Origin of the sequence: Aliiglaciecola sp. 3_MG-2023 (genome assembly GCF_030548205.1) — a bacterium.
Lineage (GTDB): Bacteria > Pseudomonadota > Gammaproteobacteria > Enterobacterales > Alteromonadaceae > Aliiglaciecola.
In genome coordinates, this window is the sequence record NZ_JAUORV010000008.1 from 115343 (window position 1) to 173013 (window position 57671).

Here is a 57671-nt window from a genome sequence, read left to right on the forward strand (position 1 = left end):
CCTGATTTTGAAGGCTCATTAGATGTTTGGGCTGTATTTGGCGAATTGGCATTACCAGTTAGTGAAAACCTCGATATTCAAATCGCATTGCGCTACGAAGATTACGGCGGTTCTGTAGGGGATACGTTAGATCCAAAACTCGCTTTTTCTTATCGAGCAAGTGAGATGTTGTCGATACGCGGATCTATCTCAACATCGTTTAGAGCGCCAACGGTATTCTTACGTAATGGTGGTGCGACCTCGTTACAACAGTTGATCGATCCGGTACAAGAAGCACAGGCATTTGCTGCTGTGCGCACCACGGGGAATGAAGATCTTACTCCCGAAGAATCAACAGCCTATAATTTGGGTGTATCTTTTGAACCTATTGATGACTTATCTATTGAGATAGATTATTGGAGTTTCGAGTTTGATAATCTAATTATTCAAGAGAACGCACAAGCAGTTCTCAATGCTGATCCCTCTAATCCTGACAGAGTTGTTCGTGCTGGAGACCCTCTCACTGGTCCAGTTTTACAGGTTAACAATACTTATGTTAATGCGAGTTCTTTGGAAACTGCTGGATTAGACTTTGTAAGCAGTTATAAAATAGAAACAGAAAATGCGGGTACCTTTACGCCTTCAATAAATGCAACTTATATTACTAAGTATGACCTGAATGACCCTCAAGCGGGTGAAATTGATGGTGCAGGCAGACGTAACTTTAATAATATCGGGGTATCTTCCCCCGAGTTGCGCATGAACTTAGGACTAAATTGGAATACTGGCGTTCACGCGGCTAATGTATTTGTTCGTTACATTAGTGGCTATGACGATGACCAAAACTGCAGCGATGGCACCTTAGCTACTGGCGGCGTATGTGCTACTAATAGTTTTTATGAAGTTGATAGTCATGTCACCGTTGATGCTCAATACAACCTCGATTTGGGAACAATGTTGGAGTCTGATATGAGTTACGTTCTATCAATAGGTGGTATTAACTTAATGGACGAAGAGCCCCCTCAATTGTTTACCAATAGTGGCTTCGACTCTAAAGTACATGATCCACGTGGTCGGCAAATCTATGCTAGATTAGCAATCGAGTTCTAGATTTTACTATGTCCAATAGAAATCCCCGACTTAGTTCGGGGATTTTTGTAAATAACCCCTTCCATAAAATCTTGATACTTTTTTTGTGGATCTCTTTCAATTTTTGTGGTTTTTTTCAACACTGGTACTTCACACTTAATAAGGACACGTAAGCATGGCTGAAAAATTTACACAGCAACAAATCCTAGACGCACTTTTAGATCTTAATGATGGTAAAAGCGAAGAACAAAAGTGGCAGGTAAATGGCAATAAACTAATCAAGACATTTAAGTTTAAAAGTTTTGTTCGTGCTTTTGGTTGGATGTCACAAGTTGCGATTTGGGCTGAGAAATTAAATCATCATCCTGAATGGTTCAATGTTTACAACAAGGTAGACGTTGAATTAACCACCCATGATGTTGGCGGACTCAGTGAATTAGATTTTAAACTTGCAGAAAAAATGGATTTATTTCATTAATAGGCACTTATCAAAGCCCCGCAATCGTACGTAAAATAAGCGTTGAGTGGTATTTTTGACCTATTGGTCAGTTATATTAAACTTTTATTGCAATAATTTGCATATCCCTCTTGCGCGGCCTCAATGGCTATGTATAATACGCTCCACTTGAGAGGGAAGAGAGTTAATTCACTCCTCCAATCAACACCAGTTTCAAGCGCGGGATGGAGCAGTCTGGTAGCTCGTCGGGCTCATAACCCGAAGGTCGTAGGTTCAAATCCTGCTCCCGCAACCACATGGTTCGACTTGCCTGTTTGGGCAAGTCGATTCTTATCAGGCAGCAAGCCACTCAAGTTTATAAACAAATCCGCATTTACTTTCCCTCGATGACCGTAAACAACTATTTTTTCTACTAAATTGCGCATATATTCGAATGCTTCTGTGCCAAAAGACCCTGCTGACAACGAGTCAATCATGTTGCTAAATTTAGTTGTTATTAAATTTTGATCAATACTTGTGTTTTTCTGCCTTATTTGTCGCATTTTTAAGTTGGGTCATGTAACTATTATATTCTTTCACAAATAAATTCATTGACTCGTCGGTATTCAATTCATTCTTTACTATATCGATAACCGTTGTTTCCAGAATGTCTTTTTTGACTGTTATTGCGCTTGAACATGTGCCTTTATTTTTCGCACGGCTACAGCCATAGCGCTCTTTATTTATCAATGTAAAAGAACTTCCACATTGTTCACAGATTATTAGTTGACTAAGCAGATGTCTTGGGCGCATCACTGGTTTTGCATTGCTGGATTTAACGCTAAGTTGCTTTTGCTTTAGCTTTGCAGCTTCCCAAACTTCCTTATCCACGATTTGTAAAGTAGGAACTTCAGTTATTACCCATTCTGATTCTGGATTGGGACGTTGCAGGCGTTTACCTGTAGTGGGATGTTTGACATAAGTCGCTCGGTTCCAAATAAGCCTTCCAATGTATAACTCATTATTCAGTATTCCAGTGCCACGTCTACGATTTCCTTGAATCGTTGAGCACCCCCATTCTGAACCGGAGGGGCAGGGTATACCTTCGCGGTTTAATTCTGCAGCTATCGTTTTAGGCGATTTATTTTCAGTTATATAGCTGTTGAATATTCGATTAACTATTTCTGCTTGTTGATGATTAATTTCACGTTCGCCTCTAACAGGCTCCCCATTACTATCAAATTGCTTAACGACATTGTATCCGTAAGTTTTGCCTCCCCCTGATTTGCCTTTTTCAACTTTGCCCTTTAAACCTCTTTTAGTTTTTCTTGCAAGTTCTTCCAAAAACATAGCGTTCATAGTCCCTTTAAGACCGATATGCATTGAAGTGATTTCACCCTCAGAAAGGGTAATTATCTTTATGCCACTAAAACTTAATTGTTTAAATATATTAGCAATGTCTGCTTGATCTCTGCTTAGTCTGTCTAATGCTTCACATATTACGATATCGAAGTCTTTTGAGCAGTTTAGAAGCGCATTAATCCCAGCGCGATTCAGCGAAGAACCAGATTCAGCTGCGTCTGTGAAATGTCTCACAATATTAAACTTGTGACTTTTAGCAAAGTCCGTACAGATAGCTATTTGATCATCGATAGACGATAGTTTTTGTAAATCGCTTGAGTAACGTGCGTAAACTACTGCTCTCATTTCATATTCTCTTGTTGATTGAAGTCCTCACTCGCTAATTGTCTAGCTAAAGATTTTACTAGTTTCACCACCGTCATATTTGTCTCACCGTAAAAATTTATCGTCGTTTCAAGACCAATTTTCATACTGCTTCACCCTTTCTTTAAACTTGTAGTCGTTCGTTGAAAGCTAATTTAAATGAATTTTTGAAATGACCTATTCGTGTTTTAGTATTATTATTCCAGACATTAATGATTGAGTTTAAGTAAGCAACACTAATTTTGAGCAGCGTTAAAAAAACTTATATTTCTGAGAGAAGTTGTCCCAAATGTAATGGGGTAGAACGCTATAATAAGTGGAATAATTGTGTTGTCTGTCAGAAAGAAAATCAGAGGAAAAATTATGCAGAAAAACGTCAGGAAAATAATAGGGTAAAAAATAATGAAGCGTTAGAGCGTGCTAAATTACATGGTACTACTAGATATATTAATCTTGATGCATGCAAAACGTGTGGAGCTTATGAGAGGTTTACAAAAAATCGAGCTTGTACTCAGTGTGTAATTAATAAAATCAACACTGCACGACAATTAAGAAAAGAAATTAAAACTCTAAAGGTTAGATGTAACATTGAAACATATTTACAGAAGAATAAAGCACTCGATTTATATGCCAAAATGCGACTTTCCACTTTTTCTAAAAAAGAGTGGATGAAACACGAGATTGATAAAACCCCCGATCTGAAAACATTGATTTTTAAAGTTTGTAATGGTCACTATGATGCCGAATATAGAGACTTTTTTAACGAATCATATAAACTCAAAGAATATGATCTGTTGTTAAAACAACTAGAACAAACCCGCGCAAGATAGTAAGCGTCCGCCGATCCCATCTAGCGTTTAGCAAATTCCCATGGTAGCAATTGCTCGATATCGTAATGTGGCTGGCTGACCTGTTCTAGTAAGTACATCAGGTAGTCGAATGGCGTGATGCCGTTGGCTTTAGCTGTTTCGATTACGCTGTAAAGCGTGGCACTGGCTTTTGCACCCTTGGCCGTGTTGCTAAATAACCAATTTTTTCTTCCAATAACAAAGGGTTTTATTGCTCGTTCTGCACGGTTATTGTCGATGTTGAGATTGCCATCATCAATATACCGAATGAGCTTAGGCCATTGATTGAGGCTATAAGTGATGGCTTTGCCTAATGCCGTTTTGGGCGGAACGTTATCGATGGACTTATCCAACCAGACTTTGAATTGGTTTAGCAGTGGCAAGGACTGCTGTTGTCTGATCCGCTGTTTTTCATCTGCTGATTTATCCTTAATCTGGGTGTCAATCCGGTATAGCTTCTGAATATGATTCAGCGCCCAGTTGGCTTTACCCACTTTGCCTTTTGGTTGAGCAATTTCAGCTTCTTTGAATTTACGTCTGGCGTGTGCCCAACATCCGACAAGGGTAGCCTGAGTTTGCTCATAGCCAACATAGCCATCCACGTGCAGATAACCCGAATACCCTTCCAGATAATTCACCGCGCAACGTCCAGCACGACTATTTTGATAATCGTATAGGACGATATTAGGTATGGTGCTGTCTTGGGACGAGTCTGTACCCGTGCAATACAGCCACATATAGCAGGTCGATTTATCTTCTTTGATAACCTTTAACGTGGTTTCATCCGCCTGAATCACCGATTGTTGCAGCATCAGTTCATGCCATCGTTCAACCAGAGGTTCGAGTAATCTGGCACACTTGATTATCCATTCCGCCATCGTTTGTCGACTCAGTTCGATCCCATATTGTTTGAACATCGCTTCTTGTCGGTAAAGCGGTAAACCATATTGGTATTTGCTGGTCACAATCTGACTTAGCAAGCTCGGTGTCGCATAGCCTTTGGGGATAACTGAATTCGGTACAGGCGCTTGTTTGATGGTGTTGCTGATACCGTCTTTTTCACACGCTCTGCATGCGTACTTAGGGCGAACATGCTCAATCACTTTAACCTGAGCAGGAATGAATTCTAGCTTCTCAGCGGTATCTTCGCCTATCTTGTGCAGTTCACCCTTGCAGCAGTCACACACCTTATCTTCATCCGCGATATCGTGGATAACCACTTCCCGAGGCAAGTCTTTAGGCAGTGGTTTGCGCTTAGGTTTGTTGCGCGTGTACTCAATGGTTTCTTGTTCAGGGACGACAGATTCATCAATCTCTTCGGCTTCATTAAACAACTCACCTTGACCAGGATGGCCTTCACTGCCGGCTCCAAATTGCGTTTGCTGGGCAAGCCGGAATTGCTCTTCTAGAAAAGCAATCTTGGCGTCTTTTTCAGCCAGTAGTGATTCTAATTCAGCAACGCGTTGCAGTAATTGGGTATCAGTCATATCGCTATTTTACTAAATAACACCCTGATATAATTGACTTATTTTAGACCATTTGGTGATCGTTAATCGCTGCTTATGATCTGTGGTTATAAGCTGACAGATTGATACTGCAACGGCCTGTGACCGATGATGTCATAACCACCAAGTAACCAATTAAGTTGTTGCTCAGACAGGACTAATCGGCTTAACTGGTCATTCGTGGGCCATTTAAAACGTTGTTTCTCCAAACGCTTATACCAAAGTGCGAAGCCCGTTTTATACCAATACAGTATCTTCAACTTATCCCGTTTCTTGTTGCTGAAGATAAACAGGGCATCCATGAATGGCGACAACTCAAGTTGCTGCTCAACCACAATAATTAAGCCATTAATCGATTTACGGAAATCTACTGCATCAAGGTATAGATAGATATCAGAAGGATCAACAAACATCTTCATAAGGCTAAGGCTTTCATAACATCGGCCAGCCATTTAGCTTCAACAGCTTGCCCCACATTTAAGGTTACGCCATGATAAACAACCGTCAGCGTTGGTGATGTAGATACTGGTTTTGGTTTGGGTCTAACGACTTTAACTAACTTGCCTGTTGAACGTGCTGGCCTTTTTTCAATATCGCTTTTACGTGCTGAAAAGGTTTTAAGATGAATATTGTGCTTTGCACAATATTCACGAGCAGTAACGCCACTTGATTCGTGGTCTACAAATATCGCTTTCCATTGTTCTTTCGTTCGACGCTCTCTGCGCATAATGTCTCCGACTGAAAATCAAAAAGACATTGTGCAAGATTAAACATCTAATGGAGAGGCGGCCTTTGCTAGACGCTTACAAAAGTCCAGAATAGGTTATGAGCCGCTACAGCAAATCATAAATGTTTTAAACCGCATTCTACAAAAGAGGCAATTGGCCTACAGGTCAGTATTTATTGCACTTAAGGCAAGATTCAAACTTGTTGTTACTATGCATGCATAGTAATTACGTTACTATATTTGCCATTTCACTCTAGAGCATTGTTTTTAAATAACTTTCGTGATACAGATGGGCGGTGTTACTATGCGCTCATAGTAAATACATAAAAATTGTAGAAATTATCATTGAGAAAATAGTAAGCTATTGAAATTGAATAAGTATGAAGGCTTTGTGAAATGAACTTATCTCGCAGTTACAATGCGGTCTTCATAATAAGTTGTTATGTGACAAGAATTTTCGACCTTAACTGGTCGAATACCATCCAGTCGGGTTACTGCCACCGAGCGACTGGGCTTAAATCTAAACTGGCAGTAAAGTCTGGACAGCTTCTTCCCGGCTCAAAATGAGACTAAGAGGCAACGTTAGAGGAAATGCCTATGGCAAAATCATCTTTAGCGGGTTCAGCAAGCTTGCATCTACGGTTGGGTGCATTCGGTGGTTTGTACGCTGTTTTATCGGTTACATTTACCCCATTTGTTGCGTTCGCGCTTACACTGATGGCATCGTTTGTACTAGCTAAGCTGTGAGTTTAGGTGTGTATTCAGTACGGCTGGCACACCGCCTTCTAATAAAAGCATTTATTCTCGTAGGAGGCTGCGTGTCACATAACAAAGTGCTTAAGACGTTCACTGGGACAATTACGTTGCGCGGCTTCGCCATTTTCGCGCAACATAATTGCCCCTTAGCTCAAAGTTATGTTTCTTAAATGATCGAAAAAAAATTAAAAATGCTCTCTGAGTCGGGCATCGATTTATCGGGTCTAAAGCTTTTAGAATTTGAATTTGTTGTAGCTTCTAAAATCTGTTTAGATAAATTGTTTAAACAACTTAACGTGCAAGATGGCAGCGCAACTTTGATAAAAGGGAAATCACAAAGCGGTGGATATACTCTCAAGCTTAGAATGGAAATTTATTGCAATCCTAAACACATTAGTGAGTGGGTATGTTTTTTTGTGAATATCGGAAGTGAATTTAATGCTATTTTGGAAAACTGGCGGATTGTCGTCAAAACATAAAAATTAATATGCGGTTCTTTGGGTACGCATCATTTAACTGTTAGAGTCCATATGCATTTATTCTTTTTTGAAGATAATGATCAACATCACCCAGTAGATGAGTCAGGCTTTAATAAGTTTGGTATTGTATTAAAAGAAAATATAGTTTGCTTCCTTAGCAAGAAAACAGTGGCTTATAGACCAATTAGCGAGCTTACCAGATTTCCGCACGAGTTTCGGCGTATAGAAACGGATATAAGCGAGCAAAGTATTGAAACCTTTTTTTTAGAAAATCACCAATCTCCAGATTTATTTCATCGCGGTTTCAGTGCAATACATAAAGGAGAATCTGATTATTTTAATAACCCTATAAAACTCCCAGTACTGGAAAGTAAAAGCTTACTTGAAAAGAATGACAAGTGGCCAATTCTTTGCAACTCAATTCAAGCTGGAGATTGGTTATGTACTTTTCAATCAAAGAGTTTTATGAGCAAAATCATATCCGCTGTCGACACAGGACCTTGGAGTCATGTTGCAATATGCTCAGGTAACGACACAATAATAGAGGCTACCACAGAAGGTTGTGTTGAACGCCCCTTAACTGTTTACGAAGGCAAATATATTCATGTTGGACTTTATAGAGGCAATTTAACTGAGCAAGAAAAGAACGAGAGCGTTCTTAGAGCGCGAAGCACAATAGGCAGCAAGTATAATTACAAAGGAGCTTTCATAGCTGGTATGCAAAAATTTCTAGATAAGCCACGATATGCTCCGACACCAGCAGACCTTATCATTTTTTCAAACGTTACATTGGTAACTTATGTGTAGAGACTCTAACAAACAAATAATGGCAGACGCGCAAACAGCGCGCGCCGCATATTCGAAGCGTTAGTTCCCTTTATGATGTTTTTAATACCATATAATGAATTCACTGTAAAAACAGATAGAACAGCCCTAGATGTTTTGTCAGATATTAATAATCGAACGTCTAAATTTGGTGCGACCTTTTTAGGTTTTGAACCAGTAAGAGAGTTTAGAGGTGTAGTTACGGAAAATAGTTTTAAGATAGAAAAACGATTGGATTATCACAATAGTTTCAATCCACAAATTGAAGGTCATATAAAAGAATCTGAAGGAATCACAACTCTATCTGTTGTCTTGAGACTAAAAGAATTAGTTGAAGCATTTCTATTTTGTTGGATAGCAGTCTTAACAATTGTTTGCATCGGACTGTACTTAGCAAATTCATTCCAATTCGAATTGATAGGATTCCTTTTGTTTGCGCCTTTAATTGCTGTGTTAGGTTTTTCTAGAGAAGCTTCTAAAGTTAAAGCTAGACTGATTGAGTTGGTAGAAAGTAGCTAACACATATGAATCTTCTTCCGTCAAATAAACAACAGGACCTTTTTTAGCTGCCGCTTGGCAGCTAAGTTGTATTCATCAATCAGCCAAACAATCTACTTCGCTCTGTCATCGCGGCCGTTAAAATTGTTTATGGCAAACACATATAGAGGCTCTCTTATTGTGATCTAATCACTGCCTAACTCTGTCATTCCTTTTGTTGGTCAGGGGCACTAGACATTCATCGGTTAACTTTACGAAGGCGCTATTCAAGTCAGATACAACACAACCCCTGATAAATGAACGGGTGCCGCCTGAGCTATTCGCGAGTGCAAATACGAGGTGAATGGCATCAATATGGATTTCTGGTTACCACGTTCTTTGTACTCTGGTTCATCAATATTCATATTGTTGAAACGCTTCACTGTATTTCTAGAAATCCCTAATTCTCTTGCTATCTTCCTTTGTGATCATGGGCGCCCCTCAAAGGACACCTAGTTTGGTACAAATGGATCAGAATTCAATTGATCAAGTGGCTCAGTTCTACATTGTGGTTAACACGAAAAGAAAAATACCCCAATAGCGCTCAAGGAAAATTGAATAATTTGACTATTCGGGGCAAAGTAGTGAGTATTAAAAATTACTGCATATTGTGGAAAGACACGATTGAAATAAAACGGGGCGGAACTAATAAAAATATAGTTTACCTGTTAAAAAACGCTCTAAAAGAGCGTTTAAAGTAACCGAGTTATCAGTTTTTGCATTCCAAATACATTATTTTGAACACAATTTCGAATATCATACCGACCAACGCCAAAGCTAACATCTGATATTCTGACAATGGAAAGCCATCCCTTAGCTGGACTCCAAAAATCACATTTAAAACAAATAGTGCAACCATCGTCATTTTTAACACGCTAAAAAGAGCACTTGAAAATAGTAGCAATGGTTTAACGTAAGTTTCTCGTGTTGTTTTCATGCAGTTTTCTCCTATTTTGACCTCTGCATAAATAACTAGGTTTACCTATAGAAAATTTTGAGTACTTGAATGGACTTCTTTTTCTTATTTAATAAACTTACAACGCAACTACCGGCTTTCTGTATGGGTAATAAATTAACATGAATAAAATTTATCCCTCCCTCACAAATCTCCCACTCGTGTGACTAAATACACATAACGGGACGCAACCAACTGCGCTCGGTTAGTCGACACACTTATAATGGCTTATTCGATGTCCTACCATTGAGAAAATGTTTAGTGAGTGAATGAAAGTAGGAATAATTCACTGGCGGTGGAACCAACAAAAATGTTTGTGAAGCCACATGTCGGCCCCGTGAGGCGCCATCCTCATGGAATAAGTCGGGCACGCAGTTAAAGCGTGCCCGATTTGCTTTTAATAGAAAATCTTTGTGAGCTCATCACAATACTTAGTTCGAAAGATAATGGAGCGTCTAAGCAGATCTGCATCGGCTTGTGTCAAAATCGGCTGTCTGGTTTTCTTATCTTTTATCTGAGGTAACTCAACGAATAACTGCTCATGCAGTCGCTTGATGTCCGCAAAGATGTCTTCGGACTGGGTAACTAAAAATACCTTGTCGTAGATACCGGCGCGGAGTGCGGCTACATATTTACGTAAAATGGTGCTTCTCTGGGCCTTATTTTTAAACGAGTTTTCGACCTCTAAGGCGATAGTGGAGGTACCTGTGTCGGTGACTTCTAATAGCAGTCCATCCACGATGCGCGAGTCGGTATTTTTAAACAGTCGTTTACATTCTTTTTCTGTCACCATACCTCTGTAAGCATAGTAGCCCTGGTCGTGGCGTGCTGCTTCGCGCATCATCGTGAGCAAAACATGGGAGTTCATGAGGTCGTGCATCACGGTGTTTAAGTTCACACCCCGCTCGGGAGGGGTAATGCGACGAAAATACACCGGTATACCCGTTAACTCTTCCGCATATTTAGCGCCACTGGCGTCACAAATATAAATACAACCGTCAACTGAACGATGCGTGTTAACCATGATTAATAAACCTTGCTTTACAAGCTTGTTTAAATGCTCCAATGCTTGTCGATGTGAAATACGATAAAGGTGACTCACAACAGACGGCGAGGTTAATCCAAACCGTGCCACAATGAGCGTGGTCATCGCTTGCCTGGCCCGCCCAATCTCATTGTTTGATTGCATTGGCTGATAGCGCATATCGATATTAAAGTAGCGGCCCATGGCGGTAAGCCAGTAGGTTTTGTTGTTGGTATCATTTTGGGTATGCCCTTTTGGGGTGTTTATCGTATTCATGCTTATCCTTTGTTTGATTATTAATGGTTAATCAAACATAGGTATACGAAGGGCAAAATTGACGCCCATTGACATCAGGCTGTCTGTCGTTTTTCATCTCGTGATGCTGTGCCAGCGCTCACGACACGAATAACGTCACAAAATCACAAGCGATAAACACTCTAGAGCGTCATACAGCGTGCTTCGCATACTGCATGAATGCCTTGAAACGCCAGCCCACTCTGATATTACATCCGTAATGAGTGGGCTTTACGCTCGTTCCTCGCTAGCGTCTCAAGTCAAACTGGCCCTGTCCTCGCGCTGCTCGTACTGAAGGCAAATACGCCATGCGGCAAAGACGTTTTTCAAACTGTCTTTTTCAGCTAGCGCTGACGCCATTTTTCTGTCAAAAAAATGTGGGGTTGCCTGTCTGTTGTGCCAACATCCAAGCCAATTTTTGCTGATGCAAAAACGTATTTTCCTTCAGTCCGAACACTTTCGGACAGGGCCAGGCTACGCACGCCACAAACCTTGTTTGCTGCTTGCTTCGCTGTTTATTGGTTTGCGTTGCAAACGCCTTTTGGCAGCTTGTCATGCTGACAAGTGCAAGCTGCTTATCAGCAAAAAAACAAAGCATAATCTGTTTTTTTTGAAGTTGGACAAAGATGTTAAATTGACGCTCGCTTTGACACTAAAGCAGCAGACATTAGGCCAATGTCTGCTGCTTTAAAAAGCCAGTACAAATCAGCCGTCCATGTTCGATTGCTGTAAACCAAACCCTTTTAAACGGCTGATATGCCCGACGATTCACTTATAGGAGAAATCCCAATATGATTTGATGTAGATAGCAATCGAACATGGAACTCCCTTTACGGGGAAGCAAAGTGCTGCCAAACTGAGTTTGGTCGGCGCTTTGTTTTTGCTTACACCTTTACCAGTCATCATCGAATGAACTGAAGCTTGAATCATCCCAAAGATTGTTGTCGTCGAAAGTATCAGAGATTGAATCAAACCCGATATCATCAATGTGATTATCCGAACTTGAATCATGCAAGTCTGTACCATAGGGATTACCACTGGTATCCACTCCGCCGATACCACCAATCATAAATTCACCGGTCGCAGGATTAACTGTTGTTTCTTCAAAGGATGATGCCATGTCAGATAGTATTAGGTCGTCGCCAGCAAATAAAATGCTTGATGCTGTCACAGTAGTCATATCCTGAAACATTTGTGAGCTAGAGTAACCATCACTTCGGGACGCTTTAAAGCGACGTTGTTTTCGGACTGCTACATTTTCCAAACATTGCCTACGTTTTTCTTTTCGTAAATTTTCATAAAACATCGCAGGAGAAATATAAGGTACAGGTTTAACCTCCCGTATTTTGGGTGGATCTTCAAACGTTATCATTGCGTAGAAGAAAAAAATAAACGCCCCCAAAAACACATGAAATCCAATCGTTACAATATCGTGCATAATTAAAGCGAAGGAGACAATAAGTACGATAATCGACGCGATGACTTTTATCTTATTCATCATCATTCCTTTTTATTTCTATGCTGTTCAGCGGTTGACAGAAGGTATTAGGTAATCGTTTTCCATTGCGCTTTTTGATTTGCTGAGGAAGTAGAAGATTTATTAAATTAGAGTTATTTAGTTGTCGAAACAGCTCAGATTTAAATCGGCTTTTATCTTTACTTTCTGTTTCACCGCCAAGGTAACCACCTAGCACTTTGTGGTGTGGATTCATTTCTAACTTCAGCGCGATTTCATCCGCGTCATTTCCCAGGAGCAGTCGAAGCTTGCTGCTATCACAGTGCTGTTTGTAAAATTGGTATGCTTGAAAGTCGTTTTTGAAATCAATATCTAGTTTGCCTGTCAGCAATGTGGCTAATTTAGCTGCCTTAATTAACCCCAAAGGCTTTGCATTACTGCGATGATGGGGGACATCCGTAGATAACCACGATATGAGATAGACGGTCTCTTTAATTGGCAAGTACAAAGTGGCTATGCATTCGGCTTTGTCCTTTTCTGCGTAGTGAATAGCCACTTTAATTCGTTTCCGACCCAGCGAGTCAGGATACTTGGTTGCGGGTAGATGCACAGTGATAGCGTGAATAGATAAATCATTCATGCGCGACCTCCTGAGCTATTTAGCAAACAAAAAGTTGGGGAGCGCCATAATTCAGTATCGTGTAACAGCCGCAATACTTCCCAGCCGGATAATACAAATATATCGTGACTCTTCGATAATGAGCGATGTTGATTTGCAACACCGCCTAGGCTGATATAAATCGCGGCATCACAATTTTGCTCCTCTCGTGTTTCACCCAGCTCTACTATGGAGTGTTGTTGCCAAGTTTCATCATTTGTCCCTGTTAATTTTGTTGGGTTTGCTATCCACAAAATAGCCCTAGCACCGCTTCTTGATATGAGGTGGTTTCGTTCACAAAGTGACGTAACCTTGTAACCGATTTGTGCTATAGCTTGGAGTATTAACGCTCTAAAATCTGCTCCTGCTAGCATAGCGGTGATCAGCGCTGATTGTTCTTGCCACAACGCGCGTTGTATTGTTCCTTCAGAGCAATTTTCATTGTTGAGATATCGTGCGTGTTGGTTGATATTGGCGCGTTTAGATAAATCAATCAGTGGTTTTGTCACCCGTAGAAAGGGTGAGTAAGCGTTTAGAGCAGGGCGGTTATGTGTAAATAACGATTGAATAAAGGTAGTAATGTGTTGTGTGCCTAACATGTCGTTTCCTTGTTAATTTCTTGGAGGCACATAAGTACATTAATGAAATAAAACGCGATTGCAAAGATTTTATTTAATCAATTTTGCCCGATAAAAAGATCGTAAGAATCGGATGTTTAATCTCGCAGATTAGTTAAATAGGGCTAATTTTTATCGGGAATTAACGCTACCAAATCATCTGGTCGCCAGTGATGATTAAGCAGCGTCACAATAGCAATTAACATTGTTGGACAAAAGAAACCGCGTTCACGACGCAGCAGTTTTATGCTTTTTTCAATGTTTGACAATTGCTCGCTATCAAACTCAGAAAGCTCAAACCCGTGAAGTACAAGTAGCTTTTCTACTTCCCTAAATCTCGGGTACTGCAAAATATTACTCATGCCAATCCTTTTCACTTTTCACTATTTATTAAGAGACTAATGCTTCAATGGGAAATGGGGGATTTTGGAAGTTTCCAAAACCTGTTTTAAGTCTGTTGCTATGTAATAGTTAACGTTAGGAAAATCTATAAAGTAATTAAAAAGGAAGGGCAAGATGACAGCATCAAAAAATAAACTAAGTAGTTTTTTTGCAGGAGCAATATTGGCACTATATTTATCGATGAAAAGACAAGTTCATTTATCCCATTTTTTTGCGGGAAAATTCTAATTATTTACAACGAGGAAAAGCACAAATGGATATTTTGGTTTTTTTAGTGCCCATGGCGATTATGGTTGGTGGCGCGGTTTGGGTCGCTAGATGCAAGAAAAAATGATTTTTTAGTCTGTTCTTTTCTAAATTTATATATTAATAGCCTAGTTTGCTTCTTTGTTTAAATTGATTCCGAAATGGCATACTCTATATTGCAGCGCAAATGTAGTTGAATCATATATCGAGTAGGAAGAAGTAAAATGAGTAGAGCAGGGATGTCGTTTAAGGTTGCAATACAGGATGCAGAACAATTACTTTCAAGATTCGATAACGAAAAAAACACTGCCACCAATGTAAATTCAGAAGCCCTAAAAAGAGCCGGTTTGGTCATCGCCATGGCTGCCTGGGAAACGTATGTTAAAGATCGCTTTAGAGAAGAAATTGATTCTTGGTTAGCATCAGTCAACGGCAGCTTGCTTGGTAATTTTGTATTGAGAAAAGTTGATGAAGACTTAAAGCGCTTTTTTAATCCAAATGTAGATAAAACCAAGCAACTATTTAAAAGTTATTTTGAAATAGACATAACGTCTGGCTGGTGTTGGGATAATTATCAAGTATCGCAAGCTAAAACAGCATTAAATGCACTTATCTCCAAACGTGGCGATGCCGCACATATTGCAACCACCTCACCCAATCAATTACATACTGTCAAAAGAGATGAGTTAGATAAAGCCATTAGGTTTTTAAAAGGCTTAGTCAAAGCTACTGAGAATGTAGAGATCGTTAAACCAATATAAAAAGTTTTGCTTAGTAAGGAGGGGGAAATTAACTAAGTTTGTTCTGGCCTAAAAATTCATTTCTGGTGATCTATAGTAAATTTAACGCTCTTTTTCTTTTTTCAATGCTATTTAACAGAGGTATGTTAAGAAGATTGACAGCGGTAATTTTTTATCTCTATAATAACCTTGTAGCTCAAAAAATGTACAGTAAAAGCTTCGGATTTTCAGTATTTGAAAAGGAAATCATTACCTTTCTACTAAAGGCTTAATGAAATGTTAAGGGATGGATGGATGGATACGTCAGTCGACAATGAAAGTTCAAGCTCAGAAAAAGTAAGTTTATCGCAAGAAGCAAGCAACAAAAACAAACCAAAAAACGTGGGACTTTTTATCACCATTAATCTTATTGCGCTTTTGTGTGGTGGTAGTGGGCTTTTTGGAGCGTTTGTTTATTTTATTGAGCGACCGCTAAAAAAAGAAGTGGAGACTCTATCTGGCGCACTTCAATATGCAGAGTTAGATAGTCAAGAACAAAAATTCTTAATAGAAAATTATCAGGCGCGTATTTCACAATTAGAGCATCAAATCGACTTAGCAGACGGAATGCTATCCAAGCATGAGTTGGATGTTTTAAAGAAAAGACTTTTATATACGCACTCTCAGCTCGAATCAGAGCTTTCAGAATTACACAGTAACCTTAGTAAACTCAAATCAAGAGGTGGGAGCTGGTTTTTCCAGAACGCCCCTAAAATAGCTAGTAACTCTATTGACACTGCAAATCGTGCGATAGCAGCAAATCAAACAATCAAACAAGACGTTGAGAAAATATCTAAAGAATAAATGGAAAGAGTTTCAAGTGGTAGTAGAAAGATCGGTACTGTTGGCTGCTGATCCTTTTGAGTTAAACCACGCCAACTTCCCCCTTTTTTTATCCGAGGGGATTGTTAAAACAACTAAAAAATCAGAAAAGGACGATTCAAATGAAATTACTACACATACCAACTCTGTTAACCCTGGTCACAATATCAGCTTCATCTTTTTCGGAGGAATTGAAAGAAAACATAAATTATAGAACAAAAGTCAATCTAAAAGTGAGTGAAGACGCGGTCAAATATGACAAGGATGTTGGCGAGCAATCTAAGTTTGTTGTCTTGGATAACGACAATAATGATGAATATGCTATTGAATTTTTAGATATTTATCAGGTAGTTGAAAAAAAACCTAAAGCGGAAGCAACCAAAGATGACTATAAAACCTACTCTGTTTCCGATGTTGTCGAGGGTAAAGTTTACTACCTCAAGAAAGAAGAGGTGCAAGGTGTCCCGATTGAGAAAAAAGTAGAGCAAAGTTTTGGTGGGTTGGTAAGTGGACCTTTAATTGTCCCGTTTAAGTATCGGCTTAGTGATAAATCAATTTCTGGTGATGCAACAGTGGGATATTATGCTGGCTGGGGATGGGATACAAGTTTTTGGGGATATAGCGAACGATATGTGACTTTTACGCCTTTTTTATCGGCCGGATTGACGCAGGTTTCAGTATCATCAGTTGATGATGAAGGTAATGTCACGGATGAGAATAAGTCTGGGTTTACTTGGGCGACGGGCGTTCTAATTAATAACTGGGATAGTGTCAACATTGGAATTGTTTATGGTCAAGATAGAATTGGTGATCAAAACTGGGAACACGAAGGGGAAGGTTGGCTAAGCATTTCTGTTGGTTGGGAGTTGTAATTTAATCAACTTCGTACAATTGACGTGATTTTGGATTGAAAATTCGAGACATAATATGTCTCGAGTTCCCAAAAGTAGTAAATACCTAATCCTTAATTTGTTTTTCAGGGGAGTTGTAGGTCATATCGTTCGCGATATAACCAATCATCCCTGTTGTAATCATAAGTAATGTTAGTGGATCTAGCTGCAAATGTGAACTAGCCAGCGACTGTAGTTTAGTGGCTCAAATCTGAACTGACTGCTTTGAGTCGATCGGCTTCGACCTACCCACACAGCCTGTACTGAGCGGGAAACGGAATTCAGCTAAGTTGATTCCAATTACCGCCTCAGACACAAGCAGACTATTAGGGTTACGACTTTTTTTTGTGCTAACCTTATTTATATTTGATATTGATGAATTAATTAATATCACTAAGTGAACTGAATAGTCATTTTTCGGGAAAATGCATAATGGGAAAAATAAGCTATAGTTTCGAAAACACACCTTTTAAGGCTGGTCAGTCAAAAGTATTTCGCTCAGATAACCAGTCAAAAATAACCCTAGATATAAAGTGTTTTGTAGATGACCCTCCCCCTCCAGGCTTTATGCCGTGTGGAGAATGTGGCAGTTTCGAGCTTGCTAAAGAAGAAGAAAAGTTGATTACTGCTGATTTGAGAACCTTTAAAAGAGGTGGGAGGATAGTATTGACTGTTTCAGATCGGTATGGAAACGAAGAGACAATTTGTGTAGTGGTATTTCCAAAAAACTCTGATTCAGAAGGTGGTGGTGGTGGTTGTAAGAAGGCTTCCACTGGAGACAAGAGTAAAAAGGACTCACATTGGATACCCAAAAAAAGCAATATCCAACCTCCTCCTAGACCTTACATATGAATCCTACTGAACAAGCTTTCGCCTTTAACCAAAAGAAACTTGAAGATTCTATAAATGAGCTAAAAAAAACTCAATCCATTTTATCTAGAAAATATAGGATTATGGTTTTCTTCACTTATCTTTCAAAAACATCCATTATTGTATTTGGCCTAGTAATAGGTACAAATTTTTTTGAAAGTACGGTTGCGGTTCTGGGGTTTCTGATAGCATTGCTAACTGGACTTGAACCGCTTTTTCTGAATTCAGCACTTATAGGTGAATTGGGATCTGGTGCAACAAAATTAAGTCAAACATTTGACGAAGTAAGGCTAGAGCACAACGAAATAGTGAACAATTATATTGTCTCAAAAAAAGGTAAGAATAGTAATGGCCCCGAACATTTCGTCAATTCACTTGGGGATTTGGAAGCGAAAGTTAGTAACACTGTGCTAAACGTAAAAAAGAAGATAGAAAGAGCGAAAGTCACTCAGGTTAAAAAACTATTTAAAGGTGGAAAACATTAGTGTCCATAGAGATAGTTAGAATAAAAAATTTACTTTGTTTACGATGTATGGTTCACCGTCTACTACTCGCATGTTGATTTAGTAAAGGTTAGCTTCACGTATTCACCTGTCTTAGAAACCATTCAATCTGATAGACAGCCACTGGCAGGGTGCCGTCTATCAGTTTTGATCAAGCTTTCTATATGAAAAGCGTAAGATTGGCTAATGCAGATTAGCCGTTATAACAGGTCATCAATAAAGGGTTTTATTTCATTATTCGCCGATAAGTTTTCATCATCTATAAGTAAATAGTTGTATTTTGGTTGGTCAATTTTTGTATCTCAAATACATTTATTGAAATAAAAGCAAGTTAATCTGGTTGTTTTTAAAGCAATAGTGAGAGTTTTTTGTTTATCCTGACACTCATAGATTGTTAAGACGATTTTAAAGACGAGTTTAGATGAGGCGAGCTTTTTTCTTCGCCAAGAAATTCAAATTAAAAAATAATTGTAAACGCCAAATAATTGCGGCAATGGAATGAGAGAACTACGCTTTAAATAGATTCATTCGCTTTGCGAAGCCAATAGTCAGTTTATTGATAACCCCCTACAACTTACATGGAGAGTAAACATGAAAGTTATCAATCGTAGTGTCTCGAAAAATAATTTACCAGAGTTTTGGTCCGACACCTCAGTGTGGAGTCTCGTGCCGCATAAGGTCACTCCTTTTACAGCGGAAATATGGGCAGGTACTTTATTTCCTTATTTAAGAAAGCCTGTGCTATGTCGACTTATTGTTTACAAAGATAAGCAAGAACTGAAACGCATAGATATCAAGAGAGCAGAATGGGAAAGACCCATACTGCGTCTAAGCAATCGATTTTTTACACTATCTACGCTGAAAAACTTAGAGTCAAATCAACACTATCAAGTAACTCTTTTCCAACAGCTTGAAGACGATGCAGGTGAATATGCAGGTGATTGGTTGTATTTGAAGTCTGCCTATTTCAATACATTGCCAATGTCATTGCCGACAGCCAATAATGATGCCTTTACAGTATCGTTAAATAGTTGCTTCTACGAACACCGAGATAACGGAGCGACCGCTGAAGCATTTAAAAACCTTTACTCTCAAGGTAATAACGCAATTAAGCCAGACGTTAAATTTATGGTGGGTGATCAGGTTTATTTAGATATAGGCGCTGATTCATTATCACCGTTAACAAATGAAGTTAGAAAGCGAATAGCTGATGATTATGCGAAACATTGGCAGGCACTAGGCAGTATGCTTTCTAGAGGCGCAACTTGGATGTTGCCGGATGATCATGAGTATTGGAACGATTATCCTTTCTACGATAGCTTAGTGCCGACACTCTTTATGTTGAAAATACCCAAAATCAGGAATGCATGGAGTACAGCTTCAAAAAATGGCGTTGAGCGTATTCAGCAAACTCATAACCCAGTTGAAACATTTACTATTGGTAATGACCTCTCATTCTGTATAGCTGATTTGCGTTCAACCCGAACAAAAACACAGTTTATAAATAAAAAGGGTTTTAAAAAACTAATTGGGTGGGCAAAGGGTTTAACTACGCCAGGTGTTTTAGTTATCCCACAAATATTGATAGTTGAGAAGAACAAACATGAGCGCAACTTACATAGTTTTAAGCGACAGTACGCTGAATTATTAGAAGCGTTAGCGCATTCTGGTAGAGATATTGTAGTGCTGTCTGGTGACGTGCATTTTGGACGTATTTGTTCAGTAGGTTTTGGAAATAAAGGGGCAAAATTAATTGAAATAGTGGCCTCACCAACATCTAATCTGACTGGAATTAATTCAGTCGCTACCGCGAAACCCACAATAAAGCCTGAATCTTTCCCTGATATTGAGACGACGTGGGAGCCACAGATTGTTAAATATGATTCCAAATATAACGTCAAAGTTACAAGGGGGAGGTGGTTCTCTAGTTACTGGAAAGAAAGAACTAAAGAACATTTTATGACAATCAGTTTCAATAAAAAGGAAAGTAAGATAAATATGACTGTGCAAGCTTGGTTAGTGCGAAGAGCTGAGGCCAATGGAATGCCAAAATCGCAATTTCAAGTGCCGTACTCTATAACCCTTAAATAAATTGATATATCGCAATTTTCTAAAAAGTAGACCTTTACCTGTGGAATAAGTGGCTATTGGCGCATGCCATTTGACTGCTAAAAGTGGGTGACATAAAATAAAGGTTGGTATTATTTTAATTATATCAATCACTTATGAGTTTTTCTTAGTATCTTTTGAATACGTAGAACCTGTTCAAATCCTGCTCCCGCAACCACATTCAAGGCTTCGATAATTCGAGGCCTTTTTTGTTTTTAACTTTTTATTTTTGTTTTTTTTATTACTAGTTAAATGCCGTTTTAAGTGTGTTTTTTTAACGCACTACTTGCACTACTCAAATGGCTATGTATAATACGCGCCTCTTGATAAGGAAGTGACATGAATCACTATCTAATCATCACCAGTTTCAAGCGCGGGATGGAGCAGTCTGGTAGCTCGTCGGGCTCATAACCCGAAGGTCGTAGGTTCAAATCCTGCTCCCGCAACCACATTCAAGGCCTCGATTATTCGAGGCCTTTTTTGTTTGTGCTAGATATACATTTAACTCCATATTCTCATTTAATTGCACATTCAAAATGTGCTTGGGTTATCTGTATCGAATTTTCAATTACTCCACATAAAATACATTGTCCTGTAGTTCGTCACCTATGTTGGTATTATTGCGGATCACTTCTGCTAGGGTGACATCTTCGACGAATTCGAGTTCATCATCAGTTAAGTACCGGCTGTACCAAAAGCGATCGCCGGCCCTTAATTCGTCAAATTGCTTCACATTAATCGCGGTAAATAGCTCGCCTAGTTGTGAGCCTTGAGATGTCAAAGGATCTTCGGCTAAGCCGCCGATCCAAAGCTCAATATCATCAACCGAACCATAGGCATTGAACAGTCCTGCTTGTAAACTGGTGTTGGTGGTAATGTCGGCAATACTGACTTTGGCTTCTAAATCCATTGCTATTCGCGTTTGGTTATAGGTGTTTAAACCGTGATCTCTGCCACGCTGAATATTAAGGGAAATTAAATCAAAGCCGCCAGATCCAGGGGTTCCGAATAAGAAATTTCGCAAACCATTGACCACTTGCGTATCTATGGTTTGGTGTCTTTGTTTCGCCAAACCTCGCAACACGGGATCAATATCATTTTCATTTTGGTATAAGTTTATGCCAGTAAAAAACGCATCGCGAATGGCTAGGTTACCTTCCTCAATGGTATTGCCATCTGCGTCAAGTCGCAAAATACTGTCACTTACTTCACTGTGGCCTAATCTATAGGTCGCAGCGGAAAACTCATTATAAATAGTTGGGTTGATGGTTTCATCATAGCCTTGGTAATCAGGCATACTGTTTTCACCTAGCAATGCAGGCAAATATTCGTTATAGGTAATAATTTGAATTTCGGCTATAACTAAACGTCTCGCTTGCTCATAGATTGATTCGATGGAAGCATTGGTTTGCGAAGACTGTAAAATTCTAGCAATACGATTGTGTTCACGTAGCCAAACCGTGTGCATAGCGGTGAGCACGGCTTGTTCATTAACCCGTAAGTCGCCACCGATGAAAAGGCGACTAGGATCAGTGACAAAGCCGTTTGCATTGGGGATATTATCGGTATTGAATGGCAACAGGTTGTTACTGCTGGTTGCTAAAAACGGGCTATTATCTCCAACCCTCAAGGCACTGTTGCGCTCATTATCAGAACCATAAATCATTGATCCATCTATCCAGCTAGTAATTTCATTTTCCTGTTCTCTTACATTCTCAATACTTGTACCCGTATCAGGATCGTAAATAGCACGGTTGAAAGGAATAACGACTTCTCCGCTGCCATTGGGATCAAAAAATACATCCCCTCGTGGGACGGGTATGTTCTCTTGTTCAGGTGTACTGCCATCTGTTAAGCCTATATCATGATCGATAAACTGCCCCCATTGCCATAGGTAATCACTGGTATCAAAACTGTTTTCAATGCTTTGGCCTTGGGCCTGAGAAACCAATAAGTTACTTATTTCTCGCGCACTTTTTTGAGTGCTTCCCGCCATAGACGATATTCCGTCGGTGTAGTTTGCTTCGGCAATACGTTGTAAATGGGTAAAAGTAGCGCCCCAAGTCGGATGTTGTTGATTATTACTGGTGCCGTCATAGGAGCGAATTTCTCTACCGTCTTGTTCATTCATTTGCATCTCATCTCTTCCCGGCCGATTGAGTTCATTGTTTCTTCTTACTTCAACATCTTCATCTATCCCTTGGGAAGAGCGAGTGTTACTTCCGCCTCTTTGTTGGTTGGTTTGGTTATCCTGGCTTATCTCTGCTGTTGCTAATGTTACAGCGTCTGAGTTGGAAGCAGTTTCCGATTCACCACTTCCACATGCCGAAATCATAGTCAGTTGGCCGATTGATAAGGGGATGATTAAATAACGTTTATTCATTAATTTATTCCTACTATTCTAATTTATTTATCATTTACGGCTTTTTTCCTTCTATTTGTATAGAACAGTTATATGAGGTGAATTGCGATAGGCGTTAAGGGATAGATAGGTTAAATAAATGTTAGTTCGTGATTAATTGTGGAGTTTAGGTGTGGTTTTTGTGCAGTTTTAGCGCAGTTTACTCGAGTAAAGTGTGAAGTTTGTGTAGCAAAGATTATAAAAGTGATTTAGATGTGTTGACAAGGAGACTACGGATAAACGCGATTAGTGACTAACTGGTGGCCGCGAGTTAAACTAGGCATTCATTCATTTTCAAAAGTAAACTTGTGTCGTCTCTTAAATATTTATCTGCGTATTCCCCTGACTTACAGCAGCAAATAACTGAATTGCTAGATTCAAACCGGTTAACCGATTATCTGCTTCAGAAGTATCCGCTGGTGAATAGCGTGCCTAACGACAATGCACTGCGTGAATATGTTCTTGAACTGAAAAATCAATACATCAAAAAGTCAGCACCGCTGAGTAAGGTGGTATTTGATAAGAAGATTCACGTTGTTGAAAATACCCTTGGGTTGCATAGTTTTGTATCAAGAGTGCAGGGCGGTAAGCTTAAAAGTAAAAATGAAATACGCATTAGTACATTGTTTAAAAATGCACCTATTGAATTTCTTAATATGATAGTGGTACACGAACTCGCCCATTTGAAACAAAAGGATCACAACAAAGCGTTTTATCAACTTTGTTGCCATATGTTGCCCAATTATCACCAAATTGAGTTTGATGTGCGTGTTTACTTAACGCATCTTGAATACAAAGGCGAGATTTATAAAAACCTGTCACCCAATCATCAATAAGGTCCTTATGAATTATCAATTTATACGCAATTTGCAAGGTGAGCCAGAGGCTCAGTTCGAGATGGGCCATGAGGCATTTTCACGTTGGTTTACAGAAGAACTTGGAACAAGGGAAGATAACATATCTGCACTTTTTACGGCAATTGACGCATTACAGAAACACCAAATGAAAGGGTATCTGTTGGAGGGGAAAGAATTTAATCTTCGACTGGATTGTGATGAGGTAGAAGTCAGGTCAAAAGATTTGGATATGGATGGGCCTGATGAGCTGCCAGAAGGTACAGAGTTATATGATCAAGAATCTGTTTCAGGGTGTGGATTAGACGACTTCATTCAGGTTTTAAGTTCGTGGCGAGATTTTGTTTGTGGACAATAACTCCATTATTGCCAAACCATCATCAACGAAAAGTACGATTGTTGATAATTTTGTAGCACCAAAATGCCTAGAAAAAATCAGCATACTTTATCAAGATGAGTCGATGTTACTTATTAACAAGCCCAGTGGTTTGCTTTCTTTATCAGGTAAAAACCCCATAAATTCCGACTCAGTACATTTTCGGTTAGTACAAGAATACCCTTCTGCCACTATGGTTCACCGCTTGGATTTTGGTACATCAGGTATTATGGTAATTGCTCTGAATAAACAGGCTAATAGCCACTTAGGGAAGCAATTCCAGATGCGCATAGTACAAAAAACCTATGTGAGTGTGTTGCATGGACACGTTTGTCAAGATTACGGTCAAATCAGTCAACCTATCGCTAAAGATCCTAGCTTGTTTCCAAAAGTGAAAATATGTTCTATTACTGGCAAAGAAGCCATAACTCAATATACAGTGTTAGAGCGATTAGATAATCCTTGTTCCACTCGAATTCGTTTTCATCCACAAACCGGTAGAACGCATCAATTAAGGATCCACAGCGAACATCTAACGCATCCTATTTTAGGCTGTGATTTATATGGGACTGAAGAGAGTTACCAAAGAGCCAATAGACTCATGTTACATGCAGAAAGTGTAGACTTTGAACATCCTACAACAGGTAAGAAGGTGCAAGGGTTTTGCCCTGCACCTTTTTAAAATCGCATGTACAAATAGTCGCTGATTTTCGCCTTTCCTTTTAATTTGATAGCTGTTCAACTTTCTCATTGTTAAACACACAGACTTGGTTTTTTCCTTGAGATTTTGCCTGGTACAGGGCGTGATCTGCGCTTTTTATTAAAATATCACACTGCCGCTTTCTATCTGGAATTAAGCAGTGCAAACCAATACTCACAGTGGTTTTAATACTTAAATGTGTATCCTGACTTGTATCTATACAGACCATTGTTTGCTCAATTAAGTGACGAATATCTTCAGCCACTTTTGACGCACCAGCAAGGTCAGTGTTAGGAAGAATACAGGCAAACTCCTCACCACCATAGCGGGCCACTAAGTCATCAGGTCGGTGCGCGCAGGTGGTTATTTTTTCTGCCAACACTTTCAAAAATTTGTCACCTGCTTGATGGCCATAAGTGTCGTTTAACTGTTTGAAGTTATCTGCATCAATCATCAAAAGTGCTAACGGCGTTTGTTCTCGTGCACAGGATAGCCAATCAGTGCGCAGTTGGTCGTCAAATTGATAACGGTTGCTAACACCTGTCAAACCATCAACTAAGGCGAGTCTGCGCAACAAATCTGATTGGCGTTTGATTTGCGCGTGACTTTGCACCCTGGCCCATGTAATGGTGGGATTAATAGGTTTGCGAATAAAGTCGACACCGCCGACTTCAAAACCTCTGACTTCATCGGCCTCATCGATATTCGAGGTAATAAAAATCACAGGAATATGCGAAGTGAGTACGTTTTCTTTTATTTTTTCACATACTCGAAAGCCATCTAAATGCGGCATATTAATATCTAAAAGAATGATATCTGGGAGCAATTCATTTGCCATTTCAACGCTTTGTAGCCCATCGCTAGCCATGAAAATATGGAAGTCGTTCTGAAAAATTTCATAAATCTGACGAACCACTAACGGCTGATCATCGGCGATGAGCATTAACGGCATTCGATGAGATATATTGCCAAAATTAACCTGTTTATTTGTCATGGTTTGTACTCTGCAAACAGTTTTTTGAGTGAGCTAAGACGAAGTCTAATGCGGGTTGGAATTTTAGCTGCTCAATAAATTTATTGAGAGTTCTCAATTCACTATGGTTGGGAAATTGAGAGCTCAAGTCTTTAACGTACTGAATAATAGATAGATCATTTTTTTCTAATAAATGGATGATTTGTTTGCACTTTTCTGGAGGGAACTGGGTATTTTCGTCCTTTTGGAAATGGATAGGAGTATCCGTTTTAACAAACAATTGTTGTAAGCGTTGCAGGTTAACCGCATGCACTCTGGAAAGGGTTTCTAATTTTTCTTTAATTTGATTATTGTCTAGCTGCTGGTTCTTGACCAAAGCATGAAATTGAACCACATAGTTATACACGTCTAAGGCACCTATTGTTCCGGCCAAGCCTTTAAGGATATGCAAAGATGAAATGATGGTTTTTGAATCACGAGAGTGTTTAAGAATATTTAATTGTTCTATAAACTCCTGAGCATATAGGGGAATTAAATTTTCTACTGCGGTATGGTTTTGACCAAATCGGTCTAAGATTTGTTGTTTCAGTTCAGCATCGCTGATAACGCTGGAATCTTGCTCATTATCAACGACTGGTTGGGGGTGTTTTTGCAAAACTGCGAGTACTCCTTCACATAGTTTGTGCAAGCTAATGGGCTTAGCAATGTGTGCGTTCATGCCTGCTTCATAGCACTTCAATTGATCTTCTGCTTGGCAATCTGCTGTGGCGGCAACAATGGGTAAATCGTTAAAACGTGGGTCTAATCTAATTTGTTTAGCCGTTGTTAGTCCGTCCATGGTAGGCATATTAATGTCTAATAAGATGACGTCAAATTTTTTTGGCATTGAACGAAGAGCATGAATAACTTCCTGCCCATTTGTAACCGCAATCACAGTCGCACCAGACAGTTCAAGAAGGCCTTTGAGGGCTTCCAAGGTTAGCCTATTGTCATCAGCGATTAATATACTTAATCCGGTTAATCTTTTCACCTAAAAATTTGCCTTATGAGTTGGTGTATCAGAGACCTTTTGGCTTTAAATTGAATTGTTCCCAATAAAAACCTCGAAATGTTCTGTCCCTTGCGGAACTCCCTTCAGACAGTAAGAGCAACATTTAGGTCAAAGCAACATTTAGACCAAAGTAACATTTAGATCAAGGCAACATTTACACCAAAGTGAAATTAAGTGTCTGACAAAAATCGAGGTCATACTAGTTGCTGTCTGGTTTTAACAAATAGCAAAGGACTTTAGATTGTTTATTAAATTATAGAGTGATCGAAATGTGTTTATGTCAGTAAAAGTTTCACTCATGTGAAAAATTTGCAGGTTTAAGTGAGATTTAAATTCAGGTTTTCGATTTTAGGGAATATTTTAAAGTTGATAAAAAGTAATGAGTAGGGCAATGTTCTTTCACATTCCTAATAGATGTTTGCAGTTTCAACATATTGATTATTAAAGGACGATGATGTGTTAAAAGTTTTATTAGTTGATGATGACAATGAGTTTACAGACGTAGCTTATCAAATTATTGAATTCTTAGGCCATGAGGTGTCAGTGGCGGGATCATTAAAAGAAGCTCGGCAGTGGTTAGAGCATCAACAGTTTGATCATATTTTACTTGATTTTATGCTGCCCGATGGCAGTGGTTTGCACCTTATCGATGAATTAGATTTAAGCACCGGAAAACAAACCTTCATTACCTTAATTACCGGGCATCCTTCGGTAAAGGGGATGTTAGCCGGATTGTGCGGGCCTAACGTAAATTATCTAGTGAAACCTCTTCAGCGTGAAGATATTGAAGAAGTATTGAATCGTAAGTCTAAAAAAGCAGTCAAAAAAGTCAGTAAAGCGTTGCATTTTGGTTGTTTAATTGGCGAATCTGCGCCAATGCAAGAGCTGTATTTGATGATCGAGCGAGTAGCGAAAACTAACGCCAATGTCATGTTAATGGGAGAGAGTGGTGTAGGTAAAGAGGTGGTTGCTCAAGCAATTCACAGCGCGAGTCAATGCGAAGGTCCATTAATTGCGACTAATTGTGGTGCACTGTCTAAAGAACTCATTGGTAGCGAATTATTCGGCCATGAAAAAGGAGCCTTTACAGGGGCTGTGGGTCGTAAAGATGGTGTATTTGAGCGGGCTGAAAATGGAACCTTGTTCCTCGATGAGGTGACCGAAATGCCCCTTGATATGCAGCCAAATCTGCTGCGTGTACTGGAATCAAAACGGGTCACAAGAGTAGGGGGAACAAAAGAAATCGATGTGAATTGCAGAGTGGTATCAGCAACCAATAGAAGCGTTAATGAACTGGCTGAAAGTAAGGTACTTAGGGAGGATGTGTATTTTCGGTTAGCGGTGTTTCCTATCGATATTCCAAGTTTGCGACAACGTAAAGATGATATTCCTCTCTTGGCTGAAGCCTTCTTGAATGAGCTCAATGAGGAGAATGGAACGTCTTTTGCTTGGTCTAAACCACAATTAACACGGTTAACTGATTATGATTGGCCGGGCAATGTGCGGGAACTTCGTCATGCGGTGCACAGAGCGTTCATCATGAGTGATCCTGAATCATCAACCATTGATTTACCTAGCAGTTTTGCCTCGCCTTTTGCTTCTAATTCAACATCATCGAATCAGATATCAGCTGGACAAACAATTGAAAATGTTGAAAAAGAATTAATTCGCGCCACCCTTGAAAAAGTAAATGGAAGCAAAACACTCGCCGCGGAAATGCTTGGTATAAGTACCAAGACTCTTTACAACCGTCTACATGCTTACGGTGACTTTGAAGAATAATAGGAATTTTAATGACAATAGAACGTAATCAAAATAATGATATTAGAACCTTAGTCCATGACGCGCGAGGCCCTCTGAATCGAATTTCGATGAACGCAGAATTAGTCAAATTAGTTTTGGAAAATGATTTACCCCGCGAAAAAGCGGTTGATGCGTTAAGTAAAATTATCGCAGCTTGTCAAGATTGCAGTGACAAGCTTCAGATGATTAGTGATTCGCAAAAAGACAATAACCATTAGCGTTGTCGTTTCAACTTAGTTTAACGTTCAATTTAGTTTAACAATGAGCAACAATTTATGAGACAACGTCGTTTATTTGGAAACACTGTTTTCACTTGGTTTACGGTCACCATCATAGTGCTAGGGGTGATTAGCGTGAATGCTTATCTTGCAGTTAAAACCACGCGAGATTTAGCCAAAGTGCAGGAAAGTCTGACCAACACCGGTAATGTAATTTTAGTCCTTGATGAATTACATATTATGATACTCGCAGCGGAAAGTAGCCAACGGGGTTATCTATTAACTGAAATTGAAGAGTATCTCGCGCCTTATATTAGTTCCGTTAAGCAACTCTCTGAACAGATTGAGAAAGTGCGTGTAGTCAACGTGGAAATCGTCGGTCAAAAAGCGTTAATCGACGAAATAATTAAGCTCACCGAAATGAAAATGGATGAGATGGAAAAAGCCGTTGCCCTTGCCCAATCTGATCGGGAGCGCTCCGCAATCAGACTGGTAAAAGGGGGGGAAGGTAACGAGTTAACGAAAGATCTTGGTCAACTTTTTTCGCAAATAATCGACAATGAACTTTCTTATCGAAATTTTTTGTATAGCAAATTAAATCGCTCGGAGAAAGAATCAGTATTCACTTTTTTCACCTCTGCTATTACTAGTGCCTTGCTACTGCTAGGGTTAATAGTGTTAGCTAGGTTGAATCTAGTGAGTGAAGAGAAATTTAGAAATTCATTAGAACAGCAAAATGAGAACCTTGCATTAAAAGTAGAGGAGCGAACCCAAACTTTAACCCTATACTCTGAAGAGCTCGCTCGGAGTAACCGAGAGCTTGAGGATTTTGCCTTTGTCGCTTCCCATGATCTTCAAGAGCCCCTCCGAAAAATTCGTGCATTTGGTGACAGACTCCAGTCTGACTATTCTGAAAAACTGGGTGAGAAAGGCGCAGACTATCTAAATCGCATGAAAAATGCGGCAGAACGTATGTCTAATTTAATTAGTGATTTGTTAGAGTTTTCTCGAGTTTCCACAAGAGGCAAAGATTTTACTGACGTCGACATGTCCACAGTGATTGAAGCAATTGAAAGTGATTTAGAAATTGCCATTGAAGAAAGCAAAACCCAGCTTATTGTTTCACAGCTACCCACAATCAAAGGTGATCCCAGTCAGTTAAATCAACTATTTCTAAACTTATTGTCAAATGCCATCAAGTTTAGAAAACCAGAAGTGGCGCCCATAATCGAATTGCAGTACAAACTAGAAGAAAATCCGTTAGATAATGGTATTGCTGACGGTGATATGCATGTCTTCACCATAAAGGATAACGGTGTTGGTTTTGAAAATGAATTTGCCGAAAAAATATTTGTGCCGTTTCAGAGGTTACATGGGCGCAATGAATATAAAGGAACGGGAATTGGTCTTGCGGTGTGCCGACGGATTGTTGAACGCCACGGTGGTACTATTTCTGCAACCAGTGAATTGGGTAAAGGCTCTGTTTTTGTGATTAAATTACCCACTGACGCAGTACTGAATAAAATTGAATCAAACTAATAATTAAGAAAGGAAATAAATGCCTTATTCAAATAAAAGGTCATTAGTCATTTTAATGGCCGACGACGACGATGATGATCGTTTGCTCGCTCAAGACGCCCTGAATGAGAGTCGAGTTCTCAATAGTCTTCAATGTGTAGAGGACGGCGTGGAGTTAATAAACTACTTAAAACGTGTGGGGAAATATGCCGACAAGGAAAAGTATCCTAGACCCGGTTTAATTTTACTCGACTTGAATATGCCTCGCAAAGACGGAAGGGAGGCCCTTGCGGAAATTAAAGCCGATCCAAACTTGAGAAGTATTCCAGTGGTGATTTTAACCACTTCAAAGGAAGAAGAAGACAAGGTGAAAGGCTACGGTTTAGGCGCGGCGTCTTATATTACCAAACCAGTAAATTTTGAAGGTTTGGTGGAAGTGATGAAAGCGTTAGGTAAGTATTGGGTTGAGATTGTTGAGTTGCCTGAAAATAGAGAATAGTCAATTAAGGTGATTGCGTAATATGGATGTGAAATCAGCACGTATCTTAATCGTAGAAGATGATGAAGATGATTATATTCTCACCCAAGATCAATTAGAAAAACTTGATCGTCATCATTTTGAAATTGATTGGGTAACGAACTTAAACGATGCGTTAGATCAATTGCAAAAAAATGTGCATGAAATTTGTCTGCTCGATTATCATCTAGGGGCCTATACTGGCATCGATGTTTTAGAAAAAGCCCAAGCTCTAGGTTCCCATGTCCCCATCATCATGCTTACCGGTCAGTCTGATGATGATCTCGATAGGCTAGCACTGAAAGCAGGTGCCGCTGACTTTTTAGTCAAGGGTGATATTACTAATGCGAGGTTCACCCGGGCTATTCGCTACGCTATTTCTCGAGCTGAGATTGAAAAAGCGCGTCAACAGAGTTTGAACGCGGAAATAGAAAGTCGCTCCAAAGACAGATTTATCGCCCATTTAAGTCATGAGTTGCGTACACCCCTCACGTCAATTTTGGGATACACCGAACTTTTGTTAAACGGTGATAAAGCTAACGATGCAAGCAAAGAGCTTTCTACAATTTTAAACAATGGCCAACACTTACTGAATTTGCTAAACGATATCTTGGATTTGTCTAAAATTGCGGCTGGAAAACTGCAATTGAAACCTGCCAATATCAAATTAAATAGTTTTGTCGGGGATATCTTGACCTTGATGCAAATGCCTGCAAGTGAAAAAGGATTAGCGCTTAAATTTTATGCATCGGCCCTGGTACCTGAATCCATCTATGCAGATCCCACTCGTTTACGGCAAGTCATCATTAATTTACTTTTTAATGGAATTAAATTTACTGATTTTGGTGAGGTATCTCTTTGTGTGGATTTTGACCCGGCGCAGCCTGAACACATACGATTTAAAGTTTGTGATACTGGGATTGGTATCGCGGAAAGTCAAATTGACGTTATCTTCATCCCCTTTCAACAATTAGAAGATGTGACGTTAAAGAAAGAGCAGGGCGCAGGTCTAGGCTTAGCTATTGCTACTGAGCTGGTGCGGCGAATGGATGGGGTGATCAGTGTAGAATCCAAATTAGGAGAAGGCAGTGAATTTACTGTTAGCCTGAAGTTACCTATTGAGCTAAGAAGCCCCCTTGAACCCTTAGATGTGAAAGTTTCAGACTCTCAAAGAATTGAAAAGTATCCGCAGCTTACAGGAAAAGTTCTGATTGTCGATGATTTGTCTGACATAAGGCAATTGGTCGGCGAAATGTGTCGCGCCTTTGGATTAGATGTGCGTTTTGCAGCAGATGGCAGTCAGGCGATTAAGGCCATAGAAGAGCCTGAAAGTGATTTTGATCTCGTTGTTATGGACATTCACATGCCGGTCATGGATGGTCGCAAAGCCATTGTTAAAATACGCGAACTTGGTTATTGCAAACCGGTTTTAGCATTGACTGCTGCGAATATGAAAGGTGTAGACCTGGAACTGAAATCATTAGGTTTTGATAGCGTGATAGGTAAACCAATCGATCGTAACGTGCTTTTTCAATCAATCGCAGACCATTTGAAATCAACAAAAACGGATTGGGAATCCGAAAATCATCAAAACAAAGCACCCGAAAATATACAGCAACCACGTGTTCTAGTGGTAGAAGATGATATAGACGCGGCAGAACTCATTGTTCTTTTACTTGAGAGCTTAGGGATTACCGCCGTGATCGCCAACTCCTATCAGTCGTGTTTAAGTCTGGTTAGGCAATCGAAACAATTTACCCATATTCTACTCGACAAAAATTTACCTGATGGAAATGGTCTTAGTTTGGCAACTGAAATTGGTCAGTTTCAGTCAAATAGTGAATTGATTATTGTAAGTGGTGAAGAAATCACCAATGATGAGTTAAAACATTACGGGATCAAAAGCGCTCTGCTTAAACCTATTAACTTACAACAGCTACAAAATCTATTTGGCTAACTCATTTACTGAAATCAGCAGCGCATTAGTGGATCATAAAGTAAAAATAGTTAATCAGCGTCCGAAAATGCTAAATTTTCGCAATCAAGAAATGGTAGTGTAGAGTAATGTTTAGGCTCAATTTTAATGAGGTGTGATTATCCATGTTGAAACAACTAGCGATTAACCTTCTATACCTAATTGTGATGAGCAGTTTTCAGGCGCATGGGCAAAGCGAGCTAGGTGCGCCGCCAACCATTGTTGAAGAATCGAATGTTATCTGGAATGAGATTCAATCTTATTGGTTTGAATTCTTACAAGCATTACCGTCTGTTATTTTTGGGCTAGTGATCTTCATCATCTTTTATCTGTCTTCACGCTATATTTCAGAATGGATGCTCAAACCCTTTTCCTATATTAGTTCCAGTCTACTTATCAGAGTGGTTATTCGGCGTGTTTTTCAATTACTAATTATTTTGTTAGGCGCTTATATTTTTCTACGTTTTGCAGGCTTAAGTGAGTTTGCTGTTGCCATTTTAAGTGGTACTGGTGTGGCGGGCTTGATTATTGGTTTTGCATTTAAAGACATCGCAGAGAACTTCATTTCAAGTTTACTGCTAAGTATTCAGAAGCCATTTAAAATTGGCGATATTATCCAGGTGGAAAGTCATATAGGTGTCGTCAAGCAAGTGACTGCCAGAGCAACCACGTTACTCGATTTTGATGGCGATCATATTCAGATCCCCAATTCAACGGTATACAAGAATATTATCAGGAATATCAGTGCCAATCCTAATTCCCGGGGAAGTTTTGTTATTGGGGTGGGTTATGACTCAAGTGTCGTTGAAGCACAAAAACTAGCAATGACCGTCTTGCAAATGACAGACGCGGTATTAGATGAACCTGAGCCTCAAGTTTTAGTTGATACCCTGGCATCTTCAACAGTCAACCTGAAAGTATACTTTTGGATCAACACCCATCAGCATAGTTTATTGAAAGTGTCTTCATTGTTAATGAGAACAATATTGAGTGAGTTTGAACAAGCGGGAATTAGTATGCCGGATGATGCGCGGGAAGTTATATTTCCCGAAGGCATTAAAATATCTGATGCAGATCAGTTGATTACCGCTAAATTAAAACAACAAGAAAAAGATGACCAAGAGAATAAGTTGTTGAAAAAACAAGACAATCAATTGGATAATCAAGCTTTATCATCTAAAATAGAAGGGCGAGAGCAAGCATCAGACTTTACTGAAGATTTGAGTAGTGATGCAGATAGCATTCGCAGCCAAGCTGAATCTGCGAGAAATCCTGAACAGGGGCAGAATATACTTTAGGTGAATGATTAAAAACAAGTATGGAATTTGGTGTTTAAGGATAAATGGAGTCGTCCCAATTGAATGATAAGCGAAGCACATTTTTTACAGAGTTAAAGGGCAAGGGGAAGATGCTCTACTTTGTGTTGTGTTTAATTTTTATGGGATCGATAAATGCCAAAGAGCAGATACTGCTGGTTGCAGAAGAGCATGTTCCTTATATTGGCTTGAGTCTACCTAACCAAGGCTACGTTCATCAAATTGTTACAGAAGCGTTTAATCGACAAGGAATACACGTTGATATTGTCTATTATCCCGCGGCCAGAGCACAAAAATTAGCGACTGAGGGCAAAGTTGACGGGATCCTGCCAGTTTATAAAAATAATGTTGCATCTGATAAATTTCTCTATTCAAATCCATTCCCAGGAGATGTAATCGGTTTATTGAAGCGCAAAGATACCAATGTATCCGATGACCTTGAGCAAAAAAATGTAAATGAAGTTTTTGCTGCATTGCGTGATTACCATTTTGGTTTAGTGAGAGGGAGCGCATCAGAACAATTAATTAAAAAGTCGAGCACTTTAAGCAAACAATATGTGTCAAACAACCTAGTCAACATTGATAAGCTTTACGCCAAACGTATTGATTTTGCACTTATCGATAAATTCAGTGCGGGCCACTTAATTGTTTCCCAACGTCCGCATATGATTGGTATGTTAGAGTTTATTTACCCCCCTTTAGTTGATAAAGAGTTTCATGTTGCCTTTGCTAAAGATAATGCAAATGCTCAACGATATTTAGCGCTCTTTAATCAGGGGTTAGCGTCAATGGTGGCAGATGGTCGTTTGGCAGAGCTGTTGGCAATACATGGCTTTTCTCCATCTCCAAAGCTAAATAGCAGCAATAATACTAACAAAATCCCGCTGGTGATCGGCACTGTGAACAATGCTGATATGCTAATTTTAAAAGAACTTTCCACTCACTTTGAAGCAAAAAATCCAGGTATTGAGCTTTCTTGGAAAGTGTTAGATGAGGGAATGTTGCGAAAGCGGTTATTAACGGATTTAGCGATTAACGCAGGGCAATTCGATATTATGACCATAGGTTCATATGAAGTCTCCATTTGGGCTAAAAATGGCTGGATAATACCAATCGACAGGCTATCTGAAAAATACGATTTAGATGATATTGTTGAAAGTGTTAAAAGTGATGTTTCCTTTAACGAAAAATTTTATGCATTACCTTTTTATGCAGAGTCTTCAGTAACCTATTACCGCACAGATTTATTTGAACAAGCCGGTATTATTATGCCGCAGCAGCCAACTTTTGCTCAATTATATGAGTTTGCTAAAAAGCTGAATGCACCTGAAAAAGGGGTTTATGGCATTTGTCTGCGCGGAAAAGCTGGCTGGGGATCCAATTTAGCTCTGATTACGACTATGGTGAATAGCTATGGAGGCAGTTGGTTTGACTTAAATTGGCGCCCTCAGATTGCAACGCGGGAGTGGCACAATGCCGTTTCTATGTATATAGATTTGATTACTAATTTCGGCCCACCTAATGCTGTAGAAAACAATTATGTGGAAAATCTCAACCTGTTCCAAAAAGGAAAATGTGGAATTTGGGTCGATGCCTCTATTGCTGCTAGTTCACTGGCAGATCCCGCTCAATCCGAGTTTAGTCAGCATATTAAAATGGCAAATGCTCCCGTAGCTTTATACAAAAACGGTTCCAATTGGTTATGGACTTGGTCTTTTGCCATTCCCAGTTCATCTTCTCAGCAAGATGCTGCTTTGAAATTTGCGCAATGGGCTACATCAACTGAATATATCGACTTAGTTGCTGAACAATACGGATGGCATTTAATTCCACAGGGAACGCGTAAGTCCTTATATCAAAATGAAGCCTATATTAAAGCTGCGCCTTTTGCGCCAATTGTCATTGATACTATTAACAATATCGACTTGTATCATTCTACGTTGAAACCTAGTCCGTATTTAGGGGTTCAATATGTGCCTATTCCGGAATTTACCTCAATGGGAGACCAAGTGGGTATTTTAATTGAAAAGGCCCTAAAAAAAGAGATTACCGTAGAATTTGCTTTGAAACAAAGTCAGGAATTAGTTGAAAGACAAATGCAAATATCGGGGTATTTTTAATCTTATCTTGTTTTCGTAAAATGCCGATTAAAAATACGCGCTATAAAAGCGCTATTCTACACTGAAAATCCAATCAACTACTGTTGCCATCTATCTGGAAGGTGTACAATCAGAATCTTGTATTAAGAACAAGATGTTATGAAAAAAATTGCAACTTTAGGGCCTCCAGGTACGTTCTCTGACATGGCCACTGGTATTTATACCTCCAATCAATCAGATACCTATCAAGTGGAATATTTTCCAACGATTGTTGGTACCCTCTCTGAAATAGGTAAAAGCTGTGATATCGGTATTATTCCCATCGAAAACTTCTCTGAGGGCTTTATAGCACTTGTCTTAGATGAGCTTATTGCCGCAGATTTGTATGTTGCAAGTGAAATTATACTGCCCATCAAGTTTTCAATGATCAGTAATGCCAATTCGTTATCTGAGATTCAACAATTGTATGTGCAATTTGTCGCGCGGGGCCAGTGTTTTGAATTCTTAGACGAAATTAGTCAGGCGAAAATTGTGACTACAGATAGCAATATTGAATCCCTCAATCGGTTTAAAGATGCCGACATACCTAGTGCGGCAATTGTTCCCTCTACATCTTATCGAAAAGATGATTTTCCGCTGGTAGTTGAAGAGGTGAATGATTATAAAAACAATCAAACTCGATTTTTAGTGATGTCTAAAACTGCTTTGCCAACATCACCAGAGGCGGATAAAACCAGTTTAATTGTGCTCGATGACCATGATCATCCAGGTTATCTAGGAGAAGTACTGCTCTCTTTTTCAAAGCGAAATATCAACCTTACTTCGATAATCTCACGTCCAACGCGAAAAACCTTTGGGAAATATCACTTTTTCATCGATTTTGATGGAAATATGGATGATCCTATTGTTGCCGAAGCGTTGAGTGAGATAGGTAAAACAAATAATCTAAAGCTGCTCGGCTCTTACAAAAAAGCGAAAAGTCTTAGTTAACGCTTTTTGTAACAGTGGCTGTCAATTTCTTGAGTTCCAGCTTTTTGTGGGTAAGTTTTCAAATTAGTTGCTATTTAGTTTTCGGATTCAACTTAGCGAGCCAAATGCTGGGATTTTCTTAATTTTTACAATTTTCATCAACTGATAATTGCATTAATAAACATGATTAACATAGGTAGTTTATGTCTAGTATAACCTTATTTGCGATGCCAGGAAGTTGCTCAAGAGTGTCTTTGATTTTGTTAGAAGAAGCGAAAGCTGAATATGATGTTCATTGGGTAAACTTAATGAAAGGCGAACACAAAACCGCTAATTTTAAGCAAATCAACCCTAAATCGAAAGTACCTGCGCTGTCTATTGATGGCGAGGTGCTGACTGAAAACCCAATGATAATCAAATATATTAGCGAACACTTTCCAGACGCTAATTTATTACCAAACGTTGATTCAGGTTTAGCTGAGTATCAACAAATCTCCGATCTATGTTTTTGTTCATCTACAATTCATCCGTTAGTGACCCGATTTTGCATTCCAGGTTTTTTTGCTGATGAGAGTTGCACAACAAGCGTAAAACAAAAAGCCCTCGCAGCTTTACTTGAGAACTTAGCTTGGGTAGAACAAAAATTGGCGAACAGTGCTTGGTGGTATGGTGACCAATGGAGTGCTATGGATGCTTATATTTTCTGGATCATCTCTAGATTGCAGCGCTGTGATTTTAGCTTGTCAACATTACCAAATTTGGCTAGGCATACGGAAGCTATGCTGAAACGTGATGCTGTCGTCAGTGCGTTGGAAAAAGAGAAGCTAGCCAATCAATAAGGATTAAAAGCAAAGGGTTATTCGGTTTTATAAAGTTAATTCGCAAAATAACATTTTGTGGCTAAGTGTTTAAAGGTGATGGGGTCCTTCAGCTAATTTAAGTTAATTTTTGCTCGTTAGTTGTGCAAGGTAGAACACCCAGTTTGAATATAATGTGGAGTTAAAATAATCATATGAAACAACGAAGTATTGCAGGAAATTGGGTGTCTGAGATTGGTTTAGGGTGCATGAATCTGAGTCATGCATATGGTACTCCTCCCCAAGAATCTGATGGTATTGCGTTACTTGAAAAAGCATTGGATTTCGGTGTTACCCATTTTGATACTGCGGCACTGTATGGTTTTGGAGCCAATGAAAAGTTAGTGGGAAAAGTACTTAAACCCCATCGTCAGCGTATTTTCTTAGCCAGTAAATGTGGTATGCGCGCCGTGGACGGCAAACGAGTCATTGATGGCTCTCCAAAGGCCATTAGGGAAACCATAGAACAGTCTTTGTCTAGTCTGCAAACAGATGTATTAGATTTGTACTATTTGCACCGTTGGGATAAAAGTATCCCCATAGAGGAAAGTGTCGGTGAACTTTCTCGTTTGGTTGATGAAGGTAAAATCAAATCCATCGGCTTGTCAGAAGTGTCTGCTGTGACGTTACGAAAAGCCCATTCTGAGCATCCTATTTCAGCCCTCCAAAGTGAATATTCATTGTGGACACGAAATCCGGAAATTGCCTGCTTAGAAACTTGTTTGGAGTTAGATATTGCTTTTGTCGCATTTTCTCCTTTGGGAAGGGGCTTTTTAAGTGGTGATATTAATGATTCAAGTGGCTTTTTAGACCAAGATATTCGTAAAAACATGCCTCGATTCCAGGCTAATAATTTGCAAGAAAATTTATCCTTGCTTGAACAAATCCACAGTATTGCGAATGCATATAATTGCACACTCAGCCAATTAAGCCTTGCTTGGTTATTACATCAAGGTCCTCATGTCTTGCCCATTCCTGGGACCACCCAGATTGACCATTTAGCAGAAAACATGCAGGCATCAAAAATTGTGTTAAAACCGGCTGATCTTAAGCAACTTGAAGAGGTTTTTATTCATAGTGCTGTTGTAGGAGCTCGCTACCCAACCGCCACACAATTAGAAATTGATACGGAAAAATTCTAATTTAAATACAATGTTTATTGCACATATTTGTTGCTACCAAACAAATGTATATTGAGGGTCAAAGTTGTGAAAGCTGTGGTGTAAAAGCATGGACATTATTGTTAACGATTTTTTAAGCCCGACACTTATTATTTTGTTAGTCATAGTTGCTGGTTTTAGTTCCTTTGTTACTGCTGGCTTTGGTGCCGGAGGTGGCGTTTTTTTGCTACTTGTTATGGCTGCAGTTATGCCAATCTCTGCTGTCATACCTATACATGGCTTGGTGCAATTAGGTTCAAATGCGAATAGGGCAATCTTAACTTTCCGACATCTTGATAAAAATATGCTGCTGTATTTTGGTATGGGGGCGATTTTAGGGGCTTTATCAGCTTCCTTAGTCGTTACTCAATTACCACTGGCTATAATGAAATTATTGCTTGGTGTGTTTGTTATCTATTTATTATGGGCGAAGTTACCCACGATTAATGAAAGGTCGCGATTCTCAAAAATTATCGTTGGCGTTGTTACCACATTTTTGTCTATGTTTGTTGGAGCTAGTGGCCCTTTGGTGGGGAGTTATATGTACATTAACAATTATGACAAACTCGCTTTCACCGCGACTTTTTCTGCATCCATGACGTTTCAACATTGTTTGAAAGCACTGGTATTTGGCGCCATAGGATTTGCTTTTTGGGATTGGTTGCCTTTAATCATTGCTATGGTGTTAAGCGGAACAGTAGGAACCTGGTTTGGAATCAAGTTGCTTAAAAAACTTCCTGCGGAAAAATTCAAGGGGGTTTTTAAACTGATCCTAACCCTCATGTCTATTCATTTAGTGTGGCAAGCTGGGGTGGCCATATATGAAGGTAAGCTCTGAGGTAAAGGTTAAGTCCCTTGCTGTAATAAGAACATAAAAAAGCCCCGAAAACGGGGCTTTTATGCTCTTAATTAATACTTAAAAAGACACAGTGACCTCGTCTGAACATGCTGTGGTTTCATCACAAATCATGTAAACGAAGGTTGTGTCTGTGGCTCTACGCTCTCTATCACGATAGGTACCAGTATTTTCTACGGTCTCGAGAAGTTCGCCATTGCGATAGATATCAACCATATCTGCACTTGACCCTGAGTATGACAAATCGACCCGTAAGTTGCCAAAGCGTGACATATAGGCTCTATCTACTTCTACCTCAATGTCAACACTGGATACGGCAACAGATTGAACAGAAGTATCAGATTGTCCCTCTGCATCAGTGGTGGTCAAGGAAACGTCATAGCTACCCGTGGCAGGGAATATGTGAACGGGATTGACATCTACTGATGTGCTGCCGTCACCAAAGTCCCAAAGATAGCTAACTATGTCATTATTAACATCGGTACTTTCATTGGTAAAGGTTACCTGCAAGGCCTCAGATTCATAACTAAATGCCGAAACCGGTGGTGTATCGGCAACGTCACCAACACCTGTAATGGTTAATTCCCAATTATTGAGGGTGCCATTGTCACCGTTGTAGATATCAAGAACATTTAATGTCCAGTCACCGGTAGCCACTTCACCATCAAATGCACTGGATTCAAAGCTCTCGATAATGTTGTCTTCGGCGCCTCCAGTATTGGCCGTTAACACGGTTGAAGTGCCAGCTGGAGAGGTTAATGTTAAGATTAAGTCTCCACGATAGGTGTGGGTAATGTTAACAAAGGTACTGGTGCCAAAAACAGTTAGTGGATCAGCAATGGTAATCACTGAATCAATACCAATATCATCGGGATCGTCTTCGTTAGGAAGTGTAGGTATTGACGTGTTATTACTGTAAACAAAGTCGTTTAGGCCTTGAGGGAATACATATAAACCTAGGGTTTTTTCCTTAACAATGTCGCCACTTGTGCCAGTTACTATAAATTCGTAGTCGCCATAAGGGGTATCATCAAGGGTATCTACTGTGAGGGTAAAAGTGTCCCCTGGTTCAACGGTTGTTGCTGATAGCATGCCCAAACCTGACGCATCTGTTAAGGATAAAGTCACTTCGCCATCCCAATCCGAAATACTACCTACTTCAAAGGTATAAACGGCACTTTCGCCTGCTGTTATGTCTAAATTAACGGGGCTAACACTAAATTTGAAGCCCGGAGTTGGATCTGCGTCTAACAGTGCCTGGTGTACATTAAGACGTTTACCTGTCACCGTGCGACCTTGCATTACCGCGTTATCGTCTCCGGTTGCCATTAACAAGCTTTTCATCTCAAGGGCAGTTAAATCTGGATTTAATGACCACACTAAAGCCGCAGCACCAGCCACATGAGGGGTAGCCATTGACGTGCCCGAGTAACTAGAATATCCGTTTCCTGGCGTGGTAGACAAAATTGCGGTACCGGGGGCAGCCATATCTACCGTTGTTAAACCCCAAGAATAACCAGAGTCGCCATCGGTTCGATTAACACTGGCTACGGCTAGGATACTGTCGTTGTCATAATTAGATGGGTAGTGGGGTAGGACATCATTATCAGTGCCATCGTTGCCTGCTGCAGCTACAAATAAAATATCTGCATCGCCAGCAGCAGTAATAGAATCTTTCAAGGCGTCGCTAAATGCACCGCCACCCCAGCTGTTGTTAAGTGCGCGTACATTAACGCCACTGTCTTTTAACGCTACAAAATAATCAATACATTCGATGGCTCCAGCGGTATCCCCGTAACCGTCTGCAGCAAGGAATTTACAGCCAGCAATTGACACTTGGTGACTAACTCCAACCACCCCAATACCGTTATTACCGGTTGCCCCAATAGTTCCGGAAACGTGCGAGCCATGTCCTTGATCATCCATAGGATCGGTATCACCATTAACAGTATCAATACCATATACATCATCTACATAGCCGTTACCGTCATTATCTATACCATCCCCCGCTATTTCACCTGGGTTCATCCACATATTATCGTTAAGATCTTCGTGTAAATAGTCTACACCAGTATCAATAACACCGATGACGATACTGCTGTCTCCAGTGGTAATATCCCAGGCTTCAGGCGCGTCGATATCAGCATCTTCAATGCCGCCACTTTGGCCTGTATTATTTAACCCCCATAATGAACCGAATTCAGTATCGTCTGGAATAAGTGCAGTTTTAACGATGTAATTTGGCTCAGCGTACAAAACGGCAGGGTCGGCCCTGAGGGTTTCAAGTGCAGTTTTTACAGATTTTCCATTGAGTTTTAGTTTTGCTATCCGACCATTCATCAAATGGGAAAAGCGATCATCAACTTCATCTCGGTTTAAATCGGTTATACGAGCAGCAACTTTGGCTCTGGCTGATTTCTTTTGGCTCGCAGAAACGCCGTCTTTATATACGACTATGACGGAATCTGATTTATACCCATGCGAACTAGCAGCAGAGGCATGGCTAATGGCTAGCGCTGGCAACAACGCTAGTGTGATTGCAGAAAGTTTGGCTTTCATAATTAAAGAATCCTAAATAAACACAAACAAACTTAGCTTTTGGCTAAGTGACGGTTATAGATTCTCCAAACAACATAACAATGAGTCTTGCATTTACACAACTTGGTTAGCGTAGACCTAGTTTGTGTAATTTTTCCACCTAAAATAGATAAAATACAACTTTTTTGGTAAGAATATTGCGCTATTTCTTGATTCTAGTACTAAAGGCTTAGTGACAACGGAAACGCTCCCCCATGCTAATTTCTCACTTAGGTAATTCCTAGTACTAAAGTGCTAACAGCGGAATTTGGTCAACTTTGTAATTTACTTAACTATCTGATTTTTATGGTAATAATAAATACAACTTTAGGGCTATAGCGCTTAATAGCGGGTTAGGTTTAAAGTCATTCGCAGGTTTCAGAGCCGAATTTGTAGTGTTTAAGGAGTAGTAAAAGATGATAGGAAGTCCTCGCAACAAGAATAACAGACTTTGGAGTATGCACTCTCTCAATAATGTGGGGTCAGTTGTTTTTTCAGGCGCGTTACTTTTTTCATCCTCTGCTTGCTTTTCACAACAAGACTCTTTAGACCTTATAGACTCTCCTTTGACATTAAGTCTCGCTCGTACAGTCAATTCCGATGCATCGCAAAGCGTGTTAATTATTGACCAATACGGCATACACAACACAACACTTATAATTCAAACAGCCAATTCTTCAAATCATATAAATGTGACACAAAATGGTAGTAGCAATTTTGCTGACATCACACAAATTGGTGTAGGAAACTATGTTGATTTGGTGCAAAGCGGTGATGAAAATTTGCTCGAGGTTGTGCAACAAGGTGATTTTAATTTGGCAAATATAAACCAACAAGGTGAGCAGAGTTTTATTGTTCATCAAATTGGAAACGATATGGTTGTAAACATCACCCAATATAAGAAGTAAAGCTGTTTACAATGACTCATGGAGAAGAAAATGAAGTTTACAAAAACGACAGTAGCCAGTTCTATTTTGATGGCCTTATTAGCAGGGCAAGCTAGTATCGCGAATGCACAAACTGCAGTGAAAGATGACAATCCATCCATCCAATCCGATTTCATGATTGATGCTGTAGGTAACGTTATCAATTTAACTCAATCAGCTCCCACAGGAAATGCGCTGGGTAACGAAGCTATATTGATGCAAGAGGGCGATTATAACGGCCTTGATATCACCATTGTTGGTGATGCAAATATGGTTGATGCTGAACAATTAGGTGAGGGTAACCTCATTTATGGGGTCGTCACTGGTGATGAAAATGAAGTAACTTTATATCAAAATGGTATCGAAAATGATGCTGAAGTGATAGTTCAGGGTAGTTTTAATGAAGTGGAAATCTCCCAAATGGGAGACGGTGGTCCCTTTGGTTTTATCTTTAATCGTTCCATAAATGATATTACTGGTGATGATAATATTTTAATCGTGGATCAGGGGGATGGCGGTAACTGGGCGAATAACTCCATTGATGGTTACGGTAATGAAGTCGAAATTACGCAAACCGAAGATTGGCATGAATCCTATATTAGCTATCTTGTCGGTGACGGAAATGAAGTTGAAGTGGATCAAGGCGGTTACTACAACATTGCAAGTTTCTCAGAAATTACAGGCAACGATAACGAAGTAAAACTTGAATCTGACGGTGAATATAACCGAATTTACGGTTATGTATACGGTGATGACAATAGCGTAGACTTTGAACAGACTGGAGATGATAACTACGCTGAATTAGGCTTATTCGAAGGAAACGACTCAAGCGCGGAAATTACCCAATTTGGTAATTTCAACGAAGCTACTATTGATAATCTTAGTGATAATAGTGATTATGAAATAACCCAAATCGGTGATGCTAATTCTGGCTACACAGGATCTATTGGCGGTAACAATGATTTTTCAATTTTCCAAAATGGTGATCTCAACCTCGCTAGTACAGTGAACTTTGATGGGTTTTATAATCTTGTAACAATTTCCCAAGAAGGAGATGAAAATACACTATTGGCTGAAGCTGGAGTTGGAGAAGATGGTCCTAGCGGCTACTATGCCGATGATAATATTATCGATGCTGAACAAATAGGTAGTCAAAATGATGCTGTTATCCGTTTAGGTGGCAATATCGACAGTAATTATAATACCTTGGAAGTTGCACAAGTGGGTGACTTAAACGTGTTGGACTTACTCATCGATGGCTCTGAAAATTCAGTGGACATCCTACAAGAAGGTAATGATAACTGGATTGTGGGTGACGACGCATATGCAATGACTATTACTGGAGACGGAATGAGCCTATCGATCTCACAAGTGGGTAACGATAATCTCGTTACCGGCAGTATGAGTGGTGTCGGTGGTAGCATTACCGTTAATCAAGTGGGGGATTATAACGTCGCCACTATTACTCAATTGTAAAATTTAGACAAAAAATAGGGGGATTTTTCCCCCTTTTATTTTTTGCCTGAGTTATGTGTTTACAAATGAAGTTAATAAATAAAAAACAGTTCACACCATTGTCTGAGTTAAGTTTTAGGCTAAGTCGTTGGCTGTTAATTATCGGCTTAACTTTGCTCAAACCTAACTTTGCGTTAGCTGATGAGCTGGCGTTAAGTGGCTTATTACTAGACAACACAATCAGTCGTCAAGGACATGAATTCGCTAGCGAATTTGGTAAATATTGGCGAGACATACCCGATACATTTGGCCAAAATGTGCAGATAAAGGAAATTATTGTGCCCCAAGCTGGCACAAAACTAACAGTGCACTTTGCTAACCAAACAATCTACCAAACCTACATGGGGCGCAGACAAACCCCAATCAAACAACGAGTTGAAACCGCAGTGGTTCTTTTAATCGATGCTTTGTCACGTTCAGGCATAAGTCAAAATAACCCTGATCTTGCGGATGATGAATGGTGAAAATATGCAAAAAAATAAAATAATTAGGTTAACTTTTCTCGTGGGGCTATTTTCCTCACCTATATTAGCAACTGAACTAGTTTACGAACCCATTAACCCAAGTTTTGGTGGAAATCCATTGAACGGTAGTTATCTGCTAAGTAAGGCTAATGCACAAAATACCCATAGTGCGTCAAGTAGCGAGCGTACATACGCAGAAAGCTTACAAGAATCTTTGGAAAGGGCTTATATTAATAGAATTGTCAGAGAAGTCACTGATTTGGCATTTGGAGAAGTCAGTTATGATGAAAATGGTGATCCCATTGAAAGTATATTTTCTGAAGATTCCATTTTTGTTAGTGGCGAGTTCCAAGTGGAGTTAGTTACTAGCAATCCAGATAGCATCATAGTTGAAATTACCAATATAATCACCGATGAGATAACCATCGTTGAAATACCAAGGTTTGGTTAATATGAAGCACTATGTTGTATTACTAAGCCTATTAATTTCAGGGTGCAGTTCACTGGGTAATGTTATTCCCCCTGGTACTGAAGAAGCAATAGTCATTGAAGATTCGGCCACGTTAAAAGAACTTAAGAGCTTACCTAAACCTTTTGGTTCTATCCCTGTTTCGGTTTATGCATTCAGAGATCAGACGGGTCAATACAAACCAAGTAGTGGTGCCAGTTCTTTTAGCACCGCTGTGACGCAAGGAGCAACATCTATTTTGATGCAAGCTTTAAGTGAAACAGATTGGTTTTTGCCAGTTGAGCGGGAAGGGTTGCAGAATATTCTAACTGAACGAAAGATCGTTAGAGCGGCACTGCAAGGCGAGAACAATGGGAATGAAAAAACCGAATTACCGCCTTTGACCACAGCAAAGATCATTATCGAAGGAGGCATCATTAGCTATGACTCTAATATTAAAACGGGAGGTTTTGGCGCAGAGTATTTTGGTATTAATGCATCGGAGTTATTTAGAGAAGATCAGATCTCTGTGTACATGAGAGCGATAGACGTGCGTACAGGACAAGTGTTGGTTTCTGTCTCAACCAGTAAAAAGGTGTTGAGCAAAGAAATTCGGGCAGGTTTATTCCGCTACATAAGCTACAAACGACTGGCAGAGATAGAAGCCGGTTATACAACTAACGAGCCTATGTTTACTTGTGTTCAGCAAAGTATCGAAAAAGCGATTTCTGAATTAGTCTTAAAAGGCATCAATAAAGGGGTATGGAAAGCACGGGCCTAAACACTCAGGTTTTTCATGAAAAGTGCCCCACTTGCGCGAAGCTGACAATGGAAACAGCCAAGTATCAGGCTGTTTCTGCTGTCTGTCGTGACCACGTAATAAGCTCCACTCGGTTTCTGCAATCAGTTTTTCTGAAGATACTGTAGATATGGGTTTTCACCGTATTAACACTGATGTGCAGTTGGTCCGCTATTTCTTGATTTTGCGCCCCTTGGCTAATGTATTTCACTATGGTTTGTTCGCGTTTGGTTAACGATTGCTGCCAAAAGCCTGTTTGACTTCGATCGACTATTTCATTGGAAAAGTTGGCATCATTTAACAATTCATTGATGAGTAATTCCAAAGCATTTCTGCGAAACCATTTTCTGTCCTGCTTTATGGTATTAATGCCTTTTATAACAATCTCTAATTTATCGTTGGCATAAAATATTCCTGCAACGCCTTGTTTAATGGCGGCAATTTCAAAGTCCAGATTACTAGAAGCATTAAAGAAAATAATTTTGATTAAGTTTTTGTATTTTAAAACCGGTACTTGATGAATTGCATTTTTATTAATTGATTTACAATCAACAAATATAACGTCGAAAGATGCAATATAATCAGATTTGGGACAAAAATTTCCAACTTGCAAATCAAAACCACAGGCGTCTACAAGATCGAGAAAGTGATTTAATTTACAGTGCCGCTTTTTGTGAATATCTTCTTTTTGTGGCGAAATAACAAACGCTCTATTTCCTTGCATAGCTTAGAGTCCTTTGAGGGTTTACCCTCTTTTTATTATCACACTTTAAGGTAGTGTAACGATTAGAATACATACATGAAGTTATAAGTTCAATCAATTTAAGGTAAAAATTTTATGCTTTAATTTGTTTGTTTTTTGTTCGTTTTGATAAGGTGGAATAAACTAAATTAAATTAGTCACTTATACAAAAGTATCAATAATCGGGTGGTTGAATTAGCGGTTTAAATCATTCTAAAAAAAGATTGTTAGCAATTGAAATCGATAATGTTGACGCGATTCAAACGGCTCGCTCACAATTTACGAAGCTGTTTTCATATTTATTTAACCGTTTTTATTCAGATTGAGGGCCTTACAAACCTTCAAGTGCAAGGGGCAACTTTCATTTCGTTAACTACAAGGGTAGGTTATAATGTTTATACATGATAGCTGACCTAGATATTCCTGCTGGTTATTGCTTGTATGGCAGTTTAGCGTTGGCAATAAACCTCTAAGGTGGTTTAGGTCTTGTACATCTTGTACTGCATTTGTGGGTTACCACATATATGCCACCTTAACCCTCGATACAAGACGCTTTATCAAGCTATATCAATAGTTTATAGTGCGGCTGACGGTTTATCGTCAGGGGGTTGTTTTCAGTTTTAGATCAGGATTATAAATAATAAAATAACTGCACAATTGGCAGTGAATTTATCTCAATACTTAGCTATAAAGCTTACTACATAAAAAGGCCAGTTTGATGTCAGGATTAGCTCGACAAATATTACCCTCATTACCCAAAGAAGTTCGTTTACCTGAATATAATCTGGAAACAACCACTCGTGGCATTGTGCATTTAGGACCTGGTGCTTTTCATCGTGCTCATCAAGCTGTCTATACAGATTTAGCGATGTCTGCTTATGGCGGTAATTGGAAAATTGACGGTGTATCCTTACGCAGTAAAGAGCTAAGAGACCAGTTAGAAACGCAAGATAATCTTTATTCGTTAATGGTGTTGGATGATGCTCCTTATGTTCAAATTGTTGGTGCATTTAATCAGATATTTGTTTTAGGTGAGCAGCGTCAGCAAGTGATGGAAGCAATGACAGATCCTAATACCCATATTATTTCGTTAACAGTGACAGAAAAAGGATATTGCCTGAATACGAAAGGGGAGCTTGATTGGCAAAATACTGATATTAAACATGATTTGGCCGCGCCCGATGAGCCGGTTTCAGCAATTGGTTTGTTAGTGGCGGCTTTAAACATCCGTTTTAAACATGAAAATGCGCAAGTCACTATTATTAGTTGTGACAATGTATCTGGTAATGGGGATAAACTGGCGAAAGCTGTGTTGACGTTCGCAGCAGAGCTCTCACCTCGTTTAGCCCAATGGATAGAAGAACATATTTGTTTCCCCAATACTATGGTCGACAGTATTACCCCTGCCACAAATGATGAACTTAGACTAAAAACCCAGCAGGAAATAGGGGTTGAGGACGCCTGGCCTATTCAACGAGAGTCCTTTAGCCAATGGGTCATTGAAAATAAATTCAGCGGCCCAAGACCTGCTTGGGATAAAGTAGGCGTGACATTTACCGATGATGTGCACAAATACGAAAAAGCAAAACTTCGGGTATTAAATGGTACTCATTCTACCTTGGCTTATTTGGGGAGCTTATGTGCATTGGAGACAGTTTACTCTGCGATTAGTCTAGAACCAATTGAGCAGTTTATTAAAAAACTACTGGGCCAGGAAATCGTCCCGTCAATCGGACAGTCAGATAGCATGGATTTGGAACAGTACGCGGAAGATATTATACATCGCTATCACAATGAACACATACGTCATCTGTTGGCTCAAATAGCATGGGATGGTTCTCAAAAGCTACCATTTCGTATACTCAATCCGATTCGGGATAATATGCAAAACCAACGCAGCTTCGAACTGCTTTGCGTGCCGGTGGCTGCTTGGTGTTTGTTTGTTGGTAAACGCTATTTGGCACAACAGGAGTTAGTTGACCCTTTAGCTAACACCTTATTGGAACTAGCTGAAAAACACGCTGAGGATCCATTGCAACTAGCCGATGCAATACTCGATTTAACCATTATTTTTGATGATTTAGCGACCAACGAGGAATTTAGACGCATAGTTAAACGTCATGTCTCGACTTTGTCCACAATCAATCAGCAAAACTTGACTGAGACTCTAAGTCGCTTAGAAGGGTAACTAGTATCTGTTGTTACCTGCTCAGTTAGGTGAATAAGGATTGTGATTTGAGCGCTTAAGCATATGACGAGGGCTAACTCACAGTATAAATTATGAAAAGGTAGACGGATACATTGATTTTCCCCAAACTCAGGGAATTTAAAGGCGTTGAACATTGTTATCTGTGCAATGCTTTGTATTCTTTACCTTGCAACTCAGTGCTGACGTACGTATACTATGCGCATCTTTTGAGACGGGCTCCCTCTGAATTGGATAGTAACGTCTCGATTAGTTGGTTTAACTGACTAAGAAACTGCAAGAAAAGACACTGATTTTTCCAGAATTACCTTATTAGGTGAGTCGATTCTTGCGACCACTTATTCGACGGTCCGCACAACTTCTGTTTCGCGTTTCGCACTCAGTTTGTTAGGCAGCCATAAGAGTTGAATTGTGGGTTAGGGTCCAGAAACAAAAAGCCCCGCTTGTACGGGGCTTTTTGTTGTTATTATTGGTTTACTATATCTGGGCTTTTCGCCCTTTTTTTGTATTTGGAGCTTTATTTTTGTCACAACTTGAACAAAAACTCACGGATATGCTAGTTGCACCAGTTGAAGCTACAGGCTTTGAGTTGGTGGGAGTAGAATTTGTTCGTGCTGGAAAACACTCGACGATGCGCGTCTATATAGATCATCCTGATGGAATTACTGTTGAGAATTGTGCTGACGTGAGTTTACAGGTTAGCGCAGTATTGGATGTTGAAGATCCCATTAGTACTGAATATAACCTAGAAGTATCGTCTCCCGGCATGGATAGACCGCTGTTTAAAGAAGCGCATTATCAACAGTGTGTTGGAGAGGTTGTGGCAGTGCGGTTGCGTATGCCAATGAATGATAGAAGAAACTTTAAAGGTACATTGTTAAGTGTCGACAATGGAAATCTAACGGTAGAAGTTGATGGTCAAGAATTCGTTTTAGCCGTGGCAAATATCGAAAAAGGTAATTTGGTTCCAACGTTTTAAGAAAGATTCATATTAGCGCTTTCTTAGGGAAGCAATCAGTGAGGCAACGATGAATAAAGAAATTTTGTTAGTGGCAGAAGCCGTTTCAAATGAAAAGCAGGTTCCCAAAGAGAAAATCTTTGAGGCATTAGAGTATGCCATTGCCAGCGCTACTAAAAAGAAAAATGAAGGCGAAATTGAAGTACGAGTAAATATTGACCGTGAAACCGGTGATTTTGATACTTTTCGTCGCTGGGTCGTCATTCCTGATGACCAGGTACAAGAAAATCCATATGCAGAAATAACCTTCTCTGCAGCGCAAGTTGACGATCCAGAGATTCAGCTGGGTGATTTCATTGAAGATCAAATAGAGTCAATTAAATTTGATCGAATCACAACACAAACTGCGAAACAGGTTATTGTGCAAAAAGTTCGTGAAGCTGAACGCGCACAAATGATTGCTGAATACGAAGATCGTGTGGGTGATTTGGTGACAGGTACGGTGAAAAAAGTGAATCGCGACAACGTTATTATCGATTTAGGTAATAATGCCGAAGGCGTGATTTACCGTGACGATATGCTACCTCGTGAAACCTTCCGTCCAGGTGACCGAGTACGTGGTTTACTTTACGTCATTCGTCCGGAAGCTCGCGGTGCACAGTTATTTATTAGTCGAACTCATCCAGATATGTTGGTTGAATTATTCCGTATCGAAGTACCGGAAATAGCTGAAGAAACGTTAGAAATTAAAGCCGCTGCTCGTGATCCAGGTTCGCGCGCTAAAATTGCTGTGAAAACTAATGACAAGCGTTTAGACCCTGTTGGGGCTTGCGTGGGAATGCGCGGTTCTCGTGTACAAGCGGTTTCGGGTGAACTTGGCGGTGAGCGTGTCGATATCGTGTTGTGGGATGAGAATCCTGCTCAATTCGTTATCAATGCTATGGCTCCAGCGGAAGTCGCATCAATCGTTGTAGACGAAGATGCAGGTTCGATGGATGTGGCTGTTGAAGCAGACAACCTAGCCCAGGCAATTGGTCGTAGTGGTCAAAACGTGCGTTTAGCGAGTCAGTTAACTGGCTGGACATTGAACGTCATGACCGTTGATGACTTAAACTCGAAACACGAAGAAGAAAACTCAAAAGTGTTAGGTGTATTTATCGAAAGCCTTGATATCGATGAAGATTTCGCCGCAGTTTTGGTTGACGAAGGATTCTCAACAGTTGAAGAAATAGCCTATGTTCCTGCTAACGAATTGTTAGCCATCGAAGGTTTCGATGAAGATATGGTTGAAGAGCTTCGTGGTAGAGCACGAGCGGCATTAACGACACAAGCTTTGGCAAATGAAGAGTCTCTAGAAGCTTCTGAGCCTAAAGAAGAATTACTAAACCTCGAAGGTATGGAGCGCCATGTGGCCTACGTACTAGCAAGCAGAGGAATAACAGACCTTGAAGGCTTAGCCGAACAAGGTACTGATGAAATAAGTGATATAGAAGAATTAGACGAAGAGAAAGCCGGACAGCTAATAATGGCTGCACGTAACATCGTCTGGTTTAGTGAAGAATAAGTAAGATCAACAAGAGGAATACAGCTATATGGCAGAAGTCTCCATCGAAAAACTAGCCACCGACATAGGCACTCAAGTTGATCGCTTAGTTCAGCAGTTTGCAGACGCAGGTTTAACGAAAAAAGTGGGTGATATGATCACCGAAGATGAAAAGCGTCAGTTGCTTGATCATTTGAGTAAATCTCACGGTGGCAATGGTTCTGAAGGACCAAAGCGCATGACCTTGCAACGCAAGACAACCAGTACCTTGAGTGTTGGTAAGTCAAAAGCTGTTAAAGTCGAAGTACGTAAAAAACGTACTTACGTTAAACGCACTGATATTGAAGAAGCGCGTTTAGCAGAAGAAGAAGCTAAGCGTAAAGCGCAAGAAGCGCAGGAAAAACTTGAAGCAGAGCGTAAAGCTGCCGAAGAAGCGAAAAAAGCCGCTGAAGAAAAAGCGGTAAAAGCGGCAGAAGCAAAAGCGAAAGCAGAAGCTGAAAAAGCGGCAAGAATTGAGCAGGCTAAGAAAGAAGCAGCGGCACGTCAAAAAGAAGAAGTGCAGTTGTCTCCAGAAGAAAAAGCAGCGCAAGAAGAAGCAAGATTAGAAGCGGAGCGTATTCGCAAACTTCAGGAAGATGAAGCGCAGCGTAAACTTGAAGAAGACGCGAAGAAAGCGGCGGAAGAAGCTAAACGTTTAGCTGAAGAAAATGAGCGTCGTTGGAAAGAAGAAGAAGAACGTCGCAAAAAGCAAGAAGCTGAAGAAGTGCATTTGCACTCTAACCGTTATGCTCAAGAAGCTGAAGATGAAGAAGATGCGCAAGTAGAGCGTGGATCTCGTCGTCGTAAAAAATCGAAAAAGAATGCCGGTGCTGATCTTAAGCATGGCTTCAATAAACCTGCTCAACCCGTAGAGCGAATTGTGCGTATTGGTGAAACTATCAGTGTTGGCGAACTAGCTAGCAAAATGGCAATTAAAGCCACTGAAGTGATCAAAGCGATGATGAAAATGGGTGAGATGGTTACCATTAACCAAGTCTTAGACCAAGATACGGCGGTTTTAGTCGTTGAAGAAATGGGTCACAAATATGAATTGGTAAATGACAATGCATTAGAAGATGAATTGTTAGCTGGAAATGCCTCAGGTGATAAAGAAAATAGAGCGCCAGTGGTGACTATTATGGGTCACGTTGACCATGGTAAAACCTCATTGCTCGATTATATTCGTAGAGCGAAAGTTGCTGATGGTGAAGCGGGTGGTATAACCCAGCACATCGGTGCTTACAGTGTTGAAACGGATAACGGTCGAATTGCTTTCTTAGATACCCCTGGACACGCCGCGTTTACTGCAATGCGTGCTCGTGGTGCTACCGCAACCGACATCGTAATATTGGTTGTTGCTGCTGACGATGGTGTAATGCCACAAACAAAAGAAGCGATTCAGCATTCTAAAGCTGCGGGTGTGCCTCTGATTGTTGCCGTTAACAAAATGGATAAAGAAGCGGCCGACCCAGATCGGGTTAAGACTGAATTATCTCAACTTGAAGTTATTTCAGAAGAGTGGGGCGGCGAGCACCAATTCGTAAACGTATCTGCTAAAACAGGTATGGGCATCGACGAATTACTCGAAGCCATATCATTGCAAGCTGAACTACTTGACTTACAAGCTGTACCTACAGGTCCAGCAAAAGGTATCGTCATTGAATCTCGCCTTGATAAAGGTCGCGGTCCTGTGGCTTCAGTACTTGTTCAAGAAGGTGAGTTAAAAGCCGGTGATATTCTATTATGTGGCATTGAATACGGTCGTGTTCGTGCTATGCGTGATGAAAATGGTCATGAAGTAACTGTTGCCGGTCCATCAACTCCGGTTGAAGTACTGGGTTTATCTGGTGTACCTATTGCGGGTGAAGATGCATTAGTTGTGCAGGATGAACGTAAAGCTCGTGAAGTAGCGAGTAAGCGTAATATTAAACAGCGTGATTTGAAACTAGCTAAACAACAAAAAGCCAAGCTTGAAAACATGTTTGCAAACATGGAAGCCGGTGATGTTAGTGAATTGAATGTGGTATTAAAAGCTGATGTTCAGGGCTCTGTGGAAGCAATTTCAGAATCATTGACTAAACTTTCAACTGATGAAGTGAAAGTCATTATTGTTGGTAGTGGAGTGGGTGGTATTACTGAAACTGATGCTAGCTTAGCTGCAGCTTCAAGTGCCATTGTCGTAGGCTTTAACGTACGTGCTGATGCTTCAGCAAGACGTATTATTGAAGCTGAAGAAATTGATTTGCGCTACTACAGTGTGATTTATGACCTGATTGATGAAGTTAAACAAGCCATGAGCGGGATGCTTGCGCCTGAGTTCAAACAACAAATTATTGGTTTGGCTGAAGTACGTGATGTATTTAAATCACCGAAAATTGGGGCTATCGCAGGTTGTATGGTAACGGAAGGTAACATTAAACGCAGTGCTCCTATTCGTGTACTTCGTGAAAATGTGGTTATCTATGAAGGTGAATTAGAATCACTGCGCCGCTTTAAAGACGATGTTCAAGAAGTCCGTAATGGAATGGAATGTGGTATCGGCGTGAAGAATTACAACGATGTTAAGGTCGGTGACCAAATCGAAGTATTCGAAACCGTAGAAGTAAAACGCGAAATATAACCCTCGCGTTTCAATTAGAATTAAAACGGGGGCTTAGGCCTCCGTTTTTGACTGTAATTTAGGAGTGTCAGTATGGCTAGAGAATTTTCCCGCACTGAACGAGTTGGACAGCAAATCCACAAAGAAGTGGCCAGCATTTTCCAAAATGAATTTAAAAACCGTGATCCACGTTTAGGTATGGTCACCGTCTCGGGAGTTGATGTCTCTCGCGATTTAGCCCATGCCAAGGTTTATGTGACGTTTTTTGAAACCGATGAAGAAAAACTGAAATTGTTTAATCAAATTTTAGAAGATAACAAAGGCTTTATTCGTACTTTGTTAGCTAAGCGCATGCGCATGCGTGCAGTGCCCGCTTTGAAGTTTTATCAAGATACTTCCATTACGGAAGGTATCCGTATATCCACTTTGGTGTCTCAAACACTAAATGAAGATAAAGAACGTGCCTTAAGAGCGGGTCGAGATTTAGACAAAGAAGAACAGGAAACGGACGACAACAACTAATGGCGAGAAAGCGTAAAGGACGCGCCATAGATGGCATGTTACTCCTCGATAAGCCGTTAGGGTTATCTTCAAACGATGCACTGCAAAAGGTAAAACGTTGCTTCAATGCCGCTAAAGCGGGACATACCGGTGCCCTTGATCCTTTGGCAACCGGTATGCTACCCATATGCTTAGGAGAGGCCACAAAATTCTCGCAGTTTTTACTGGATGCAGATAAAACCTATTCAGTTACGGCTACCCTGGGAGTGCGCACTACTACTTCTGATGCTGACGGCGAGGTGGTTGAAAGTAAACCTGTAGAGGTTACTGTCGGGCAAATTGAAAAAGCATGTTTGAGTTTTTTGGGTACTTCTGATCAAGTGCCTTCAATGTTTTCGGCTTTAAAGTATCAAGGTAAACCCCTGTACTCATATGCAAGGCAAGGTATAGAAGTGCCGCGCGAAGCCAGAAAAATCACTATTTATTCGTTGCAAATCGAGAAGATTGAAGACAATAAAGTCCATATGATTGTGCATTGTAGCAAAGGTACTTATATTCGCTCGTTGGTAGATGATATTGGACAACTGTTAGGTTGTGGGGCTTTTGTTAGCCGTTTGCATCGCTCGAATGTAGCTGACTATCCTGCCGATAAGGTGATTACCCTGGATGCATTACAGGCAATGCGTCAGGAGATCAATGATAATGAATTAGATATCATGGATGACGCCAGTTTCGCAGCTATGGATGCACTTTTATTGGCAATGGATTCGCCGGTTAAAACCTTACCTGAAGTTGAATTGGAAGCTGAGCGAGCGAGTTATTTTTGTAATGGCAATCCAGTCAATAGCAAACAAATTATATCCATGCCGTTAGATTCTCAAGTTAGAGTATATTCGGACAATTTGTTTTTAGGGGTAGGCTTTATTGATGATAATTTGCAGGTGGCCCCTAAGCGTTTAGTTGTCAGATAAATTCATTTCCCAAAGATTATAGTACGAACAAATACACTTCTCAGGCTAAGCTACTTAAATAATCCCGTTTAGCCTGAGATTTTTATCATCAGCACAAATCACTTTTGTGATATTGGCTGGCTAATCATAACTGTGTCCGTAATTTTAAATACTGATGGCATGATATGCTCTTCTCTAGGGGACCATTGAGCAAAATATTGTGGTAAATCTCGACTTGTTTCCACCAACCTGAACTTGGCCGAAGGCGTTTCGGTGCGATATTGAATTTTCACTTCAATAGGTAGCATATCAGTTACCACATAATGCAACACTAAGTTGTCTCGCTTTTTACTGCCTGCAAAGTCGAAGGCTTGATGATTAATTGATAATGCAAACACTTCAATGGGCGCATCACTGAGCATTCGAATTGAACTAAGAGGACGATTTGGCTTGATTGTTAATTCAAGTTGAATAACGTCACTTTTATCTACTGAGCTCGTTACCGCCACACTCGCGGGTTGGATATTAAGTGATGATGTACTACTAAGGTAATTTACGGAGCGACTCGTCCTATGGGACACTAAGCCCTTTAATCGGCTGGTATTGGTATCATCCTCAGTAAAAAAAGGCTGAGTAAAACTGTCTAATTGTGTGTTGTAAGAGAATAACATGGCTTGCTTTGTCTCAGTGTCATATAAATAGTTGATACTGCTAGGCTTTTTCCTATCTACCGAGTAATCTGCATTAATATATATACCTACAAAACTAATAAAAGCACCCGCTAAACAGAATAGTTGAATACTTCTGATCCCTTTGATTACGAAAAATACTGGTAATAAGGTCATCACTAACAAGGATGTCATTACGGTGGCAACAGATAAGTTGGCTACGCCTAAACCCACAACAAGTACCGGTATCAAGGGCGATACTATGACAATCGAAGGCAAACTAAATAGTGTATAGGTAATGGCTTTACGGTTTGCGGTGGTTCTGTACCTCAGTAAGTTGCCGAAAATGGCCAGTGGGGCAACGGCTAAAATAATGAAGAATCCTGCGCCTTTAAGAAAAATACCAATGCTAATATTACTGATCACCCAAAAGGCAATAATAGGTAAGTACCACTCAATGATTTTTATATTTCGAAATTTTTGGGACCACAATTGGTATATCCAAATACTCAACCCCAGCGTGAGTAATATGGCTGTCGCTAATATATAGTGCCCGCTGTAT

Annotated in this window: 54 protein-coding genes and 2 tRNA genes (2 of these 56 running past the window's edge); 40 read left to right on the forward strand and 16 right to left on the reverse strand. The window is 39.9% G+C overall.

The window, feature by feature from the left end; genetic code table 11:
* The 3 genes from Q4574_RS11025 to Q4574_RS11035 form a co-directional block, all read left to right on the forward strand.
* Positions 1 to 1089: the end of a TonB-dependent siderophore receptor gene (locus Q4574_RS11025; RefSeq protein ID WP_303474172.1), read on the forward strand. 1608 nt of this gene lie to the left of the window's left edge; 1089 of the gene's 2697 nt are visible here — the last part of the coding sequence; its start codon lies off the left edge, out of view; it ends in the stop codon at positions 1087 to 1089.
* A gap of 154 nt (positions 1090 to 1243) precedes the next feature.
* Positions 1244 to 1546 (forward strand): 4a-hydroxytetrahydrobiopterin dehydratase, encoded by a 303-nt coding sequence (locus Q4574_RS11030; RefSeq protein WP_303474173.1) that lies wholly within the window; start codon positions 1244 to 1246, stop codon positions 1544 to 1546.
* Between the two features lie 197 nt (positions 1547 to 1743).
* Positions 1744 to 1820: transfer RNA gene (locus Q4574_RS11035), tRNA-Met, on the forward strand.
* A 212-nt stretch (positions 1821 to 2032) separates the two neighbouring features.
* Here Q4574_RS11035 and Q4574_RS11040 read toward each other — a convergent pair.
* On the reverse strand, positions 2033 to 3211 hold the full coding sequence (locus tag Q4574_RS11040) for a recombinase family protein (protein ID WP_303474174.1): 1179 nt from the start codon (positions 3209 to 3211) through the stop codon (positions 2033 to 2035).
* 260 nt (positions 3212 to 3471) lie between these two features.
* Here Q4574_RS11040 and Q4574_RS11045 point away from each other — a divergent pair, with 260 nt between their 5' ends.
* Positions 3472 to 4059 carry a hypothetical protein gene (locus Q4574_RS11045; RefSeq protein ID WP_303474175.1) on the forward strand — a complete coding sequence of 196 codons (588 nt, stop codon included), beginning with the start codon at positions 3472 to 3474 and terminating at the stop codon, positions 4057 to 4059.
* A 20-nt stretch (positions 4060 to 4079) separates the two neighbouring features.
* On the opposite strand, the gene Q4574_RS11050 is transcribed toward Q4574_RS11045, so the two are convergent.
* From Q4574_RS11050 to Q4574_RS11060, 3 genes are all read right to left on the reverse strand, one after another.
* Positions 4080 to 5564 carry an IS66 family transposase gene (locus Q4574_RS11050; protein WP_303474176.1) on the reverse strand — a complete coding sequence of 495 codons (1485 nt, stop codon included), beginning with the start codon at positions 5562 to 5564 and terminating at the stop codon, positions 4080 to 4082.
* A gap of 86 nt (positions 5565 to 5650) precedes the next feature.
* Complete coding sequence (gene tnpB, locus Q4574_RS11055; RefSeq protein WP_303474177.1) at positions 5651 to 6001, reverse strand: IS66 family insertion sequence element accessory protein TnpB; 351 nt, start codon at positions 5999 to 6001, stop codon at positions 5651 to 5653.
* A complete protein-coding gene (locus Q4574_RS11060; RefSeq protein ID WP_303474178.1) occupies positions 5998 to 6309 on the reverse strand; it encodes a hypothetical protein in 312 nt (103 codons plus the stop codon). The genes tnpB and Q4574_RS11060 overlap by 4 nt, the downstream gene beginning before the upstream one ends.
* A gap of 597 nt (positions 6310 to 6906) precedes the next feature.
* Between Q4574_RS11060 and Q4574_RS11065 the strand changes: the two genes are divergently transcribed.
* The 4 genes from Q4574_RS11065 (at position 6907) to Q4574_RS11080 (ending at position 8888) form a co-directional block, all read left to right on the forward strand.
* The gene (locus Q4574_RS11065; protein WP_303474179.1) at positions 6907 to 7056 is read left to right on the forward strand and encodes a hypothetical protein; all 150 of its coding nucleotides are present in this window, start codon (positions 6907 to 6909) and stop codon (positions 7054 to 7056) included.
* 179 nt (positions 7057 to 7235) lie between these two features.
* Positions 7236 to 7544 (forward strand): ribonuclease E inhibitor RraB, encoded by a 309-nt coding sequence (locus Q4574_RS11070; protein WP_303474180.1) that lies wholly within the window; start codon positions 7236 to 7238, stop codon positions 7542 to 7544.
* Positions 7545 to 7595: 51 nt separating this feature from the next.
* Complete coding sequence (locus Q4574_RS11075) at positions 7596 to 8351, forward strand: hypothetical protein (RefSeq protein ID WP_303474181.1); 756 nt, start codon at positions 7596 to 7598, stop codon at positions 8349 to 8351.
* Positions 8352 to 8423: 72 nt separating this feature from the next.
* Entirely contained in the window at positions 8424 to 8888 is a 465-nt protein-coding gene (locus Q4574_RS11080; RefSeq protein WP_303474182.1) for a hypothetical protein, read from the forward strand.
* 727 nt (positions 8889 to 9615) lie between these two features.
* Here the strand turns inward: Q4574_RS11080 and Q4574_RS11085 are convergent.
* The 6 genes from Q4574_RS11085 to Q4574_RS11110 all read right to left on the reverse strand — a co-directional run bounded on the left by Q4574_RS11085 (position 9616) and on the right by Q4574_RS11110 (position 14272).
* Entirely contained in the window at positions 9616 to 9843 is a 228-nt protein-coding gene (locus Q4574_RS11085; protein ID WP_303474183.1) for a hypothetical protein, read from the reverse strand.
* A gap of 415 nt (positions 9844 to 10258) precedes the next feature.
* Positions 10259 to 11161, reverse strand: a complete 903-nt coding sequence (locus Q4574_RS11090; RefSeq protein ID WP_303474184.1) for a hypothetical protein — start codon at positions 11159 to 11161, stop codon at positions 10259 to 10261.
* Between the two features lie 910 nt (positions 11162 to 12071).
* Positions 12072 to 12677: a hypothetical protein gene (locus Q4574_RS11095; RefSeq protein WP_303474185.1), complete on the reverse strand. Its 606-nt coding sequence runs from the start codon at positions 12675 to 12677 to the stop codon at positions 12072 to 12074.
* Positions 12670 to 13275, reverse strand: a complete 606-nt coding sequence (locus tag Q4574_RS11100; protein ID WP_303474186.1) for a hypothetical protein — start codon at positions 13273 to 13275, stop codon at positions 12670 to 12672. The genes Q4574_RS11095 and Q4574_RS11100 overlap by 8 nt, the downstream gene beginning before the upstream one ends.
* Positions 13272 to 13892 (reverse strand): hypothetical protein, encoded by a 621-nt coding sequence (locus Q4574_RS11105; RefSeq protein WP_303474187.1) that lies wholly within the window; start codon positions 13890 to 13892, stop codon positions 13272 to 13274. The genes Q4574_RS11100 and Q4574_RS11105 overlap by 4 nt, the downstream gene beginning before the upstream one ends.
* Positions 13893 to 14035: 143 nt before the next feature.
* Positions 14036 to 14272: a hypothetical protein gene (locus Q4574_RS11110; RefSeq protein WP_303474188.1), complete on the reverse strand. Its 237-nt coding sequence runs from the start codon at positions 14270 to 14272 to the stop codon at positions 14036 to 14038.
* Positions 14273 to 14782: 510 nt separating this feature from the next.
* On the opposite strand from Q4574_RS11110, the gene Q4574_RS11115 reads away from it, so the two are divergent.
* The 7 genes from Q4574_RS11115 (at position 14783) to Q4574_RS11145 (ending at position 20980) form a co-directional block, all read left to right on the forward strand.
* Positions 14783 to 15319 (forward strand): HEPN domain-containing protein, encoded by a 537-nt coding sequence (locus Q4574_RS11115; protein WP_303474189.1) that lies wholly within the window; start codon positions 14783 to 14785, stop codon positions 15317 to 15319.
* 273 nt (positions 15320 to 15592) lie between these two features.
* Positions 15593 to 16141, forward strand: a complete 549-nt coding sequence (locus Q4574_RS11120; RefSeq protein WP_303474190.1) for a hypothetical protein — start codon at positions 15593 to 15595, stop codon at positions 16139 to 16141.
* Positions 16142 to 16281: 140 nt separating this feature from the next.
* Positions 16282 to 17031, forward strand: coding sequence for a hypothetical protein (locus Q4574_RS11125; protein WP_303474191.1), 750 nt, complete (start codon positions 16282 to 16284; stop codon positions 17029 to 17031).
* A 450-nt stretch (positions 17032 to 17481) separates the two neighbouring features.
* Positions 17482 to 17901, forward strand: a complete 420-nt coding sequence (locus tag Q4574_RS11130; RefSeq protein ID WP_303474192.1) for a hypothetical protein — start codon at positions 17482 to 17484, stop codon at positions 17899 to 17901.
* Positions 17898 to 18404 (forward strand): hypothetical protein, encoded by a 507-nt coding sequence (locus Q4574_RS11135; protein WP_303474193.1) that lies wholly within the window; start codon positions 17898 to 17900, stop codon positions 18402 to 18404. The genes Q4574_RS11130 and Q4574_RS11135 overlap by 4 nt, the downstream gene beginning before the upstream one ends.
* A 609-nt stretch (positions 18405 to 19013) precedes the next feature.
* Complete coding sequence (locus tag Q4574_RS11140) at positions 19014 to 20513, forward strand: hypothetical protein (protein WP_303474194.1); 1500 nt, start codon at positions 19014 to 19016, stop codon at positions 20511 to 20513.
* Between the two features lie 390 nt (positions 20514 to 20903).
* Positions 20904 to 20980: transfer RNA gene (locus Q4574_RS11145), tRNA-Met, on the forward strand.
* 119 nt (positions 20981 to 21099) lie between these two features.
* Here Q4574_RS11145 and Q4574_RS11150 read toward each other — a convergent pair.
* Positions 21100 to 22914 (reverse strand): peroxidase family protein, encoded by a 1815-nt coding sequence (locus Q4574_RS11150; protein ID WP_303474195.1) that lies wholly within the window; start codon positions 22912 to 22914, stop codon positions 21100 to 21102.
* 326 nt (positions 22915 to 23240) lie between these two features.
* Here Q4574_RS11150 and Q4574_RS11155 point away from each other — a divergent pair, with 326 nt between their 5' ends.
* From Q4574_RS11155 to Q4574_RS11165, 3 genes are read left to right on the forward strand one after another with little or no spacing between them, the layout of a single operon-like run.
* Positions 23241 to 23768, forward strand: a complete 528-nt coding sequence (locus Q4574_RS11155) for a M48 family metallopeptidase (RefSeq protein WP_303474196.1) — start codon at positions 23241 to 23243, stop codon at positions 23766 to 23768.
* A 7-nt stretch (positions 23769 to 23775) separates the two neighbouring features.
* On the forward strand, positions 23776 to 24144 hold the full coding sequence (locus Q4574_RS11160; protein ID WP_303474197.1) for a YacL family protein: 369 nt from the start codon (positions 23776 to 23778) through the stop codon (positions 24142 to 24144).
* A complete protein-coding gene (locus Q4574_RS11165; protein ID WP_303474198.1) occupies positions 24134 to 24844 on the forward strand; it encodes an RluA family pseudouridine synthase in 711 nt (236 codons plus the stop codon). The genes Q4574_RS11160 and Q4574_RS11165 overlap by 11 nt, the downstream gene beginning before the upstream one ends.
* A 40-nt stretch (positions 24845 to 24884) precedes the next feature.
* Here the strand turns inward: Q4574_RS11165 and Q4574_RS11170 are convergent, their stop codons facing one another.
* Both Q4574_RS11170 and Q4574_RS11175 read right to left on the reverse strand, forming a co-directional pair.
* Entirely contained in the window at positions 24885 to 25856 is a 972-nt protein-coding gene (locus tag Q4574_RS11170; RefSeq protein ID WP_303474199.1) for a diguanylate cyclase, read from the reverse strand.
* The gene (locus tag Q4574_RS11175; RefSeq protein WP_303474200.1) at positions 25846 to 26865 is read right to left on the reverse strand and encodes a hybrid sensor histidine kinase/response regulator; all 1020 of its coding nucleotides are present in this window, start codon (positions 26863 to 26865) and stop codon (positions 25846 to 25848) included. Before Q4574_RS11175 ends, Q4574_RS11170 begins: the two co-directional genes overlap by 11 nt.
* Before the next feature lie 477 nt (positions 26866 to 27342).
* On the opposite strand from Q4574_RS11175, the gene Q4574_RS11180 reads away from it, so the two are divergent.
* The 11 genes from Q4574_RS11180 (at position 27343) to Q4574_RS11230 (ending at position 40156) form a co-directional block, all read left to right on the forward strand.
* Positions 27343 to 28668: a sigma-54 dependent transcriptional regulator gene (locus Q4574_RS11180; protein ID WP_303474202.1), complete on the forward strand. Its 1326-nt coding sequence runs from the start codon at positions 27343 to 27345 to the stop codon at positions 28666 to 28668.
* 11 nt (positions 28669 to 28679) lie between these two features.
* On the forward strand, positions 28680 to 28907 hold the full coding sequence (locus Q4574_RS11185; RefSeq protein WP_303474203.1) for a histidine kinase: 228 nt from the start codon (positions 28680 to 28682) through the stop codon (positions 28905 to 28907).
* A 57-nt stretch (positions 28908 to 28964) separates the two neighbouring features.
* Positions 28965 to 30446, forward strand: a complete 1482-nt coding sequence (locus Q4574_RS11190) for an ATP-binding protein (RefSeq protein WP_303474204.1) — start codon at positions 28965 to 28967, stop codon at positions 30444 to 30446.
* A gap of 19 nt (positions 30447 to 30465) precedes the next feature.
* The gene (locus tag Q4574_RS11195) at positions 30466 to 30924 is read left to right on the forward strand and encodes a response regulator (protein ID WP_303474205.1); all 459 of its coding nucleotides are present in this window, start codon (positions 30466 to 30468) and stop codon (positions 30922 to 30924) included.
* Positions 30925 to 30946: 22 nt separating this feature from the next.
* Positions 30947 to 32899, forward strand: a complete 1953-nt coding sequence (locus Q4574_RS11200) for a response regulator (protein ID WP_303474206.1) — start codon at positions 30947 to 30949, stop codon at positions 32897 to 32899.
* A gap of 143 nt (positions 32900 to 33042) precedes the next feature.
* Positions 33043 to 34215 (forward strand): mechanosensitive ion channel family protein, encoded by a 1173-nt coding sequence (locus tag Q4574_RS11205; RefSeq protein ID WP_303474207.1) that lies wholly within the window; start codon positions 33043 to 33045, stop codon positions 34213 to 34215.
* Between the two features lie 59 nt (positions 34216 to 34274).
* Entirely contained in the window at positions 34275 to 36353 is a 2079-nt protein-coding gene (locus Q4574_RS11210; RefSeq protein WP_303474208.1) for an extracellular solute-binding protein, read from the forward strand.
* Between the two features lie 138 nt (positions 36354 to 36491).
* Complete coding sequence (locus tag Q4574_RS11215; protein WP_303474209.1) at positions 36492 to 37322, forward strand: prephenate dehydratase domain-containing protein; 831 nt, start codon at positions 36492 to 36494, stop codon at positions 37320 to 37322.
* 182 nt (positions 37323 to 37504) lie between these two features.
* A complete protein-coding gene (locus Q4574_RS11220) occupies positions 37505 to 38140 on the forward strand; it encodes a glutathione S-transferase family protein (protein ID WP_303474210.1) in 636 nt (211 codons plus the stop codon).
* A 173-nt stretch (positions 38141 to 38313) separates the two neighbouring features.
* Positions 38314 to 39300: an aldo/keto reductase gene (locus Q4574_RS11225; RefSeq protein ID WP_303474211.1), complete on the forward strand. Its 987-nt coding sequence runs from the start codon at positions 38314 to 38316 to the stop codon at positions 39298 to 39300.
* An 88-nt stretch (positions 39301 to 39388) separates the two neighbouring features.
* On the forward strand, positions 39389 to 40156 hold the full coding sequence (locus tag Q4574_RS11230) for a sulfite exporter TauE/SafE family protein (protein WP_303474212.1): 768 nt from the start codon (positions 39389 to 39391) through the stop codon (positions 40154 to 40156).
* A 78-nt stretch (positions 40157 to 40234) separates the two neighbouring features.
* Here the strand turns inward: Q4574_RS11230 and Q4574_RS11235 are convergent, their stop codons facing one another.
* The gene (locus tag Q4574_RS11235) at positions 40235 to 42733 is read right to left on the reverse strand and encodes a S8 family serine peptidase (RefSeq protein ID WP_303474213.1); all 2499 of its coding nucleotides are present in this window, start codon (positions 42731 to 42733) and stop codon (positions 40235 to 40237) included.
* Positions 42734 to 43167: 434 nt separating this feature from the next.
* Here Q4574_RS11235 and Q4574_RS11240 point away from each other — a divergent pair, with 434 nt between their 5' ends.
* The 5 genes from Q4574_RS11240 (at position 43168) to Q4574_RS11260 (ending at position 46885) form a co-directional block, all read left to right on the forward strand.
* A complete protein-coding gene (locus tag Q4574_RS11240; protein ID WP_303474214.1) occupies positions 43168 to 43659 on the forward strand; it encodes a curlin subunit CsgB in 492 nt (163 codons plus the stop codon).
* 30 nt (positions 43660 to 43689) lie between these two features.
* Positions 43690 to 45153, forward strand: a complete 1464-nt coding sequence (locus Q4574_RS11245; RefSeq protein ID WP_303474215.1) for a curlin — start codon at positions 43690 to 43692, stop codon at positions 45151 to 45153.
* Between the two features lie 65 nt (positions 45154 to 45218).
* A complete protein-coding gene (locus Q4574_RS11250) occupies positions 45219 to 45656 on the forward strand; it encodes a CsgE family curli-type amyloid fiber assembly protein (RefSeq protein ID WP_303474216.1) in 438 nt (145 codons plus the stop codon).
* A gap of 4 nt (positions 45657 to 45660) precedes the next feature.
* Positions 45661 to 46107, forward strand: a complete 447-nt coding sequence (locus Q4574_RS11255; RefSeq protein WP_303474217.1) for a curli assembly protein CsgF — start codon at positions 45661 to 45663, stop codon at positions 46105 to 46107.
* A 1-nt stretch (position 46108) separates the two neighbouring features.
* Positions 46109 to 46885, forward strand: a complete 777-nt coding sequence (locus Q4574_RS11260) for a CsgG/HfaB family protein (RefSeq protein ID WP_303474218.1) — start codon at positions 46109 to 46111, stop codon at positions 46883 to 46885.
* A gap of 64 nt (positions 46886 to 46949) precedes the next feature.
* On the opposite strand, the gene Q4574_RS11265 is transcribed toward Q4574_RS11260, so the two are convergent.
* Positions 46950 to 47627, reverse strand: a complete 678-nt coding sequence (locus Q4574_RS11265; RefSeq protein WP_303474219.1) for a helix-turn-helix transcriptional regulator — start codon at positions 47625 to 47627, stop codon at positions 46950 to 46952.
* 736 nt (positions 47628 to 48363) lie between these two features.
* On the opposite strand from Q4574_RS11265, the gene Q4574_RS11270 reads away from it, so the two are divergent.
* From Q4574_RS11270 to truB, 6 genes are all read left to right on the forward strand, one after another.
* Positions 48364 to 49833, forward strand: a complete 1470-nt coding sequence (locus Q4574_RS11270) for a mannitol dehydrogenase family protein (RefSeq protein ID WP_303474220.1) — start codon at positions 48364 to 48366, stop codon at positions 49831 to 49833.
* A 541-nt stretch (positions 49834 to 50374) separates the two neighbouring features.
* Positions 50375 to 50830 carry a ribosome maturation factor RimP gene (rimP, locus tag Q4574_RS11275; RefSeq protein WP_303474222.1) on the forward strand — a complete coding sequence of 152 codons (456 nt, stop codon included), beginning with the start codon at positions 50375 to 50377 and terminating at the stop codon, positions 50828 to 50830.
* Positions 50831 to 50879: 49 nt separating this feature from the next.
* On the forward strand, positions 50880 to 52373 hold the full coding sequence (gene nusA, locus Q4574_RS11280) for a transcription termination factor NusA (protein ID WP_303474223.1): 1494 nt from the start codon (positions 50880 to 50882) through the stop codon (positions 52371 to 52373).
* A 28-nt stretch (positions 52374 to 52401) separates the two neighbouring features.
* On the forward strand, positions 52402 to 55011 hold the full coding sequence (infB, locus tag Q4574_RS11285; RefSeq protein ID WP_303474224.1) for a translation initiation factor IF-2: 2610 nt from the start codon (positions 52402 to 52404) through the stop codon (positions 55009 to 55011).
* 72 nt (positions 55012 to 55083) lie between these two features.
* A complete protein-coding gene (rbfA, locus tag Q4574_RS11290) occupies positions 55084 to 55512 on the forward strand; it encodes a 30S ribosome-binding factor RbfA (RefSeq protein ID WP_303474225.1) in 429 nt (142 codons plus the stop codon).
* Positions 55512 to 56462 carry a tRNA pseudouridine(55) synthase TruB gene (truB, locus tag Q4574_RS11295; RefSeq protein WP_303474226.1) on the forward strand — a complete coding sequence of 317 codons (951 nt, stop codon included), beginning with the start codon at positions 55512 to 55514 and terminating at the stop codon, positions 56460 to 56462. Before rbfA ends, truB begins: the two co-directional genes overlap by 1 nt.
* A 98-nt stretch (positions 56463 to 56560) precedes the next feature.
* On the opposite strand, the gene Q4574_RS11300 is transcribed toward truB, so the two are convergent.
* On the reverse strand, positions 56561 to 57671 hold the 3' end of the coding sequence (locus tag Q4574_RS11300) for a M20/M25/M40 family metallo-hydrolase (protein WP_303474227.1). It continues 1226 nt past the right edge of the window; the window shows 1111 of its 2337 coding nt (coding positions 1227-2337); its start codon lies beyond the right edge, outside the window; its stop codon occupies positions 56561 to 56563.

Bases quoted from the DNA above. Each gene is read 5' to 3' on its own strand.
- Q4574_RS11115 (WP_303474189.1), top strand. From the start codon at position 14,783: ATGAGTAGAGCAGGGATGTCGTTTAAGGTTGCAATACAGGATGCAGAA.
- Q4574_RS11245 (WP_303474215.1), top strand. From the start codon at position 43,690: ATGAAGTTTACAAAAACGACAGTAGCCAGTTCTATTTTGATGGCCTTA.
- Q4574_RS11050 (WP_303474176.1), bottom strand. From the start codon at position 5,564: ATGACTGATACCCAATTACTGCAACGCGTTGCTGAATTAGAATCACTA.
- Q4574_RS11040 (WP_303474174.1), bottom strand. From the start codon at position 3,211: ATGAGAGCAGTAGTTTACGCACGTTACTCAAGCGATTTACAAAAACTA.
- Q4574_RS11085 (WP_303474183.1), bottom strand. From the start codon at position 9,843: ATGAAAACAACACGAGAAACTTACGTTAAACCATTGCTACTATTTTCA.
- Q4574_RS11080 (WP_303474182.1), top strand. From the start codon at position 8,424: ATGATGTTTTTAATACCATATAATGAATTCACTGTAAAAACAGATAGA.
- nusA (WP_303474223.1), top strand. From the start codon at position 50,880: ATGAATAAAGAAATTTTGTTAGTGGCAGAAGCCGTTTCAAATGAAAAG.
- Q4574_RS11030 (WP_303474173.1), top strand. From the start codon at position 1,244: ATGGCTGAAAAATTTACACAGCAACAAATCCTAGACGCACTTTTAGAT.
- Q4574_RS11100 (WP_303474186.1), bottom strand. From the start codon at position 13,275: ATGAATGATTTATCTATTCACGCTATCACTGTGCATCTACCCGCAACC.
- Q4574_RS11070 (WP_303474180.1), top strand. From the start codon at position 7,236: ATGATCGAAAAAAAATTAAAAATGCTCTCTGAGTCGGGCATCGATTTA.
- Q4574_RS11120 (WP_303474190.1), top strand. From the start codon at position 15,593: ATGGATACGTCAGTCGACAATGAAAGTTCAAGCTCAGAAAAAGTAAGT.
- Q4574_RS11235 (WP_303474213.1), bottom strand. From the start codon at position 42,733: ATGAAAGCCAAACTTTCTGCAATCACACTAGCGTTGTTGCCAGCGCTA.
- Q4574_RS11105 (WP_303474187.1), bottom strand. From the start codon at position 13,892: ATGTTAGGCACACAACACATTACTACCTTTATTCAATCGTTATTTACA.
- Q4574_RS11240 (WP_303474214.1), top strand. From the start codon at position 43,168: ATGATAGGAAGTCCTCGCAACAAGAATAACAGACTTTGGAGTATGCAC.
- Q4574_RS11250 (WP_303474216.1), top strand. From the start codon at position 45,219: ATGAAGTTAATAAATAAAAAACAGTTCACACCATTGTCTGAGTTAAGT.
- Q4574_RS11270 (WP_303474220.1), top strand. From the start codon at position 48,364: ATGTCAGGATTAGCTCGACAAATATTACCCTCATTACCCAAAGAAGTT.
- Q4574_RS11095 (WP_303474185.1), bottom strand. From the start codon at position 12,677: ATGAATAAGATAAAAGTCATCGCGTCGATTATCGTACTTATTGTCTCC.
- Q4574_RS11135 (WP_303474193.1), top strand. From the start codon at position 17,898: ATGAATCCTACTGAACAAGCTTTCGCCTTTAACCAAAAGAAACTTGAA.
- Q4574_RS11255 (WP_303474217.1), top strand. From the start codon at position 45,661: ATGCAAAAAAATAAAATAATTAGGTTAACTTTTCTCGTGGGGCTATTT.
- Q4574_RS11185 (WP_303474203.1), top strand. From the start codon at position 28,680: ATGACAATAGAACGTAATCAAAATAATGATATTAGAACCTTAGTCCAT.
- Q4574_RS11220 (WP_303474210.1), top strand. From the start codon at position 37,505: ATGTCTAGTATAACCTTATTTGCGATGCCAGGAAGTTGCTCAAGAGTG.
- Q4574_RS11110 (WP_303474188.1), bottom strand. From the start codon at position 14,272: ATGAGTAATATTTTGCAGTACCCGAGATTTAGGGAAGTAGAAAAGCTA.
- Q4574_RS11225 (WP_303474211.1), top strand. From the start codon at position 38,314: ATGAAACAACGAAGTATTGCAGGAAATTGGGTGTCTGAGATTGGTTTA.
- rbfA (WP_303474225.1), top strand. From the start codon at position 55,084: ATGGCTAGAGAATTTTCCCGCACTGAACGAGTTGGACAGCAAATCCAC.
- Q4574_RS11125 (WP_303474191.1), top strand. From the start codon at position 16,282: ATGAAATTACTACACATACCAACTCTGTTAACCCTGGTCACAATATCA.
- Q4574_RS11130 (WP_303474192.1), top strand. From the start codon at position 17,482: ATGGGAAAAATAAGCTATAGTTTCGAAAACACACCTTTTAAGGCTGGT.
- Q4574_RS11205 (WP_303474207.1), top strand. From the start codon at position 33,043: ATGTTGAAACAACTAGCGATTAACCTTCTATACCTAATTGTGATGAGC.
- tnpB (WP_303474177.1), bottom strand. From the start codon at position 6,001: ATGAAGATGTTTGTTGATCCTTCTGATATCTATCTATACCTTGATGCA.
- Q4574_RS11140 (WP_303474194.1), top strand. From the start codon at position 19,014: ATGAAAGTTATCAATCGTAGTGTCTCGAAAAATAATTTACCAGAGTTT.
- Q4574_RS11090 (WP_303474184.1), bottom strand. From the start codon at position 11,161: ATGAATACGATAAACACCCCAAAAGGGCATACCCAAAATGATACCAAC.
- Q4574_RS11170 (WP_303474199.1), bottom strand. From the start codon at position 25,856: ATGACAAATAAACAGGTTAATTTTGGCAATATATCTCATCGAATGCCG.
- Q4574_RS11230 (WP_303474212.1), top strand. From the start codon at position 39,389: ATGGACATTATTGTTAACGATTTTTTAAGCCCGACACTTATTATTTTG.
- Q4574_RS11215 (WP_303474209.1), top strand. From the start codon at position 36,492: ATGAAAAAAATTGCAACTTTAGGGCCTCCAGGTACGTTCTCTGACATG.
- Q4574_RS11160 (WP_303474197.1), top strand. From the start codon at position 23,776: ATGAATTATCAATTTATACGCAATTTGCAAGGTGAGCCAGAGGCTCAG.
- Q4574_RS11265 (WP_303474219.1), bottom strand. From the start codon at position 47,627: ATGCAAGGAAATAGAGCGTTTGTTATTTCGCCACAAAAAGAAGATATT.
- Q4574_RS11075 (WP_303474181.1), top strand. From the start codon at position 7,596: ATGCATTTATTCTTTTTTGAAGATAATGATCAACATCACCCAGTAGAT.
- Q4574_RS11150 (WP_303474195.1), bottom strand. From the start codon at position 22,914: ATGAATAAACGTTATTTAATCATCCCCTTATCAATCGGCCAACTGACT.
- Q4574_RS11195 (WP_303474205.1), top strand. From the start codon at position 30,466: ATGCCTTATTCAAATAAAAGGTCATTAGTCATTTTAATGGCCGACGAC.
- Q4574_RS11190 (WP_303474204.1), top strand. From the start codon at position 28,965: ATGAGACAACGTCGTTTATTTGGAAACACTGTTTTCACTTGGTTTACG.
- Q4574_RS11260 (WP_303474218.1), top strand. From the start codon at position 46,109: ATGAAGCACTATGTTGTATTACTAAGCCTATTAATTTCAGGGTGCAGT.
- Q4574_RS11065 (WP_303474179.1), top strand. From the start codon at position 6,907: ATGGCAAAATCATCTTTAGCGGGTTCAGCAAGCTTGCATCTACGGTTG.
- Q4574_RS11200 (WP_303474206.1), top strand. From the start codon at position 30,947: ATGGATGTGAAATCAGCACGTATCTTAATCGTAGAAGATGATGAAGAT.
- Q4574_RS11060 (WP_303474178.1), bottom strand. From the start codon at position 6,309: ATGCGCAGAGAGCGTCGAACGAAAGAACAATGGAAAGCGATATTTGTA.
- infB (WP_303474224.1), top strand. From the start codon at position 52,402: ATGGCAGAAGTCTCCATCGAAAAACTAGCCACCGACATAGGCACTCAA.
- truB (WP_303474226.1), top strand. From the start codon at position 55,512: ATGGCGAGAAAGCGTAAAGGACGCGCCATAGATGGCATGTTACTCCTC.